This is a genomic window from Candidatus Poribacteria bacterium, assembly GCA_021162805.1.
Classification (GTDB): Bacteria; Poribacteria; WGA-4E; order B28-G17; family B28-G17; genus JAGGXZ01.
Genome location: JAGGXZ010000003.1, coordinates 1 through 57671 on the forward strand (window position 1 = coordinate 1; position 57671 = coordinate 57671).

52 protein-coding genes (1 of these 52 running past the window's edge) are annotated in these 57671 nt (G+C 54.3%); 16 read left to right on the forward strand and 36 right to left on the reverse strand.

The features are described from left to right. A partial coding sequence (locus J7M22_00215; GenBank protein MCD6505020.1) for a T9SS type A sorting domain-containing protein occupies nucleotides 1-1253 on the forward strand: 1253 nt, incomplete at its 5' end. 128 nt (nucleotides 1254-1381) lie between these two features. On the opposite strand, the gene mog is transcribed toward J7M22_00215, so the two are convergent. The 21 genes from mog to eda all read right to left on the reverse strand — a co-directional run bounded on the left by mog (nucleotide 1382) and on the right by eda (nucleotide 19876). Next, on the reverse strand, nucleotides 1382-1900 hold the full coding sequence (gene mog / locus J7M22_00220) for a molybdopterin adenylyltransferase (GenBank protein ID MCD6505021.1): 519 nt from the start codon (nucleotides 1898-1900) through the stop codon (nucleotides 1382-1384). Between the two features lie 5 nt (nucleotides 1901-1905). Then, on the reverse strand, nucleotides 1906-2769 hold the full coding sequence (locus J7M22_00225) for a VWA domain-containing protein (GenBank protein ID MCD6505022.1): 864 nt from the start codon (nucleotides 2767-2769) through the stop codon (nucleotides 1906-1908). 122 nt (nucleotides 2770-2891) lie between these two features. Next, the gene (locus tag J7M22_00230) at nucleotides 2892-3821 is read right to left on the reverse strand and encodes a sugar kinase (GenBank protein ID MCD6505023.1); all 930 of its coding nucleotides are present in this window, start codon (nucleotides 3819-3821) and stop codon (nucleotides 2892-2894) included. Further along, nucleotides 3818-4624, reverse strand: coding sequence for a prolipoprotein diacylglyceryl transferase (locus tag J7M22_00235; protein ID MCD6505024.1), 807 nt, complete (start codon nucleotides 4622-4624; stop codon nucleotides 3818-3820). Before J7M22_00235 ends, J7M22_00230 begins: the two co-directional genes overlap by 4 nt. Next, nucleotides 4624-5034, reverse strand: a complete 411-nt coding sequence (locus J7M22_00240) for a hypothetical protein (protein ID MCD6505025.1) — start codon at nucleotides 5032-5034, stop codon at nucleotides 4624-4626. Before J7M22_00240 ends, J7M22_00235 begins: the two co-directional genes overlap by 1 nt. Beyond that, nucleotides 5025-5831, reverse strand: coding sequence for a DnaJ domain-containing protein (locus J7M22_00245; protein MCD6505026.1), 807 nt, complete (start codon nucleotides 5829-5831; stop codon nucleotides 5025-5027). Before J7M22_00245 ends, J7M22_00240 begins: the two co-directional genes overlap by 10 nt. A gap of 186 nt (nucleotides 5832-6017) precedes the next feature. Continuing rightward, nucleotides 6018-6968 carry a GDP-mannose 4,6-dehydratase gene (locus J7M22_00250; GenBank protein ID MCD6505027.1) on the reverse strand — a complete coding sequence of 317 codons (951 nt, stop codon included), beginning with the start codon at nucleotides 6966-6968 and terminating at the stop codon, nucleotides 6018-6020. Between the two features lie 5 nt (nucleotides 6969-6973). Continuing rightward, complete coding sequence (locus J7M22_00255) at nucleotides 6974-9217, reverse strand: FAD-dependent oxidoreductase (protein ID MCD6505028.1); 2244 nt, start codon at nucleotides 9215-9217, stop codon at nucleotides 6974-6976. Between the two features lie 4 nt (nucleotides 9218-9221). Next, nucleotides 9222-9506, reverse strand: coding sequence for a type II toxin-antitoxin system mRNA interferase toxin, RelE/StbE family (locus J7M22_00260; protein ID MCD6505029.1), 285 nt, complete (start codon nucleotides 9504-9506; stop codon nucleotides 9222-9224). After that, nucleotides 9503-9730 carry a hypothetical protein gene (locus J7M22_00265; GenBank protein ID MCD6505030.1) on the reverse strand — a complete coding sequence of 76 codons (228 nt, stop codon included), beginning with the start codon at nucleotides 9728-9730 and terminating at the stop codon, nucleotides 9503-9505. Before J7M22_00265 ends, J7M22_00260 begins: the two co-directional genes overlap by 4 nt. Then, a complete protein-coding gene (locus J7M22_00270) occupies nucleotides 9723-10583 on the reverse strand; it encodes a N(4)-(beta-N-acetylglucosaminyl)-L-asparaginase (GenBank protein ID MCD6505031.1) in 861 nt (286 codons plus the stop codon). Before J7M22_00270 ends, J7M22_00265 begins: the two co-directional genes overlap by 8 nt. 159 nt (nucleotides 10584-10742) lie before the next feature. Continuing rightward, nucleotides 10743-11600: a methyltransferase domain-containing protein gene (locus J7M22_00275; protein MCD6505032.1), complete on the reverse strand. Its 858-nt coding sequence runs from the start codon at nucleotides 11598-11600 to the stop codon at nucleotides 10743-10745. Further along, nucleotides 11597-12400: a class I SAM-dependent methyltransferase gene (locus tag J7M22_00280; protein ID MCD6505033.1), complete on the reverse strand. Its 804-nt coding sequence runs from the start codon at nucleotides 12398-12400 to the stop codon at nucleotides 11597-11599. Before J7M22_00280 ends, J7M22_00275 begins: the two co-directional genes overlap by 4 nt. A gap of 46 nt (nucleotides 12401-12446) precedes the next feature. After that, nucleotides 12447-13085 (reverse strand): DUF502 domain-containing protein, encoded by a 639-nt coding sequence (locus J7M22_00285; protein MCD6505034.1) that lies wholly within the window; start codon nucleotides 13083-13085, stop codon nucleotides 12447-12449. Then, nucleotides 13066-14349, reverse strand: coding sequence for an HlyC/CorC family transporter (locus tag J7M22_00290; GenBank protein ID MCD6505035.1), 1284 nt, complete (start codon nucleotides 14347-14349; stop codon nucleotides 13066-13068). The genes J7M22_00285 and J7M22_00290 overlap by 20 nt, the downstream gene beginning before the upstream one ends. A 9-nt stretch (nucleotides 14350-14358) precedes the next feature. Continuing rightward, complete coding sequence (gene ybeY / locus J7M22_00295; GenBank protein ID MCD6505036.1) at nucleotides 14359-14820, reverse strand: rRNA maturation RNase YbeY; 462 nt, start codon at nucleotides 14818-14820, stop codon at nucleotides 14359-14361. After that, nucleotides 14813-17152 (reverse strand): HDIG domain-containing protein, encoded by a 2340-nt coding sequence (locus J7M22_00300; protein MCD6505037.1) that lies wholly within the window; start codon nucleotides 17150-17152, stop codon nucleotides 14813-14815. The genes ybeY and J7M22_00300 overlap by 8 nt, the downstream gene beginning before the upstream one ends. Continuing rightward, nucleotides 17149-18138, reverse strand: coding sequence for a PhoH family protein (locus J7M22_00305; protein ID MCD6505038.1), 990 nt, complete (start codon nucleotides 18136-18138; stop codon nucleotides 17149-17151). Before J7M22_00305 ends, J7M22_00300 begins: the two co-directional genes overlap by 4 nt. A 92-nt stretch (nucleotides 18139-18230) precedes the next feature. Further along, nucleotides 18231-18503 (reverse strand): hypothetical protein, encoded by a 273-nt coding sequence (locus J7M22_00310; GenBank protein MCD6505039.1) that lies wholly within the window; start codon nucleotides 18501-18503, stop codon nucleotides 18231-18233. A gap of 39 nt (nucleotides 18504-18542) precedes the next feature. Further along, nucleotides 18543-19211, reverse strand: coding sequence for a ThuA domain-containing protein (locus J7M22_00315; GenBank protein MCD6505040.1), 669 nt, complete (start codon nucleotides 19209-19211; stop codon nucleotides 18543-18545). Nucleotides 19212-19216: 5 nt separating this feature from the next. Beyond that, nucleotides 19217-19876: a bifunctional 4-hydroxy-2-oxoglutarate aldolase/2-dehydro-3-deoxy-phosphogluconate aldolase gene (gene eda, locus J7M22_00320; protein MCD6505041.1), complete on the reverse strand. Its 660-nt coding sequence runs from the start codon at nucleotides 19874-19876 to the stop codon at nucleotides 19217-19219. 181 nt (nucleotides 19877-20057) lie between these two features. On the opposite strand from eda, the gene J7M22_00325 reads away from it, so the two are divergent. Beyond that, a complete protein-coding gene (locus tag J7M22_00325) occupies nucleotides 20058-20621 on the forward strand; it encodes a hypothetical protein (GenBank protein ID MCD6505042.1) in 564 nt (187 codons plus the stop codon). A 15-nt stretch (nucleotides 20622-20636) separates the two neighbouring features. Here J7M22_00325 and J7M22_00330 read toward each other — a convergent pair whose 3' ends face one another. From J7M22_00330 to J7M22_00345, 4 genes are all read right to left on the reverse strand, one after another. After that, complete coding sequence (locus tag J7M22_00330) at nucleotides 20637-22457, reverse strand: BatA and WFA domain-containing protein (GenBank protein MCD6505043.1); 1821 nt, start codon at nucleotides 22455-22457, stop codon at nucleotides 20637-20639. Beyond that, a complete protein-coding gene (locus J7M22_00335; protein ID MCD6505044.1) occupies nucleotides 22458-22865 on the reverse strand; it encodes a hypothetical protein in 408 nt (135 codons plus the stop codon). 274 nt (nucleotides 22866-23139) lie between these two features. Continuing rightward, on the reverse strand, nucleotides 23140-23994 hold the full coding sequence (locus J7M22_00340) for a 4-hydroxy-3-methylbut-2-enyl diphosphate reductase (GenBank protein ID MCD6505045.1): 855 nt from the start codon (nucleotides 23992-23994) through the stop codon (nucleotides 23140-23142). A 3-nt stretch (nucleotides 23995-23997) separates the two neighbouring features. Then, complete coding sequence (locus J7M22_00345; protein MCD6505046.1) at nucleotides 23998-26319, reverse strand: DUF4962 domain-containing protein; 2322 nt, start codon at nucleotides 26317-26319, stop codon at nucleotides 23998-24000. A gap of 207 nt (nucleotides 26320-26526) precedes the next feature. Between J7M22_00345 and J7M22_00350 the strand changes: the two genes are divergently transcribed. The 9 genes from J7M22_00350 to pyrB all read left to right on the forward strand — a co-directional run bounded on the left by J7M22_00350 (nucleotide 26527) and on the right by pyrB (nucleotide 36336). Then, nucleotides 26527-27303 (forward strand): aldo/keto reductase, encoded by a 777-nt coding sequence (locus tag J7M22_00350; protein MCD6505047.1) that lies wholly within the window; start codon nucleotides 26527-26529, stop codon nucleotides 27301-27303. A 6-nt stretch (nucleotides 27304-27309) separates the two neighbouring features. Continuing rightward, nucleotides 27310-27858: a flavodoxin family protein gene (locus tag J7M22_00355; GenBank protein ID MCD6505048.1), complete on the forward strand. Its 549-nt coding sequence runs from the start codon at nucleotides 27310-27312 to the stop codon at nucleotides 27856-27858. Continuing rightward, entirely contained in the window at nucleotides 27855-28214 is a 360-nt protein-coding gene (locus J7M22_00360; protein ID MCD6505049.1) for a hydrogenase 3 maturation endopeptidase HyCI, read from the forward strand. The genes J7M22_00355 and J7M22_00360 overlap by 4 nt, the downstream gene beginning before the upstream one ends. A gap of 179 nt (nucleotides 28215-28393) precedes the next feature. Further along, nucleotides 28394-31444, forward strand: coding sequence for a hypothetical protein (locus J7M22_00365; protein ID MCD6505050.1), 3051 nt, complete (start codon nucleotides 28394-28396; stop codon nucleotides 31442-31444). Between the two features lie 8 nt (nucleotides 31445-31452). Continuing rightward, nucleotides 31453-32316 (forward strand): chordopoxvirus fusion protein, encoded by an 864-nt coding sequence (locus J7M22_00370; protein MCD6505051.1) that lies wholly within the window; start codon nucleotides 31453-31455, stop codon nucleotides 32314-32316. Between the two features lie 14 nt (nucleotides 32317-32330). After that, nucleotides 32331-33668: a hypothetical protein gene (locus tag J7M22_00375; GenBank protein ID MCD6505052.1), complete on the forward strand. Its 1338-nt coding sequence runs from the start codon at nucleotides 32331-32333 to the stop codon at nucleotides 33666-33668. Continuing rightward, nucleotides 33650-34477 (forward strand): bifunctional hydroxymethylpyrimidine kinase/phosphomethylpyrimidine kinase, encoded by an 828-nt coding sequence (thiD, locus tag J7M22_00380; GenBank protein ID MCD6505053.1) that lies wholly within the window; start codon nucleotides 33650-33652, stop codon nucleotides 34475-34477. Before J7M22_00375 ends, thiD begins: the two co-directional genes overlap by 19 nt. Further along, on the forward strand, nucleotides 34461-35270 hold the full coding sequence (locus J7M22_00385; GenBank protein MCD6505054.1) for an MBL fold metallo-hydrolase: 810 nt from the start codon (nucleotides 34461-34463) through the stop codon (nucleotides 35268-35270). The genes thiD and J7M22_00385 overlap by 17 nt, the downstream gene beginning before the upstream one ends. Beyond that, nucleotides 35263-36336, forward strand: a complete 1074-nt coding sequence (pyrB, locus tag J7M22_00390; protein MCD6505055.1) for an aspartate carbamoyltransferase — start codon at nucleotides 35263-35265, stop codon at nucleotides 36334-36336. Before J7M22_00385 ends, pyrB begins: the two co-directional genes overlap by 8 nt. On the opposite strand, the gene J7M22_00395 is transcribed toward pyrB, so the two are convergent. From J7M22_00395 to J7M22_00410, 4 genes are all read right to left on the reverse strand, one after another. Continuing rightward, nucleotides 36283-36555: a hypothetical protein gene (locus J7M22_00395; protein ID MCD6505056.1), complete on the reverse strand. Its 273-nt coding sequence runs from the start codon at nucleotides 36553-36555 to the stop codon at nucleotides 36283-36285. The genes pyrB and J7M22_00395 overlap by 54 nt on opposite strands. 10 nt (nucleotides 36556-36565) lie before the next feature. Next, a complete protein-coding gene (uvrB, locus tag J7M22_00400; GenBank protein ID MCD6505057.1) occupies nucleotides 36566-38587 on the reverse strand; it encodes an excinuclease ABC subunit UvrB in 2022 nt (673 codons plus the stop codon). A 7-nt stretch (nucleotides 38588-38594) separates the two neighbouring features. Continuing rightward, a complete protein-coding gene (locus tag J7M22_00405; protein ID MCD6505058.1) occupies nucleotides 38595-39458 on the reverse strand; it encodes a hypothetical protein in 864 nt (287 codons plus the stop codon). Nucleotides 39459-39595: 137 nt separating this feature from the next. Beyond that, nucleotides 39596-42754, reverse strand: coding sequence for a family 78 glycoside hydrolase catalytic domain (locus J7M22_00410; protein MCD6505059.1), 3159 nt, complete (start codon nucleotides 42752-42754; stop codon nucleotides 39596-39598). Between the two features lie 378 nt (nucleotides 42755-43132). Here J7M22_00410 and J7M22_00415 point away from each other — a divergent pair, with 378 nt between their 5' ends. The 5 genes from J7M22_00415 to ligA all read left to right on the forward strand — a co-directional run bounded on the left by J7M22_00415 (nucleotide 43133) and on the right by ligA (nucleotide 51735). Next, nucleotides 43133-43324 (forward strand): 4-oxalocrotonate tautomerase family protein, encoded by a 192-nt coding sequence (locus J7M22_00415; GenBank protein ID MCD6505060.1) that lies wholly within the window; start codon nucleotides 43133-43135, stop codon nucleotides 43322-43324. Nucleotides 43325-43333: 9 nt separating this feature from the next. Continuing rightward, the gene (locus J7M22_00420) at nucleotides 43334-44644 is read left to right on the forward strand and encodes a hypothetical protein (protein MCD6505061.1); all 1311 of its coding nucleotides are present in this window, start codon (nucleotides 43334-43336) and stop codon (nucleotides 44642-44644) included. Then, nucleotides 44637-46487, forward strand: a complete 1851-nt coding sequence (locus J7M22_00425) for an ATP-binding protein (protein ID MCD6505062.1) — start codon at nucleotides 44637-44639, stop codon at nucleotides 46485-46487. Before J7M22_00420 ends, J7M22_00425 begins: the two co-directional genes overlap by 8 nt. Nucleotides 46488-46593: 106 nt before the next feature. Further along, nucleotides 46594-49479: a UPF0182 family protein gene (locus J7M22_00430; protein ID MCD6505063.1), complete on the forward strand. Its 2886-nt coding sequence runs from the start codon at nucleotides 46594-46596 to the stop codon at nucleotides 49477-49479. Nucleotides 49480-49710: 231 nt separating this feature from the next. Further along, on the forward strand, nucleotides 49711-51735 hold the full coding sequence (gene ligA, locus J7M22_00435; protein MCD6505064.1) for an NAD-dependent DNA ligase LigA: 2025 nt from the start codon (nucleotides 49711-49713) through the stop codon (nucleotides 51733-51735). Here the strand turns inward: ligA and J7M22_00440 are convergent. From J7M22_00440 to J7M22_00470, 7 genes are all read right to left on the reverse strand, one after another. Then, nucleotides 51726-53384: a DUF1957 domain-containing protein gene (locus tag J7M22_00440; protein ID MCD6505065.1), complete on the reverse strand. Its 1659-nt coding sequence runs from the start codon at nucleotides 53382-53384 to the stop codon at nucleotides 51726-51728. The genes ligA and J7M22_00440 overlap by 10 nt on opposite strands. 71 nt (nucleotides 53385-53455) lie before the next feature. Beyond that, the gene (locus J7M22_00445; GenBank protein MCD6505066.1) at nucleotides 53456-54367 is read right to left on the reverse strand and encodes a site-specific DNA-methyltransferase; all 912 of its coding nucleotides are present in this window, start codon (nucleotides 54365-54367) and stop codon (nucleotides 53456-53458) included. A 135-nt stretch (nucleotides 54368-54502) separates the two neighbouring features. Next, complete coding sequence (locus J7M22_00450) at nucleotides 54503-55807, reverse strand: hypothetical protein (GenBank protein ID MCD6505067.1); 1305 nt, start codon at nucleotides 55805-55807, stop codon at nucleotides 54503-54505. Between the two features lie 39 nt (nucleotides 55808-55846). Then, nucleotides 55847-56452 (reverse strand): DUF1640 domain-containing protein, encoded by a 606-nt coding sequence (locus tag J7M22_00455; protein MCD6505068.1) that lies wholly within the window; start codon nucleotides 56450-56452, stop codon nucleotides 55847-55849. Nucleotides 56453-56510: 58 nt separating this feature from the next. Next, nucleotides 56511-57131, reverse strand: coding sequence for a glycerol-3-phosphate 1-O-acyltransferase PlsY (plsY, locus tag J7M22_00460; protein ID MCD6505069.1), 621 nt, complete (start codon nucleotides 57129-57131; stop codon nucleotides 56511-56513). Then, complete coding sequence (locus tag J7M22_00465; protein ID MCD6505070.1) at nucleotides 57128-57499, reverse strand: response regulator; 372 nt, start codon at nucleotides 57497-57499, stop codon at nucleotides 57128-57130. The genes plsY and J7M22_00465 overlap by 4 nt, the downstream gene beginning before the upstream one ends. Nucleotides 57500-57510: 11 nt before the next feature. Then, on the reverse strand, nucleotides 57511-57671 hold the final stretch of the coding sequence (locus tag J7M22_00470) for a tetratricopeptide repeat protein (GenBank protein MCD6505071.1). The gene runs 1042 nt beyond the window's last position; the window shows 161 of its 1203 coding nt (coding positions 1043-1203); its start codon lies off the right edge, out of view; the stop codon is at nucleotides 57511-57513.

Here is a 57671-nt window from a genome sequence, read left to right on the forward strand (position 1 = left end):
CAAACGTCAACATCAATGGGACGTTCACCATAGCGGGAGGGGCGACTGTAAGAGATGTGACGCCTGGGTCGGTGTATAACTTTGCAGGAGGATCTAGTGTGGTTGTCAACGGGACATGGAAGGTGACGGGCTCACCATCGGATCACATACAACTGCTCGGCCCCGGAGAAGGGGAAGGAGGATCGAGATGGACTCTGCAGGTCAACTCCAGCGGTCAGGTTGATCTGAACTACGTCGACCTCCGTGACTCAGAGTTGATCGTCCATGGTGGCAGCCTCAACGGTAAGAATGCAGGCTACACAGTCGTCAGCCTCGGCAACCTCTCACCCAGTTGGGGGCCGTATGACCCGCTTCCGGATTACGATACCTTCCCCTTCGGCGATGCGAACGGGGACGGATTCGTGGATCTGTTCGACTTCAACATCCTGGCCTCCGTCTTCGGGACGACCGATCCGAAGGCCGATTTCAACGGAGACGGGGTTGTGGATCTGTTCGATTTCGGCATACTGGCCGAGAACTTCGGCAAGAAGGTGGGAGGAAAGGCTCCGGCGGCACCATCTCAGGGGAAAGATTACTCCGGAGGGCAACTGGCCCTGAAGCTGCCCGAGAGGCTCCCGCACAGGGGCGATATCGTAGAGGTGGAGGTGGTTGCCCGAAACGCTTGGATGAAGGCATATGGTTTCGTGCTGAGCTACGATAGATCCCTGCTGAAGCTGATGGACGTCGAGGAGGGGGATTTCCTCGAAAATACCCTTTTCCTCTTCCATGAGGGCAGGGTGCTCTGTGCGAGTCGATCCGGCCCATCAAGGGGAGATGGAGTGCTGCTCAAGCTTAGATTCCGGGTGATAGGCGATGGCAGGAGCAGGGAAGGGATAGCGCTCAGGGACATACAGGTCGTAGATGGCAAGGGGCGTCTCGGAAGGTTGGGGGAGATACGCGTTCCCTTCTGCACTGCGCCGCACAGGACACGTCTGCTGGCCAGCTTCCCCAATCCGTTCAACTCTGAGGTATGGATACCGTTCCAATTGGCGGATGATGCTGAGGTGAGGGTGGAGATATACGATATATCGGGCAGGGTGGTTCGGGTTTTGGATCTGGGAAGGCTTCCGGCGGGATATTACGTCGACCGATCGAGGGCCGCGTATTGGGACGGGCGGAGCGGTATGGGGGAAAGGGTCGCAAGCGGGGTGTATCTGTATCGCTTCACGGCGGGGAGTTATTCGGTCATAAGAAGGATGGTGATACTGAAATAAGGAACGAGGAGCTAGGAGAGAGGAAAATCCGTTGCACGTTCAACGTTTAACGTTGTAACGTTTTCCGTTCCTGGTTCCTCGATCCTCGCTCCTGACCTGGGGCGGACGATTAAATGATGGCAGAAAGGCTACGGTTGCGGCGGTTCGTGATCCCCTAGATCGCCCTTGAGGACCTCTATCGCATGGGGCAGGGCGGCGATCACGGCTTCCAAACACTCCTTTGCACCTTTAGGGCTTCCCGGCAGGTTTATTATCAGCGTTCCACCTCTTATCCCGCAGACCGATCTGGAAAGCATCCCGGCGGGTGTTTTTCTGATGCTCTCCGCCCTCATCGCCTCCGGTATGCCCGGCACGATCCTCTCCACCACCTCCATCGTCGCCTCAGGTGTGACGTCCCTGGGCGAAAGGCCCGTTCCACCCGTCGTAAGCACCAGATCTAACCCTTCCTCATCGGCAAGTTTCCTGAGCAGCGAAGCTATCCGATCCCTTTCATCCGGCACAATTTCATATCGGAGAATTTCAAAGCGAGCTGTCTGACCTTTGAAACCCTCGAGTACATCCCTTATGGCATGATAGCTTCTATCCTCTCGCTCCCCGCGGGAGGCTTTATCGCTGACCGTGATCACACCCACGCTGATCCTTCTCATCCCTTTCACCTCGGTATATGAAGGAATATACCGCCGGTCTGTCCGGCGAGAATTTTATGATATGGGTCATCTATCCCTATGACTGTGACGGCTATTCTCATACGCCTGCACCTGTTCAGTATCTCTACAAACGGGAGACTTCCCTTCAACGGCTCGTCCGTGACGAGTATGAAATGCCGTTTTGCCCCTTTACGGAACTGAAGCTGATCCATAGCTTTATCTAAAGCGTCGAGGGCCCTTTCATCCCCATAACATCTGACATTTCGGAGCAGTCTTCTGTATCTGTCCACATCCTTTGTGAACGGGAAGACGAGCATATCCCTCCGCAGATATCTGAATTTGACCACAGCTATCCTGTAATCAAGTCCACTTGATTTGAGCGAGGCGGCCATTTCGTCCAGGTGATTCCCCACAGCCTTGATGTTATCCTCCATGCTGCCGCTTGTGTCGAGGATGAAGGCCACGTCGACGGCGTCGGCTTTTGATGAGTTCCCCATCCATGCGGCGATTCTCTGAAGCCGATCCGACATCTGAGAATCCAGATCGCCCGAGCCGGCGCTGTTTCCCCTGTTCTCCGCCTTCCCCTTTCCCTTCGATCCCTCCTCATTGCGGTAATCGGGCTCGCTCAGGCCGCCTATGCTCGGCTCCTCGAGCCCCATAAAGCTTGCAGGATCTATCAGGTTCAATTCCGTCTTCAGCGGCCTGGAGATATTCCGTGTATCCACGGAGGTGGGGATGGAGGCGGCGTTTTTCATGCCTCTGTTCAGCTTTGCCAACATCTCTCTGGGTTTTGCCCTCTTTGTGATCGAATCCCTGCCGAACAGCGGCCTTCGGACCTCCGGTCTCGCTTCGATTATATCCACCTGCATCGGTTTTGACCTCAGAGGAAGGGTCTCATCCATCCGATTTGGGACGGTGAAACGCCCCCATGGGAGGGTGAAGTTGAAGAGGCTCAGGAGGATTAAGGGCGAAGCGTGTATGAGGAGAGATATCAGGAGAGAGATAGATGTTCGTCTGTCCATCCCAAAAAGTCAAGCACCTCCTCCAGGGTGGGTATTCCGGCCCTGCCGCCCAATTTACGGCATTTCAGAGCGGCGACGGCGTTTGCGAACTCGGCGATCCTATCCAGCTCCCATCCCGAAAGCAGTCCATAGGCGAAGGCCCCGTGGAACACATCGCCTGCCCCCGTCGTGTCCACCACCTCCACCTTGAAGGCCGGCTTACGAACGATCGGGCCGCCATCGCAGCAGATACAGCCTTCCTCTCCCAGGGTCACGCCGGCGATTCGGGGGCCGAGATCTATTATGGCTCGGATCGCGCCTTCATAATCCTCGCTTCCCGTCAGATCTTTGGCAAAGCTCTTCGAGGCGATCACCACGTCACAAAGACCTATCAGCTCCTCGGATCTGCTCCAGAGTGTATCGGCATCGAGGAAAACGGTAACGCCTTTCTCTCGGGCGATCTTTGCGGCCTGGATGGACGCCTCCATCTGAAGGCCGTCCAGGTAGAGCATCCTGGCCGAGGCGATGAGCTTCATATCCACCTCCCGCGGTGAAAGCTCCGAGGCGGTGGATCTCGTCCAGAGGATCGTCCTCCTACCCGTTCCCCTTTCGACGATTATGAAGGCGAAGGGGGATTTAGCGCCCGGCTCGACGAGCGTCATCGATACATCCACGCCTTCTCGTTGAAGCTCTCTGAGCATAAAATCGCCGAAATCGTCGTCACCGATCTTGCCTATGAAGGCGACCCTCGCCCCCAGTTTTGAAAGCGTCACAAGGGCTGTGGCCGCCGGCCCGCCGCCCTGCATCGTAAACTCCAACATCTCCGTCTTCTCGTCGGCCTCGGGAGGGTAACTGGGAACGATCCCGAGGTAATCGACGGAGGAGTAGCCGATCCCCACGACGTCAAATCTCCCCCTCACCTTCCCCTCCTTCTGCCTTTCGTTCGTCTCGTCTCCTGTGGAGTAATCCTATGATTTTTAGCATACCAGACCAGAATCGCCCCTCCCCCTATCATCAGCAGGCTCCAGGTCTGAGGGTAGGTTAAACCGAAGGGTGTTTTAGGCGTCAGACGCCAGAACTCGGTTATGAACCTCTCGCATCCCCCCAGTATCATATACATCCCGAACAGATATCCCGGCATATCCTCCACCTTCTTACGCATATGCCAGAGGTAAAAGAAGATGGGCAGTGACAGGGCTATCTCATACAGCGGTGTAGGATGGACCCTGACGCCGGGCGGTGTCGGGACGGTGCCGTGAGGAAAGGCCATCGCCCAGGGCAGATTGGAGGGCGGACCGTAATCGCCGTCGCCTGAGAGGAAGCATCCCATTCTCCCTATGGCGTATCCCAGGGCTATAAGCGGTCCTATCGGATCGGCCACCTTCCAGAAGGGATTGCCTTTGCAGGAGAGCTTTATCGTCAGCGCGACCGCCAGGGCGGCCAACATCACGCCCCCATACCAGGTCAATCCGCTCCCCGTGAAGAGCGACGAGAGAGGGCTGTGGATGAACTCCCCGAAGTGCTCGAAGGCCCAATAGAACTTCGCGCCTATTATACCACCGGCGATAGCCGCTATGGTTATCCAGCTAGCCGTATTGCCGTTAACGCCCCTGCGGGCAAGCTCCTTCTGCAGAAGTATTGAGGTTGTGATGAAAGCCAGCGCCATCATCACCCCGAACGACCATACCGTTATCGGCCCTATCTGAAATAGTTTGGGATACATCACCTACCTCCTCTGGATTTGGCGAGCACCTCAAGCGGAGGTGTCTCCCTGTAAAAGACATACATCGGCTTGCCGCATTTCTTATGTGTTATCAGCAGCGTCTTCTCGTTGGGATAGACCTGGGGCTTAGTATCACCTCTGGCGAAGCCGGTGATGAAGGTGTTGACGGGTATCTTGATCGTGAACCTCCTGCCGCAGTTGACACATCTGATCCTCTCACGCCTGAGATTTTTGAAGGGTTTGGAGGTCAGGAAATAGAGGATCACGCCCACGGATCCGCCGATGATCACGTCAGTAAATATCTCGGCGTGTTTCCCTCCGTAATAGGCGAACAGGATGGTCGCCACCCCCACGCCCATCGCCAGGAAAAGTCTGGATGTCTCGGGTCTCAGCTTGTCCTTTAAAGCCATCTCATCATACCTCTCAAGCTCTTTCTGAGGTTCATCATGGACTTAAACCTCGCGCTCATAAGCTCCAATCGGAACCTAAGGGTTTTGATCTTCCCCCTCACCTCCTCGGCCATCCTCTCAAACAGATCTTCGCCCCGTCTTTTTGCGGCCTCGACCTGACATTTCAGCCTATACATCGGCGATCTCCTTATCCTTTCTATCTCCTCTTTCAGCTCGGCGATCACGCGATCCAGCCTCCTGTCCTGCTCCCTGAGCCTTTCGATCCTCCGCTTTTTGCTGGGCTCTTCGATCTCATCATCGACCTGCACCGAGAGCTTTCGGAGGAGCTGAAGATCGCCCTCCTCATAAGCCTTATTGATGATGGCCATCATCCGCTCGCTTTTCTCCTTGTCCTCAGCCTTATCGGGGTGATACTTTTTAGCCAACTTCAGGTAGAGCCTCCTCATCTCCTCCCGTTCCGTTCGATCCGATTCCCCGGGTTCGAATTCATCTTTGATCTTCTCCAACATCTCCTCCTGTTTCTCCACCTTAGCCCTCTCCCATTTCAGTTTCCCCTCTATCAGTTGATCGATCTCCTCCTCGGTCATATTCGGATTGGCGTTTGCGGTTTCGATCTTAAGCGAATATTCCTTCAGCTTCACCTTCAGCCTATCCAGTTCGAGGAGCAGTTTACCGATCATAGCCCCGTATTCCGCCTCAAAACGACGCAGATCGAGTTTCATCTCTTCAAGCTCCAGGCACAGATGGGCGATCTGTTCCCGTTTGGCCTCGATCTTCCTGCTCTCGATCTCTATCACCAGATCCTCTATGCTCTTTTGTGAGACGATCTCAAACCGGCACCTCATAACGTTACTATTATATCACAAAGGTGGTGAAATATGTAACTTGGAGGGTATTCTCGACTCACGATGACATTACTAAGCGAGAGTCAACTGGGCTTCTCAGCTTTGCCGGGATAGCCACATGAAGCAGGGAAGATGCTATTATTGATGATGTTTGAACCACCTCACAAACTCTCGAATGCCGACTGATATCTCCACTTTGGGAGAATACCCCAACATCCGCACCGCCCTGCTGATATCAGCACATGTCTCCGGAACGTCGCTGGGATGAGGTGGGAGGAACTTTAATCTCGCAGCTTTCCCTAAGCTCTTCTCCAAAAGTCTCACAATCTCCAACAACTCCACCGCCCGCGAGTTGCCAAGGTTGAACACCTCATATCCAAACGGCCTCTTCAGCGCCGAGATGATCCCATCCACGATGTCCGAAACATACGTGTAATCCCTCCTCGCCCTGCCGTCGCCCAGTATGGGCAGCTCCTCTCCCGCCTCAATTAGCCTCGCGAACTTATGTATCGCCAGATCAGGCCGCATCCTAGGGCCGTAGACGCTGAACAACCTCAAGCAGGTAACCGGGATGTCGTAGAGATGATGATAGGTATAGCACAATAACTCCCCCGCCTTCTTGGTGGCCGAATACGGTGAGATCGGCCTGCTCGTCTCATCATCCTCTCCCGTCGGCGCTTCGCGGATGATCCCGTAAACCGAGGAGGATGAGCCGAAGATAAAGCTCTTCAGGGATGCGTCCTTGAAGGTCTCAAGCAGGTTGAGCGTTCCCCTGACGTTCACCTCCTCATACAGAAGCGGCTCGCGGGCGGATCTCCTAACCCCGGCCCTTGCGGCGAGGTGAACCACAGCTCCGAACTCGTATCCCTCTCTGATCCGCCTGAGAGTTTTCAAATCCCTGATATCCCCTTCGATGAGGGTGAAGTTGGGTAGGTTCAGAAGGTTTGATATGTTTCCCCACTTGATTTTAGGGTCGTAGAAGGGATCGAAGTTGTCGAGGCAGACCACCTCTATCCCTTGGGAGACGAGCCTTTCGCACAGGTGTGATCCGATAAATCCGGCTCCGCCTGTGACCAGAACCGTCGAGATGTCGGTCAATTTCCCACCTCCTCGGCGTAATAGGCGCTCAGGATGATCTTGGCCGCTTTGAAGCCATCCCTTATCGCCTTCGTCACGTTTCCCTCCTCTATCAGATCTCCGCCAGCAAGGACCGATTCGCGTGATGTGGAGAGGTCATCCGGACTGACCCTGACGAACCCTCTTTCGTCCAAGATCAGGTTTTCGTCCTTGAAATCCGGAATCGCCCCTATAGCGTTAACGACGGCGTCCACCTGTAACTCGAGCTCATTTCCGTGCGAAAGCTCTCCATCTTTCATCCTCACGGCCCTCATGATGATTCGGCCTCGATCTCTTTCCATCCGAATCGGCTTTGTGAGGAACATGAACTGGACGCCCTCCGATTTAGCCGCTTCATACTCCTTTTCTAGGGAACGAGGTCCTTTTTCCCAGTACACCACGAGGGGCTGTGCGCCGTATCTCAGGAGGGTTCTCGCCGTGTCCATGGCGGTGTTTCCCCCTTCGGTGACGATCACCCTTTTACCCCTAAATCGCCTTATCATCTCCTCCACCCCCAGCTCCCTTTCCATCTTGAAGAGATCCTTGGACGAGATGGTGCCGCTCTCCTCCTCACCTGGTATTCCCAACCTTTTCGCCACGGTGAGCCCTGTGGCCAGGAAGGCCAAGGTATATCCCCTCTCAAATAGATCGTCGAGGCTGAGATCGCCCTCCTTACCGATGCTGATACCGAGCTCGAACTCCACGCCGAGCCGCTCCAGGTCGTTTATAAGGTCATTTATCACCTGATCGGCGGGAAATCTGAAGCGCGGCGTCTCCCAGTATGGTATACCTCCGGGATGATTTTCCCTCTCGAAAATGGTCACCGAACATCCCCGTTCAGCTAGCCTCCATGCTGCTGCCATACCTGCCGGTCCCGATCCGACCACAGCCACTCTGACCGTGCTGGGGAGCAGGTTCATCCTGAAGGGCGGAGGGATCTCATCGCGACTCTCTCTGCCCCATTGCCAGAGGAATTTGAAGATCTCCTTATTTCTTATCGAACATCTATGCCCCATCAGCCTACCGAGGAAACAGCTTTCCCTGCAATAAAGCTCGTCCTGGCAGAGGAAGGATGTGACGCCGAAGAGGGGGTTATCGGATCGAAGGGTCAGGTATGCCTCCGGAATCTCGCCCTCGGCTATCAGAGCCAGGATTTGGTTGATACGCACGTTCAGCGGGCAGCCGTTTCTGCAAGGTGCAGATGGACAGTGCAGGCATCTGCGCGCTTCCTCCACGGCTTCCTCCTCATGTATCGGCGGACAGGTCAGGTCGAAGTCTCCTATGAGCGATTCGCCCTTAAGGGTTCGTCTTCGAGGCTGAAGCGGCATGGCTCCGGAGCGAATGATCTCCTTTAACCGTCCGCCCACCCGTGAGTTAACGGCCATGAGCTTTACGGCCACGTCCACGTCGCCCTTGACATCCTCAGGTGGGGATTCGTAGATCGATTTCAGATATCCCACCAACTTCCTCCTCAGATCGTATGTTGACGATCTGGAGTAGAGCTCCGTTCTCTCTATGAATCCTCTGATCTCCTCGGGGATCATGCCGGATATATCCCCTCCGGCGGCCACCTTCTCCCTGACGAGTGTAGATGAGAGATGGGCGAGTCGCTCCGGAATCTCCATTGCCAGAACCTTATCGGAGAACTTCGATCTGGAGGGATGTCTCATAAATCGGAGCACGTCATCGATCGTTTTATCCCCCCTGGTGAAGACGATGAGCCGCGCTTTATCGAAAAGCTCCCCTATCTCTCCTTCGGGGTTTTCGTAATATTTGGGGTCGAATATCCTGACGAGGGTGTCGTATCCGACTATGAAGAAAGGAAAGACGTGCGGAAAGCTCGATCTTATCGCGCGGGCCTTATCCACGAATCTCCCGTGGCTGGATATGCCGACCCAGAACCTATCGTACATCCTGGCGACGAGGTGGAGCATCAGGAGTCTGTCGGTCAGAGTCGCTCCGAAGAGCCTTTTATCGACGTTGACCTTCGTCAACAACAGCAGTATCCCTCCCAGTTGGATCTCCTCTCTGGTTTTAAGGGCCATCTCCAGATGGGCGTTAGTTATGGGATTGAAGGAGGCGGAAAGCACGCCTAACCTTTCGGGGAGGGTCTCATGGGGGGCATACGTTATCTCGATCCTCGGCTGGCCGGAGGGATCGAGCTCGTCTACGAGCCTATCGAGCCTTAATATCTCATCTATACGATCGACCTGCTCGCTCATTACTCTAGTATACCTCATCGTGCGAACCAATATCGATCAGAATGATCATTTCCTTACCGGAATCAGGATCAGATTCAAAGGTGAAGACTATTCGACAGTCATATTCCACCCAGCAAGCCCATAAACCTTCCAACTGTCCGCGCAATTTATGGGTTCTTAAGGCTGGAATGAAGGGATCTTCCACTAACAGTTCCAAGACCTCAAAAATTCGATCTTTTAACCGGGGATTTCCCCTTATACATCGTTTAAAAGCCCGGCGGAAACTTGTATGCCATACAAGGGTTTTCATTCTTCTCTCAACAGATCATCCTTAAGATCCTCAATTGTTCCTCGGCATGCCTTACCCTCGCGCAGAGCTCTCAGGGTTTCTTCAGCATTATGAGCTATCTCCGCACGTCGTCGCTCTATCAATCTTCGCTTGATAAGCTCCACCAGAATCTCTTGATCTTCCGGTGGAAGCATCTCCACATATTCGATGACCTGTTGAAACGATAATCCCCCTCTGCTATTCATTTCCAACCTCCGGTTGTCCCGTGATCACCTCGCCGGGGGATCTCCATACGGCGTAGGAGAAGCCCTCCTTTGTGGCTGCCGCGCCGAAGGAGCCGTCTTTGGACAGGGCGATGAAAGCAGCCATGATCTCTTTATCTTCGGGCTTTTTACCTAAGATACGTCTGACGGCATATTCGCAGGCCTCCTGTGGCGAAAATCCGTCGCGCATCTTCTCGACGATCAGGAAGCTGCCGCAGAACTTCATGATCTCCTCGCCCACCCCCGTCGCCGCCGCTGCGCCGATATCGTTATCCACGTAGACGCCCGCACCGATTATGGGCGAATCTCCAACACGACCGGGGAGTTTATACGCAAGGCCGCTCGTGGAACACCCCACCGTTAGATCCCCGTTGGAGTCGAGGGCGATGAGGCTGACGGTGTCATGCGATTCGACCTCCTCGTTGGATTTCCTCCATTCCAGCCACCTCCTCCTGCTCTCTTCCGTCAGCAGTTCCATCTTTTGAAAACCACATTGTAGGGCGAACTTAAAGGCGCCCTCCCCCACAAGCATGACATGCCTGGTCAGCTCCATCACCTTTCGGGCGACCGAGATCGGGTTCTTTATGTATCTCAATCCGGCGACGCTCCCGGCGTTGTGGGTGGGGCCGTGCATGATGGCGGCGTCAAGCTCGACGTATCCACTGCTGTTCGGCAGTCCGCCGTAGCCGACGGAGGTGACCTGAGGGTCGTCCTCCACAACCTTAATCCCCTCCTCAACGGCATCCAGGGAGCTGACGCCTTCTCTCAGAAGCTCACCGGCTTTCAGGACGGCCTGTTTTCCGAACCACCAGGTGGATATCGCTATTGGTTTCATCTATCCTCGGTTTATACGCTGGGCTATTTGTATCGCGCCTATTCAGACCAGGGATGATCCCAGCAGGCGCTATTTCCCCGGCCATAAATTCATTATCCTCTCCCTCCCAGATCAGCCAGCACAGCTTGCAGAAGCGAATCTCCTCTAAGGTTTTCATCTTTAACTTGTCCCTCGGCTACGCCCCGGTTTCCTGTCCTCGGGGACCAAAAGATAGGGGATACCGTTTTTAATCGGATAGGCTATATCACATCTGTGACAGATTATCTCATTTCTCCTCCATTCCACCTTCCCCTTGCAGAGGGGACAGACGACTATATCCTTAAGCGTTTTGGCAGGCGGCTTACGTCGCCTTGCCAGGAAGGATTTGATCTTGACCTTCCATCTCTGAGGCATCGAGTTTTTGATGTAAGAGATGAAGAAGTCGAAGAGCGATTCCTCCGGCGCGTTCATCAGCAGCTCCTCCACCGCCTGAGCCGACTCCAGTTGGAGCGGCGACGGGTCGGGCGGCAGGATGGTGTAGTTTATCCTCCCCTCCCACTCATACCGCACGAGGAAGAGGTGGTGGTACCTCTGATGGAATCTGGCGAAGTCCTTATCGTGAGCTGCAAGGCAGTGGAAAAGCTGGCCGAACTGGTTTCCCCCCACCTTTTTCTGTATCACCAGCTTCCCGTTTATCAGGTTGACGATCCAATTATGGTACGGCCAGCCGTAAAGCCTCTCTGCGATCTCAGAGGGCGTCTCGATATATCCCCTGTAGCTAACCCTCATGAGCTCCTTAAGCAGCAGTTCGGGATCTTCAACGTGTTCCAGGACGTGTGAGCAGATGGTGTAGTCGAATGATTTATCCGCGAAGGGAAGATACTGTCCGTCTGCGGCGACGAGCATCCTATCGGCCACGATCGGTCCGCCGCGCTGCGTGTCATCCTCGATGAACTTATCGCATAACACATCCGATCTGATTTTTGGATCGTGGCCGCTGCCTATCTCCAGAACGAAATCGTCAGGTCTGATGTTCATACTCTATCGCCTGCCTTGTGCGGTTTTTTGAAAACCATGCTGATATAAAGCCCCATACGAGGCATGATTCGAGCCATGATCTTCCCCTTAATTCCCACTCCCACGCATAACCTTTCGATCCTGAATCCCCTGAGCTTGAAATATCTCTCGAGGTCTATCGGCGAGGCGAGATAGGAGCTATCGGAATCGCCTCCTATGACCTTATCGTCGAGATCCGGCTCGCGATATATAAAGCGAGGTCTTGCCGATAGCCTCTTTCCGATGGAGATGAGGAAGTTCTTCAGGCATAACTTTAGCCCCTCGCCTATCGATCCGGCCCAGACGATCTCATCATGTCGTCCTAAAGCCTTTTTGATCAGATCCATCAGCGGAAGTATAGGCGAACAGAGATTGGGACCGACGATCACGATTCTGCCCCCCGGTTTAACCACCCTCATCATCTCATCCAATCCCATCTTGACGTCCGGCAGGTGCTCGATCAGCTCGTTTGAACAGACGAGATCAAAGCTCTCATCCTTGAAAGGCAGCTCTAGGGCATCGCAGGCGATATATGAGAGATCGGGTCCGATCCATCTTGAGCTCTCCGCCAGGAAGAAGGGTGAGAGATCCGTCCCCACCACCCTATACCCTTTACGGGCCAACATCATAGATGAAAGCCCGTTGCCACAGCCCAGCTCCAGTATGAGCTCTCCTGGATCGGCGAAGGCCGAGACCAGATCGACATACGGCCTGAGATACCCCTCATCATGCCTGCGCAGGAATCCCAGATACACTTCGGAGGTCAGATAGAACCTCCGCATTTTGTCTCTTATCTCTTCTCCCTTCACGTTAGAAATTATACTACATCTATCTCGATGAATCCAAGGGTTTGAATTCGGTCGGTATGAGCACACCGGCCGAGATTATCAGCTTCAGTCCCTCCTCGACGCTCATCTCCAGAGGGACAACCTGATCTTCAGGAACGATCAGGAGAAAGCCTGAGGTGGGGTTTGGAGTGGTGGGGATGAAAACGTGTATGACGTTTCGATCGAGCGTCCTTGCTATCTCCCCCTTTCCAAATGAGGTGACGAAGCCTATCGAATATATCCCCGCTCTGGGATACTCCAGTAGAACCACCTGTTTAAATATGCTCTTCCTATCCCCCGACCTGATAAACGCATCGGCTATCTGTCTGACCGTGATATAGATCTTGCTCAAAAGCGGTATCCTGGATATGATCTTTTCCCAGTATCCGGCGACCTTTCTGCCGATGAAGTTGGTGGTGGCCAGGCCCACGAGGATGATGAAGCCCGTCGCGATGATCAGACCCAAACCGGGTATTTTGCTTATGGGCCTGAGCCACGGTATCTCCGAGAACCTCGCCAGCACGAACTCATCTATCGGTGCGACTAGCTTAAAGACGAGCAGAACCACGACTATGGTCGGAAGCAGGGCGAGCAGGCCGGCGAGGAAGTATCTTCTGAGTTTAATTATCGCCCTCTTCATCTGATTTCCTCGGAACCTCTATCCTGACCTTTATCGCCTTTCTCTCATCGGCCTCCAGCACTGTGAATTTGACCCCCCCGTATTCGACCTCATCCCCCGGGTCAGGTACCCTACCTAGGAGTTCGGCGAGCAGTCCGCCAATGCTTTCAACCTCATCGGCTGGCATCTCTATACCGAGCTTCTCGTTCACCTCATGTAGATCGATCCTGGCGTCGACGATGTAAGTGTTCTCATCCAGCTTCTGAAAGCTCTGATCCTCGAGATCATATTCGTCCTGTATATCGCCGACGATCTCCTCCAGGATATCCTCCATCGTCACCAGCCCCGCCGTCCCGCCGTATTCGTCGACCACGATCGCTATATGCCGTCTCGAGAGCCTCAACTCCCTGAAGAGATCCTTGACGTTCTTCACCTCGGGCACGAAGAAGGGTTCCCTGATGATCTCCGCCAGATTCACCTGAGAGATCCCGTCTCTCCAGCATCTGAGCAGGTCTTTCACGTATAGGACGCCTATGATGTTGTCAATGGTGTCCTCGTAGACGGGTATTCTGGAATGTCCCGACTCCACCGCGACGTCCAGGACCTTTTGGATATCGGACTCGACGTTCAGACAGACCATCTCCGTTCTGGGGACCATGATCTCACGCACGAGCGTATCGGGCAGCTCCCAGATCCTGTGTATCATCTCCCGTTCTTCCTCTTCCAACACCTCATCGCTATCGGCCACCATCTGCAGCGCTTCCAGATCCTCCTCCGAGACCATTCCGTTTTCACCGTCCGGAGTTCCTCCAAAGGCCCTGATGACTATGTTCCCTCCCCAGAGGAGGGGCTTGATGAGGGGATAGAGGAGCATATAGGTGTATTTCAGCGTTGATATCGCGTGCACGACCGAAGTGGGGCCTCTGTTCTTCGAGTAGTTATAGGGGATAATTTCGCCCAGTAGAACGATCAGGGTCGAAGCTATGGCGAAACTGATCAGATTGCCGTAGATCGGCGAGGCGACTATGGGCCGGAAGAGCATGAAGCAGAGGATTGTGCTCACGACAAGGCAACACCCTTTGATGATAAACGCCGCTCCGAGGTATTTCCTCGGGTTTCGGAGGTAATCCGTCACCCTGTCGGCGTCCGATCCTCCTTTATCGACGATCTCCTTCACCTCCTCGCGCCTCAGTCGGTTGAGCAGCATCTCCATGCTCGAGAAAACCGCCGAGGCGATGGAGGAGAGAAACAGACCGAAAAGCTTTAAAAAAGAGGATGCGTCCAAAGCTTCTCCTTACCTCCTTTCCAGTTTCATGAGGGCCTCGGCCTCCTTCTTTCTCATCATAGCCGAGCTTTCCTCGTCTTGATCGTCATATCCCAATAGATGTAACACACCGTGAACGATCAGGAGGGCGATTTCCTCGTGGAGGGTATTGTTATACTCCTGAGCCTGTCTCACGGCGGTGTCCACGGAGATCACCACATCCCCCCATATCTTCTCTCCTCCGCCCGATCGAACCTCTTCGCCCTCCATCATCGAGAAGGCCAGCACATCGGTAGGCCGATCGGCGTTGAGATAGGTTTTATTGAGCCTTTTAATCTCCTCATCATCCGTTACCAACACACTGACAATTCCGTCCTCACCTTCCATCTCCAGGGTGGTTAGGGCGGCCCTTCGTATCAGATCCTTGATCTTCTCGCTGTCATCGATCTTGCCCTTAGCTTCTTCGGAGAAGATGATCTCAATCTCAGCCATCCGATTTCCTTCGTCTTCTAGCCGAATCGATCGGTATCACCTCATCCTCCCTCACCTCAAGCTGAGGGTACTCTATCCTCTGGTGGAACATGCCGACGGTAGCTTTGATGAAAGTATCGGATATGTCCTTTATATCCTTGAGTGTGAGGTTGCTCTCGTCGAGCTGGTCGTCCTCGACCTTCTGGGCTATTACGTTCTGGACGAGCTCTCTGATCTCATTATAGCTGGGATTTCCCTTGGTGAAGGTGGATCTAACGGCCGATTCGACCGAATCGGCGAGCATGATAAGGGCGGCCTCTTTCGTCTGGGGTTTAGGCCCCGGATACCTGTAGTCCTCCTCGTTGACGCTCTTTTCGCCTTTGAGCGCCTTATGGTAGAAATAGGTTATCAGTGAGGTGCCGTGATGTTGTTGGATGATGTTCTGAACGATCTTGGGTAGTTTCTCCTGTTTGGCTATCTCGACGCCATCTTTAACGTGTGAGATGATGATCCTGGCGCTCATAGCGGGGCCGATTCTATCATGTATGTTCTCTCCGTTCTGGTTCTCTATGAAGTAGAGCGGATGTCTCATCTTTCCGATATCGTGGTAATAGGCACCGACCCTGACGAGCAATGGATTAGCCCCTATCTCCTCTGCAGCCGCCTCGGCCAGCTTTGCCACGTTGATGCTGTGATAATATGTGCCCTGAGCAACCCTCTCGAGCTCGGCGAGGATAGGGTTTTTCAGATCCGAGAGCTCCAGCAGCTTTATCTCCGTAGTGGTTTGGGCGATATATTCGAAGAAGGGAAGCAATCCCGGTGTGAGGAAGGCCACAGTGAGCCCGCTGGCCATCCCTGAGAGAAGGTTAACGATCATCACGTTCAACCCTTCGCTCTGCAATAGCGAAAGGCTCAGGGCGAGGGCGATATTGGCGATCGATACGTAAAAACCGGCCACTATGAGCTCACGCCGATGCCTCAGCTTTGACAGAGCATATATGGCGACCATCCCTCCGATGAAAACCATGGCGAAATATCCGATCGCTATCTCCAGCGTTTTGCCGCACATCACGCTTAAGAGCACGCCTATCATCACGGTAACCAGCATGGCCAGGTGCGGACTGACCAAGACGGCGGTAATGGCGGATGTTATGGCGGTCGGAACCAGCAGCTCAGGCATGGGCAGGGAATTGGAGCCGTACCTGATTATCAACCTGCCGATACCCATTATCAGGAGGACGGAAAGACATATCGTCATAAGTTTTCTATATTCATCCAGTATCTCCGGCTCGAATTTGAGGATATAATATACGATCGATAGGAGCAGGGCGACTACGAGGAGGGCAACGCCTACCATAAGCGTGAAAGAGAAACCCCTCTGCGACTTGGAAAGCATAGTCAGTTTATCGAGATCCGATCTCGTCAGCTTTTCGCCTTTCGAGACGATCTGTTCGCCCTTGCTCACCTGCTTGTAGACGTCCTTGACGGCGGCAGCGGCCGCCTTACGCCTTTGAGCGGTTAATTTGGGATCGAAAGAGACGTTCGGCCTTATCAGGTTCCTGACGATCTCCCCCACCACGTCCTTGAAGGGATAATTCCCCAGCCTCTCGATCTCCCTTTGAACGGCTTCCACCGCTTCGGCCCATAGATATAGCTCCCCAGCTTTGATGATGTTCCCATCCGGCTGGATCTCCACGGGCATCCTGGCGGCTATCTCCATATCGGACGGCTGTCGCTCCAGCTTAGAACGCAGCTCCGCCACCGTCTCCCTCCACCTTCTACTTCCTCCGAGCTCGGATTTCAGCCGTTGAGCAAATTGGCTTGGGACTATCCCACGATCGAGAATCTTCGACATTATGGAAGCAGCCCTGTCCCTTATCCCATCTATATCGTCATCGCTCGTATCGACCAGTATCTCTCTGGTTTTGAGGGAGAGATAATCCCCTATGATCAGGTCGTTGGCCATCCTTTCTATTTTATCCCTGCGCGGGATCTGAAGGGATCGAACCCGTTTTACGACCTCGAACATATGGTTGAGATCGTCTATCTGAGATTTCCTGTCTATGTCGAAGACGGGCGGAGTTTCGGCTTCGATCTCGGCCTTTCGACGTCGGGTGGCTTCCGAATCGAGGTAGGAGAAGCTTATCGGGGATGTGATCGTATATGGGCTGGGTTCATTTAGCTTGAGCTGCCCTACGTCTATAGGTTGATACTTAAGAGGCATTGAAAGCCAAACGAGAGCTACGGCGAATATCAGCCCCGTAAGCCACCAGTGTAGCTTCAATCGCTGCCATAGCGGCGCCGTTTCCACGTCGCCGTTCGAGCTCCTTCTGCCGATCCCTCTCCTTCTCATTCTGTTCCCTCCCTAGAGTAATCCCGGTTCTCATAAGCCTCTATGATTCTCTGCACCAGCTCGTGTCTCACCACATCCTCGCCGGTGAAGTAGACGAAAGCAACCCCATCGATTCCGGAAAGCACCTCTTGAACGTCCACCAGCCCGGAGACCTTCTTGGAGGGCAGGTCGATCTGCGTGATATCGCCTGTGACGACCGCCTTTGAGTCGAATCCGAGCCGCGTCAGGAACATCTTCATCTGTTCGACAGTGGCGTTTTGGGCTTCGTCGAGAATTATGAAGGAGCTGTTGAGCGTTCTACCTCTCATGAAGGCCAGCGGCGCGACCTCTATGATACCCTTCTCCATGTACTTGGCTATGGTGTCCGGCGGGAGCATGTCATAAAGGGCGTCATAAAGAGGCCTAAGATACGGGTTGATCTTTGCCTGTATGTCGCCCGGGAGAAATCCGAGCTTCTCGCCAGCCTCAACGGCGGGCCTCGTCAGGATGATACGGCTCACGCGTCCGGATTTGAGCGAGGCGACCGCCATGGCGACCGCCAGGTAGGTCTTGCCCGTTCCTGCCGGCCCTATTCCGAATACCAGATCGTGGGTCTTTATCGCCTCCACATATCTCCGTTGCCCCGGCGTCTTCGGCCTTATAAACCCGCGCTTGGAGAGAACCGGGATGGTTTCTCCGACTTCGACGATCTTATCCTGACGTTTAACCATACGAATGATATATCTGACATCGTTTATACCTATGCTCTGACCGCTTCTAAGGAGGGCGAGAAGCTCCTCAATTACCTTGGCAGCTCCCTGAGTTTCCTCCTCACCTCCGATTACCTCGAACCCCTCTCCTCTCAGAAGAACACTGGTGTTGAACTTATCCTCTATCAGCCTCAGATATTCATCATGCTGTCCCGAAACGGCCTGCGCTTCGGATATGCTCTGAACCGCCACCGTGAGGCTGTTTACCTTACCTGCTTTCCTTGAGATTCCTCCCATGATTTGAGATCTTCCCCTTTTCCTCCTCCTTACATAGCTCGTGTTTTCAAGCATCCTTAATTATAACAAGGCGCGATGGGAAAATCAACTTCCTATCCTTTCCCCCCATCCCCCTCTAGATCGCGTGCGGCCTCGAGAATGGCCCGCCGCATCGCCTCCAATCTGACGATGAGGCTGTCCTCAAGCTGCTTTAAATGGAGCAGCCACGCCTCGCGGGAGCTGTTCTCATCGTCGCCGAAGCCGTTGGTTATCGAGAGTCGGATGAACTTCAATCTCTCCTCTTGAAGTATCTTCTGTTGCTGATCATAATCCGCGAGCCCGACGTTTAGGAGGCTCGACAGCTCCCTGATCCTCTCTACGCTCATGATATCACCACCGTTATATAAATGTCATTCGCTCTTATTTCAAACCCTCTTCGCCAGCCACCGGACGCCGTTGGCGATTATCCTTCTCACCTCGTCCATATAGTAGATCGGAAAGGTCTCGTGTCCGGGGCGGAAGTAGAAAACCCTGCCGTTGCCGACCGTCCAGACCAAGCCGTCCCTGGCCAGCTCCTTTCCGTCGCAGTAAAGCCCTGCGATTATAACCGCCTCGGGTATCGGCACATCATACGGCTCGCCGTACCATTCCTCGCGCGGGATGACGAAATCGCTAACCCCCTCAGCTATCGGATGGTCCGGATTGACCACCTTGATGTAGCCCGGTTTGCCGTCCTCTACATATGCCCGCCACGCGCAACTTGTTCCGAGAAGCGCCTTGAGGGGTCTGGCGAAGTGGGAGGAATGAAGGGCGAGGTATCCCATTCCCCTCTCTTTGACGTGTCTAACCACCCTTTCAACCGTCTCATCGGTCACATCGCCGTGCCTGACATGGCCGAACCATATCAGGACATCGGTCTCGCTCAATTTCCCCTCGCTCAGCCCCTGATCGGGCTCATCGATGTTGGCCGTCTCGGCGACGATATCGCCGAGGGTGTTGAGATATTCGGCCAGAGCTCCGTTTATCCCGTTGGGATAGACCGATTTCGGCTCGGAGAGCTCCGACCAAGCCAGGACTTTGATCTTTTCGACCATCTCACCTACCCTCCTCTTATCTCTCGTCGGGCATTTCGCACCGCCTCGACGAGTTGCTTAGCGGTCTCCGTCAGCAGATCGAAGTTGCGCTCGGCGATCGCCTTTTTGCTTACAAGAGCTCCCCCCACGCCGAGGGCCGTCGCCCCCGCCTTGATGAAATCGGCGGCGTTTTCGACGTTCACCCCTCCCGTGGGGATCAGCTCCACCTGAGGGAGCGGCGCCTTGACCGCCTTGATATATCCGGGACCGACGATCGACGCGGGGAAGACCTTGACGTAATCCGCGCCTCTCTCCCACGCATCCAGTATCTCGGTGGGCGTCAAAGCGCCCGGCATGACTATCTTGCCGTATCGATTGCACATCTCTATGACGTCGGGCTTCACCACGGGCGACACGATGAACTCCGCGCCTGAAAGCATGGCAGCCCTGGCGGTCTCCCCGTCCAGAACCGATCCGACCCCCAGATAGACCTCATCCCCGTATTTGGCCCTCACGGCCTCGATGACCTTCAGGGCGTCGGGGGTTGTCATCGTCACCTCGATCACATCGACGCCTCCCTCCTTGATCGCGGCGGCGACATCTATCAGCTGTTGGGAGGATGAGGCCCTTATCACGGCGATCACGCCGCATCTCTCTATCCATCTCTTTCCTTCAACCTTCGTCATATCCTAACCCTCTAGTTTGATTCATCCCCCCTTGATCTGGAGACTTACAAATTTTAAAACCTCAAACGGTCTATGTCAATAAGGATGTCCGATCTCCCGTCTGAACCTCGGTCCATCGCCTTGACATGACACGGCGGCTATGTTAAATTTCCTTAGCTCATCCCCGCGGTGAGGTGATCAGATGGCTCAAACAACCCTGCAGGAGAGGGTTGATAGACTCGAAATAGCGCTTGAGAGGCTGTCCGGAGAAGTGGAGGAGACCTCCCGCTCCGTGAGACAGCTATCCCTGGAAATGCGGCTCTTTAAAGAGGAGATGAACAAAAGATGGGGAGACCTTGCCAACAGGCTTGGAACGCTGGTTGAGGACATCGTTGCCCCCGCCCTGCCCCAGGTGATCAAAAGACGATTAGGACTGGAACTGGACGACATCATGATCAGGCGGAAGAGAAGAAAAGGAGAGCTGAGAGAGGAGTTCGACGTGATAGGAATCGCCGGGGATGTGATCTTCGTCGCGGAGGTCAAAAGCCAGTTCAAGGCGGATCATGTCGATAGGTTCTCCGAGAAGCTCAGGAGATTCAGGGAGCTCTTCCCCGAATATGAGGATAAGCGACTGATAGGCGTGATAGCCTCGCTTTACTTAGATGAGGGTGTGATCCGTTATGCTACGGCCAAAGGATACTACGCGATGGGGATGAAGGGAGATTACATGGACTTCCTCAATGCCGAGGAGCTTTCCGCCGGGTGAGTCAGCCGAACATAATTAACGTCTCCTATGATAGGCCCACCACTCCAGGATCATCAAGAGGACCCCGGCGATGGCGAACCACTTCCACAACTCTCGCCTGGATAGCGTTACCCTGATTTTCTCCCCCTGGACCGTCCTGCCGGTCGGGACGGATAGATCGGATTCGGAGCTATCTATCATATTGGCGGCAAACCGTCCCACCTCCTTTCCGTTGACAAGCACATCGTAAATTCCCCTCGTCAAAGGTCTGAAAACGGGTCTATCGGGATCGAGCTTCACCTTGCGGCCTTGAGGTGTGACGACCTCGAGCTGATTCACTTCGGAGTAGCTTATCGTATTCAGCGTGATATCCCGGCCGACTCTTACCCAGGGCGGAGCGACATATCTCACATTCGAGAACCACTCGATCAGGTTTTCCATCATGATCGGGCACTCGGGTCTGAGAGGGAAATCGGTGACATCGGGGTTAAAGGCGTCGAAACAGAATACCAATCCGCGCCTATGCACGTCCTCGCCGGCCCAGATCAGCGGCTGACCGTCCGTCTCGACCAGGGGGATGGCCCAGGATGGCATCTCCATCTCCAACATGCCTCTCATCCTTATGCCCGATAGATCCAGGCCTCTCATGATCGGATGCGTTCGATCCCAGTTAAGTATGAGGGGATTGGGTCGATAGCGCACAACGGGAGCCGACGGCAGCCCTGAGCGCGGGTTGATGAAGACAAAAGAACCCTGGGGCAGCTCCGGGGGAACCCAGTTATCGAAGATCGTGAGGTCGAATCCCGACCCGGGCAGATATCCCTCCGGTCTCACAGATCTGACATCGGCCATCGGGCTCGAACGAAGCGATCTTTCGAGGAAAAACCCCGTCCTCTCGGAGCCTGTCACGAGTAGAATTCTGAGCTTGTCATGCGGGGGCAGGATCAGATCGGCCGAGTTATCGATGTCAAGAGCATCCTTAACCTCCAGTTTCAAGCTGATTCTCCTGGTAGCCAACCTCTTATTCAGCTCAATTGTCACCCGGCCCGGCGAACCCTCCTGAACTTGAACCATTTTTGCCAGGAACGGTTTATCATCGGCGTAGACCCACAGTGTAATTCGACGAGGCGGGGCGTTGAATGCTGCGACGGTGAGGCTGAGAAGCTCCCTATCCGTAAGGGGATCATACGCCACCCGGAGACCGGTTATCCCGTAGTTTGGCCTGTCTTTACCGACCCGATAGATCATCAACCTATTTGAGATTCTATCGGGCAGGGAGGAGATATCCACCATCTTATCGGTTATGAGAGCGATAGCGGACATCTCTTCGGAGAAGATCAACATAATGGCCGCCCTCAGATCACACGGGCCATCTGAAGGGGATATTCCGTCCACAGCCTTTTGGATTAAACTTAGATCGGAGCTCCTTCTGACCAGCGTTTTCACCTTCACACCCGCTTCGACGAGGGTAACGCTTTGGGGTTTCAAGGAACGGATGATCGAGCGGGCGACGTTCTTCGCCTGGGAAAGCCTCGTCCCGCCGTCCTCATGGGCGGCCATGCTCGCCGAGGAATCTATAACCAGAAGAAGCTCCCCTTTGATCGGCGTCACGGCCGTGGTCACCGGCCTTGCAAGCGCCAGCACCAGACAGGAGATGATGGCGATCTGCAGGGGAAGCTGAAGCGACCTTCTGATCCGGGCGGAGAAGAGGTTGGAGCCGGACTCCTGGACGAGCTCCCTCCACAACATGACGCTCGGCACGATCCGATCACCGCGCCGCAGTTTAAGGAGATGGAGTAGAAGTATCACCGGTATGAGAGCAAGCAGGAGAAGGGAACGGCCTTCGATGAAGATCATCTATGCTCCGGACGCCGTCTCCTCCGTTTTCTGCTCCTGCTCCAGCTTCTGCGAAACCTCCTCGGCGTCCTGTCTTCCCACCTCGCCGAACTCCTTGAGCTTTTCGATCTCAGCCCTCGCCTCATCGAACATTCCGAGCCCGATATAGATGTTGGCCAGGTTTTTGTGCATCTCGCGGAAAACGCCGGGCCAATTTTTCTTCCCCTCAAGACTTACGATTTTCTTCGCGACCTTTATCGCCTCGTCGATGGTCTCGTCCATCTCTGCTTTCTTCTCCGGGTCGTCGAATGCCTTCGGGTTTTCCTTATACTTTTTGAGCATATCCAGAGCTCTATCGCAAGCCCTGTAGCTTCTCTCTATATTGATCATTCCGTCAAACAGGTTGAAGATATCCCACTTTATCTTCACCGGCGCCGGATACCTCCTTCCTCAGGGTTTTTAACGCTCTTCAAATTATAACAAACCGCTGATCGGCAAACAAGCTCATGGAACGCCGGAGTCGTTCCATACTACGTCGGATCCCCTCAGGTGAAACCAGATCCGGATTAAGCTCAAGACAGAGGGCGCCCTTATATCTGGCCGATACCAAACCGGAGAACAGATCATCGAAATCGACAAGTCCTGTTCCGACCTCGATGTGATCGTGTATGTCGTCGTCAGCGGTGAGATCGACATAAGGCTGTTAATCGCGGACGCTCAGACCTCTCAACCTTTCGACGACGCCCTGGATGATGAAATCGGGCGTGGAAGCCCCTGCGGCGATCCCCACCAATTCCGCACCCTCAAGCCATTTGGGATCGATCTCATCCGCTGTCTCTATGTGATACGCCCTGGAGCCCGCATCCCGACAGATCTGTAACAGCCTTCTCGTGTTGCCGCTGTTTCGACCGCCCACTACCAACATCAGATCGGCTCTCCGAGCCAGATCACGGGCCGCCGTCTGCTGGTTTCTTATGGCGTGACAGATGGTGTTATGAACCTTCATCTCGTCCGATTTGAGCAGAAGCTTAGTCAATATCTCGCCGAAGCTTTCCAGCTCCTGAGTCGTTTGGAAGACAACCCCCACCCTTTTCATCTCCGGCAGCCCCTCAACATCCTCTAGATTCTCGATGACGTATGCTTTCCCACCGGCATGCGCTATGATCCCTATCACCTCGGGGTGCTCCTTCTCACCGAGTATCACCACCTGATATCCCTCATCGGCCAGTTCCTTCGCTTTGCTCTGAGCGCGTTTGACAAAAGGGCAGGTTGCATCTACCACCTTTAACCCTCTCTTCAGCGCCCTATCGATGAGCTCCGGCGGAACCCCGTGAGACCGGACGATTAACACGCCCCTGTCCACTTCATCCAGGTTTGATATCGGATAAACTCCTTTCTCCCTCTTCAGCATCTCGACGGCCTGAGGGTTGTGGATGATCGGACCTAAGGTGTAAAAAGGGCCTTCTCCGTCATGTTCCCGGACGGCTTTCTCCACGAGCGAGAAGGCCCTTCGCACGCCATAACAGTATCCTGCGTTTTTAGCTATTTCGATCTTCATCTTTCACCTTAACGATTTGACCCTAAAAAACCTCTCCCTGCCTTCATCGGGGGTCCATCTTATCCTCAGGATCACATCCGGATCCTCATCGGGCGATAACGCCTCAGGTTCAATTACGGATGAAGCTCTCACGATCGCCCCCGGAAATTTGATCTCTACGCCGGCCCAACCCGGTTCGAGCTCGATCGGTCCTCCATCGAATTTCTCCCCCGGACCTTCGACGAGCGCGAAGGCGGCTATCCTCTGAGATTCGGACCTCCGACGGGTGGAGGCTTTGAAGTGATAATGGTTCGGCATACTCCTATGATACTTCGATGGAATTCCCTCATTGTAAGGGGTCTCGAACTGATCCGTATATGAGAAGCTGAATCCCCCTGGGGTGTAAAGCCATATCCTCATCTTCGCTCCCTTACGTCTGGAGGTCACGCTCTGACCATCCTCATCCATCTCGAACGGCTCGAAGGCATGTAGCAGCCATTGGAAGGTGGAGGGTTTCGGGGCGACGAGCTCGTCGATAATGCAGACGAGTCCAGGGCGGACGAGGAAGATATATCTCAGGAACTTCGTCAGTTTTCCCCCATATGCCTCCGTCGCATCGCCGCAGACGAATCCGCAATGGCTGTACGTATCGAAGACGATGATCCTCCCGCGTGCCTCGGCCGAGCGAGAGATCTGACCCTCCCCATCCACCAGGATCCCGCAGTGGGCTTTGGTCTGACGCGTCCATTTGACGTGGTGTGGCATCCCATATGCGGGGCCGTAATATCCGGAGGATGTGGCGAGGGCTTTGCCGCCCTTAAGAATGCAGAAACAGTTCTGATCGGCGTGGCTGTGGCTGACGGAGCCGTAGGGAGACGATTTGAAAAGCACGAACGTATCGTTCTCCGGATCGGCTATGTCGCTATGCAGCGCTGCCCATCCCACGCCTCTGAAGACGGCGTCGGGAGGCATATCCGTAGGAGGCTTCGGCTTCACCTCGTCGGGCAGGATCAGATTGATCAGGCTCGCCGATCTCCGGGCGTTCGGATCGGCCACCTGAGCCCACCATCTGCAGGCCGGATCTTTGAAGAGCTGGGCGTGATGGATCATGAGCGGTGCTCCGCCTCTCGGAGAGCCAGTTGTGCCTCCGTCGCCGAAGGGGGTGATCTCCCCGATGGGCGAGGTGCAGTAGAAGAAAAAGCGCCTCACCTTTCGGAAGAAGGGGCGTTGCCAGAGGTTGATGCCCAGAGCGGACCGCACCGCCTCAAAGGGTGGGAGTAGGATGGAGTTGTAGGCCCGCCCGTATCCGATCCCCTCAGCCCATCCCCCATCATGTCCGCCCCAATGGGGAAAGACGGTGTAGATCGCCCGCAGAGCGTAATCCAGCCACGCCCGCGCCTCCGGCTCCTCCGCCAAAGCGATGGCATGTTCACACAGATACCCGGGCAATCTCCCAGCATGGCTCTCCTCGGGAAAGGCGAGGAAATCGCAACGATCCTTCAGACGCCGCAACATCTGGTTCCCCCTGGCTATTAACATCCGCCGCACAAGTTCCCTCTCCGACTCATTCATCAGGTCGTAGAGCCAATCGTAACAGTGGGCACCGGTTTTGACCAGGCTCAGCCCTATCTCATCACCATACGGCGCCAGGATGGACGAGATCCCCTCAGGATCCCACTTAGCCACCTGAATCAATATTTTGAGTGCAGCCTCGCCATATCTGCGATCTCCGGTGAATAGATATGCTAAGGCCAGCGGTTCCATACCGTTATTTATCACCCTGCGGAAATCGCGGAAGGCGTAGACATAGGCCATTCTGCGTTCAGCAGGATCATCTATCCGATCGTAGGTGGGTTCCTCGGGCGGATCAAGCGATAAGCATCTTTCGGCATGTGAGATCAGGGCCTCAATGGGTTCCTTACGCGTGTCCTTGGCGCTTTCGCGAAGGCGATCCAGATCGGATTTGAGAAATATCACCCTGGGATGTTCGGATGGAACCCGCTTGAGGAGCTCGTCAGCCGGTATCCACGGCTGTTGGGGAACATCTTCGGCGATGGAAAAGGACTTTGGCCCCCATATGTCCAGAGTATTGCCGGATTCATCTATCGCCGAAACCTGCCAGCTATACTCACCCGGCGGAAATATCCGATCCGGCACGTGAACCGGATCGATCAGGTTATCGGCCTGATAGATCGTTCTTCCATCAGAGTTCCGTATTTCGAACCGATAGCTTCGCGCCCCCTCCGCGCGCCACCAGCAGAATCCTGGAGGGTTGATCCCCACCCTTTCCCCATCCGCCGGCCTGGGGAAACTACCTCTCGGTGGTCGTTTCTCCGGAAAGGCCATGATTTCGTCCTCCTCGATAAGCAACTTCGAGCATCAGGCTTTAAAGCATATCACAGTCGAACGAGAAAGGGAAGGGGAAATTTCCTTCGCTTTTATTTCCCTTGTGTTAATGCGCTGAACACCGAGAGCTTAATTAGTGTTTGCGCGGAGCCGAATCCCGATGTTATAATTTCCCATGTCGGGGAAAAACAGCGGAGGGGGTACACGATGCGAAGGGTTCCGCTAGGAAAAACGGGATTGGCCGTTTCAAGGTTGGCGATCGGCACGGGGACTAACGGATGGGGATATAACTCCGATCAGACCAGAAGGGGTTTCGACTGGCTGGTCGATCTCCTTAAGCTCGGTTACGATCTGGGCATCAATTTCTGGGACATGGCCGATCAATACGGATCGCACAAACACGCCAGGGAAGCGCTGAAAGGTATAGATAGGGAGGATATAGTCATAACGAGCAAGACCACCTCTCGAGATCACGATGCATGCAGTCGGGATGTGGAGAGGTTTCTCAGGGAGATCGGGACGGATTACGTGGATATCGTCCTGCTTCATGCCAAGAGTTCCGGCGACTGGAACGTAAGCTGTAGGGGAGCGATGGACGCCTTGGCTGAGGCCAAGGAGAAGGGCTTGGTGAGGGCTGTTGGGATCTCATCGCACGGGCTCGACGCCCTGAAAACCGCCGCCTCTGAGCCGTGGGTGGACGTCATACTGGTCAGGATCAACTATGCCGGGATCAGGATGGATGCCCCGCCCGAGCAGGTGATCCCGGTACTGGAGAGAGCCCATAACGCCGGCAAGGGAATATACGCCATGAAAGTTCTCGGCTGCGGTCCGCTCGCATCCGATCCCGAAAAGGCGATCAAATACGTCCTGAACCTCAAATGTGTCGACGCCATGACGATCGGGCCTACCGAACATGAGCATTTGAGGCAGAACGCGGAGATAATCGAAAGGCTGGATGGGCAAGTAGATGCATCTGGGAGGTGATCGAAAATGAGGATACTCGGTGTTTCGGGAAGCCCCAGGGAGGGCGGCAACTCCGACACGGCGGTCCGGAAAGCCCTTCAGATGCTCGAAGATCTGGGGGAAACTAGGTTCATCAGGGTGGCGGATTACAACATAAAACATTGTATCGGATGCAGGGAGTGCATGAAGCTGATGAGATGTGTCATCGATGACGACGAGTTTCAGCTCGTCTTCGATGAATGGCTTAATTCCGACCTGATCATAATCGGCGATCCGGTCTACTGGCATAGCCCGCCCGGCGTGATGAAGGATTTCATAGACAGATCCCACGCCGTATATGCCCATACCGATCCCCCGTTCAGGGGTAAGAAGGTGGCACTGATAAGCGTCGCGACCGGAGGAGGTTTCGAAACGCATGATAAGATCTTCTCCACATGGCTCAGACATTACGGCGCCGAGCTGATCGGTAAGGTCAGACTCTACGCTCAGGAGAAGGATGATCTGCTGCGTCGCCCCTCACAGATGAATAGGCTTGAGAGCTTCATTTCTGATCTGAGGGGGAAGATCACGGGATGAAGGTGCTGATTGGCATAGGGAACGAACTCGGCGGCGACGACGCCGTTGGGCTCTATGTGGCCAAACTGATAGACGGGGAAAACGGCTGGATCGGATTCCGATGCGGGACAGCGCCCGAGAATTTCATCGGCAAGATCGAAAGGCTCGATCCTGAACTCGTGGTTCTGGTGGACGCCGCGGAGATGGGGATCGAACCCGGGGAGTTCAGGGAGATCGAACCGGAATATGCCGATACGATCTTCGCTAGCACCCATTCCATCCCAATCTCCTTCCTCCTTAAATGGCTGAGACAGTCTGTCGGTAAGGTGTTCCTCATCGGAATCCAGGCCAAATCGTTCAATATAGCGGCCCGCTAAGCGATGAGGTGAGAAAGGGGGCGAAGAGGCTGGTCGAGGCTTTAACCGAGGGCTTCCCGCCGATCGACCGCTATGTATGTCAATAGAAACCCTCTGAGCGGGCTGGCGGGTTGACTTTCACAATGAAATAGTGTATCCTTTGCTATGACCAGAGGAAATCTGATCGGACAGGTGTGAAGATGGTTAACCTTGGAATCGACGTGGGGTCGATAAGCGTCAAAGTTGCCGTTGTAGGAGATAAGGAGGATCGGGAGCTATTTAGAAAGATCGATGAAAACAGCTATAACCTTTCCTTGGTGAATAACTCCTTTATCGACAGACCAATTTTGATATCATCCTACCGGAGGATAAAGGGGGAACCGCTTAAGGTAACGTTTGAAATACTTGATGAGATATATAAGCTCATCCCCGAAATTCAGGGGGTAAGGGTGACAGGAGTAGCTGCAAAGCTGGTGGCTGATCTGCTGAACGCCCCCGTGGAGAACGATTTCAAAGCTGTAGCCGTGGGAGTCGGCATGCTCTACCCTGAGGTTAGAACGATTTTCGAGATGGGGGGTGACATATCGAAGTATATACTTATAGATCGTGACTCCTTCGGCAGGATAGGGATCTTGGATTACGAGAAGAACGGAGAGTGTGCGGCCGGAACCGGATCTTTCATAGATCAACAGGCATCCAGGCTCAAATATGACGTCGAAGAGGTCGGAGATATCGTCCTCAAGGCCGGAAAGCCTCCCACCATAGCCGGAAGATGCTCGGTGTTCGCCAAATCGGATATGATCCACGCTCAGCAGAGGGGATATCAGCCCCCTGAGATCCTTAAAGGGCTATGTGAGGCGGTGGTGCGTAATTTCAAAGGGACTATAGTCAAGGGCAAAAAGGTGATCCCGAAGGTGATCTTTATAGGAGGGGTCGCAGCGAATAAGGGCGTCGCCCTCGCTATGAAGGAGGCGTTCAAGCTTTCGGACGAGGAGTTCTTCGTGCCCGAATATTACGCCTGGATGGGAGCGATCGGAGCCGCTCTGATCGAAGCGGAGAACGAGGAGAAGACGGAGCTTAGGGGAATTGAGACCCTGGAATTTCACTCAAGAAAACAGCGTTCCGATTTCCCCACCATGCCCCCGCTATCGATGGAAAAGGTTATCCTGCTGAGGGATAGGGTCAAACCGTACTCCTTTGAGGGCAAGAGTTTGCCCGTGGACGCCTATCTGGGAGTGGACGTCGGATCGGTAAGCACCAACTTCGCCGTACTGGATGAAAACGGCGATCTGATCATGGAGATCTACACCCGGACCCAGTCCAGACCGATAGAGGTTGTCAGTGAGGGACTGAGGGAGATCGAGAGGAAGATAGGGGATAAAATCAGGATCAGAGGTGTGGGAACGACCGGATCGGGCAGGGAGTTGATCGGAAAGCTCATAGGGGCCGATATCATCAAGGACGAGATCACGGCGCACAAAACGGGGGCGACCTTCGTCGGGGAGAGGCTGATAAACCGCACGCCGGATACCATATTCGAGATCGGAGGACAGGATTCCAAGTTCATCAGCATCCAGGAGGGGATAGTCGTCGATTTCACCATGAACGAGGCATGCGCCGCCGGGACGGGCTCGTTCCTTGAGGAACAGGCTGAGAGGATGGGCATAAACATCGTTGGGGAGTTCGCCCAGCTGGCCCTCAGCTCTAAATCCCCTATCAGGCTCGGAGAAAGGTGCACCGTCTTCATGGAGAAGGAGATCGGGCCGTATCTACAGCGGGGGGCGACGAAGGAGGATCTCTGCGCCGGATTGGCCTATTCGATCGCCATAAACTACCTGAACCGAGTCGTTCGAGGTCGGAAGATAGGGGATAGGATCTTCTTCCAGGGCGGAACGGCCTATAACGATTCGGTCGCGGCCGCCTTCGCCACCCTACTGGATAAGGAGATCATCGTCCCACCGTATAACGGCGTCATAGGCGCCATCGGCGCGGCGCTCCTGGCGATGGAGAAGGTCAAGGCCTTCAAGACTGAGACGAAGTTCAGGGGGTTTGATCTGAGCAAGGTGAAATATGAGCTGAGGGTGTTCACCTGTAGGGGATGCTCGAATTTCTGCGAGATCCAGCAGTTTAAGGTCGAGAACGAGGTGACTTATTGGGGCGATAAGTGTTCCGATAGATACAGGAAACACATCAAGAGCGAACGCGAGCCGGTTATCCCCGATATAATGAAAGCGCGGCAGGAGCTGCTCCTCCGCGAATATGAGCCGGATAAACATGATGGAGCTAAAATCGGATTCCCAAGGGCCATGTATTTCTACGACAGGTTCCCCTTCTGGGCCAAGCTGTTAGATGAGCTCGGCCTTAACCCGGTTATCTCTGATCCCACCAACAGGAAGATCACCAAGGCCGGGGTGGATTCCGCCGTAGCTGAGCCCTGTTTCCCGATCAAGGTCGCCCATGGCCATGTGGCTGATCTTCTGGATAAGGGTGTGGATTTCGTCCTAATCCCCAACGTCATCAACGTCGAAACGGAGTTTCCAGAGGTCAACTCCCATCTCTGTCCCTGGGGTCAGACGATGACCTATGTCATCGGCCATTCGCCCCTTATGGAGGGCAGGGAGGAGATGATACTGAGGCCCAGGATACATTTCCGCGACGGAATGGAGAAGGTGAAGAGGGAGATATACGAGGGTTTATCGCGCCGGTTCAAGATATCGCGTAGGCGATCCGACAGAGCGGTCGAGGCCGCATATGAGGCTCAGCGCAGATTCGAAGAGGACCTCCTCAAGATCGGAATCGAAGCGATCGAGAAGCTGGAGGAGACAGGTGAGCTCGGCATCATCCTGATAGGCAGGCCTTATAACATCAACGACAGCGGCATCAACCTGGACGTGCCCAGGAAGCTCCGCGATTACTACGGCGTAAACGTCATCCCGTATGATGCCCTGCCGCTTAAGGGGATAGACATAAGCGACGTCAACGATAACATGTACTGGAACTACGGGCGTAGGATACTGCAGGCTGCCAAATTCGTTCGGGATCGCCAGAATCTGCATTTGATCTACATCACCAATTTCAAGTGTGGTCCGGATTCATATATCAAACACTTCGTCTTCGACGCCTCAGGTAAACCATATCTCACCCTTCAGTTGGATGAGCACGCCAACGATGCCGGGATAATCACAAGGATCGAGGCATATCTGGATAGTAAGGGATTCCTGAGATGGTGGGCCAGGGAGAAGGTGGCGTGAGATAGGTCATGAATACGCTGAAGATTTACGACGAGCTGAAAGATGCTCTGGGTGAACAAGCTGCTAGGGCTATAGCCAGGGTGATAGGCGATCTATATGAGTCGGAGCTTCTCAGATTGAGAGAGGGTTTCGAGAAGCTGATAGAATCTCATAGGCAGAGCCTCGGCAGATTGGATAGGATAGAGCAAAGCATTGGAGAACTGGCGGAGGCACAGAGGAAAACTGAGGAGAGGCTGGAGGAACTGGCTGCAAGAGTGGATACGCTGGCTGAAGCGCAGAGGAGGACTGAACAAAGGGTTGAGGAGCTGGCGGAGGCACAGAGGAAAACTGAGGAGAGATTAGAAAACCTTGCTGCAAGAGTGGATGCGCTGGCGGAGGCGCAGAAGAGAACCGATCGGAAGGTCGAGGAATTAGCCGAAGCTCAAAGAAGGACTGAGGAGGAGCTGAGAAAGCTGGCAGCAGCCCAAAGGGAGACGAGAAGGCAATTGGGAGGACTCGCTCACACGGTGGGATACAGGCTGGAGGACGAAGCGTTCAAAGCTTTGCCGAAGCTGTTGGGAAGGGATCTGGGAGCCAAGCTCGTAGGGAGACTGAAGAGGGATTATATCGAGATCGCACCCGATAGATACGTCGAGATCAACATACTCGGCAGGGCGGTCAAAGATAGTAAGGAGTTCGTCATCATAGGGGAGGCGAAGAGCCAACTGAGAAAAAGGGATGTGGATGGATTTATCAAAAGGTGTGAGGGATTGAAGCGATTTCTTGGGGAGGATCAGATCAGGGTTTTGGTCGTCTACCAGGCACCACCTCAGGTTCAGAGGTATGTTAGGGAAAAGGGAATCATGCTCTACTTCTCCTATGATTTCAGCTAGAGGAGGATTTCATAATGGCTAAGCTGTCCAGAGAGGAGAAGAGATTGGAGAAGCTTCTACGGAAGAGGATGCTGGCCGAGCAGAGGGCCGAGCTCAGAAGGCGTAAGGTCTATATCCCTCAGATGAACTACCCAGGATCGAGAGCATTGGCGGCCGTTTTGAGATCCGCCGGGATAGATGCCGATGTGTCGCCCGACGACACGAGGAAGGCCATAGACCTCGCCGGAAGGTATCTCTCCGGCGATGAGTGTCTTCCGGAGAAGATCACGCTGGGCGGACTTCTCAAGGTTCTGATGGAGGAGGGCGTGGACCCCGGCAAGGTCGCCTTTTTCATGCCGACGGCCGGCGGGCCGTGCAGGTTCGGACAGTACAGGGTCCTCGTCAAGAAGATACTGGACGATCTAGGTTACAGGGATGTGCTGATCGTATCGCCATCGAGCAAGGACGGATACAGGGGAATAGCGGAGGCGTCGACCGAGCTGATCCGAACGGCATGGTGGGCGGTCGTCGCTTCGGATACGCTCATGAAGATGCTTCACAGAACCAGGCCATACGAGGTAAACAAGGGCGATACAGATGAGGTCTTCGAAAGGGGAACCGAGCTTATATGTAAGGTGTTAGAGCAGAGGATACCGCTCAAGGAGAAATTCAACCTGCTCAGGCAGACAATGGAACAGATCAGAGATGAGTTCAGAGCCATTCCGGCCATATACGATCCCGAAAGGCCGCTCATCGGCGTCGTGGGCGAGATATTCTGTAGGATGAACGTGCTGAGCAACGAGGATCTGATACGAAAAGTTGAGGAGTTGGGCGGAGAATGCTGGCTGTCGGATGTGTCTGAGTGGATATGGTATACGAACAGGGAGACGATCAAGAGGATAATCGACGCGGGCAAGAGGTTCTCGGTGGATATGATCATAGAGAAGATAAAGGCACGGATACAACGCCGGGATGAGCATCTCCTGCTTGAGCCTTTTAAGGAGGATCTGCGCGGCTATGAGGAGCCGGATGACATCAACGTGATCCTGGAGGCAGGACTGCCATATCTGCCTGTGGACGGCGCCTTGGGCGAGATGGTTCTCAGCGTCGGCAAGGCCGTATATCTCTATCGCAAGGGCGCCGACGGCATAATCGATATCAGCCCCTTTACCTGCATGAACGGCATCGCCTCCGAAGCGGTATACCCGCATCTCAGCCGCGATCACGACAACATCCCCATAAAGAACTTCTACTTCGACGGCACGCTGACCGATCTGGAGAGGGATCTCAGCATTTTCCTGGAACTGGCCCGAAACTATCAGAAGCGAAAAAAGGTGAAAAGGGTCTATCCGAAATGCTTCGGGGTGAGCTGAGAAGACCGCCCGTCGCCATGACGATAGCCGGATCTGACTCAGGTGGCGGGGCGGGAATACAGGCCGATCTGAAGACCTTCGCCTCCATCGGCGTCTTCGGCTGCTCGGTGATCACCTCGCTCACCGCTCAGAACACCAAGGAGGTCTTGTCGATATATGACCTCCCTCCCCACTTCATCGCCTTACAGTTCGACGCTGTCCTAAGCGACATACCGGTCGACGCGGCCAAGACTGGAATGCTCTCACGGGCTGAGACGATCGAGACGGTCGTCGGGAAGATAGGCCAGTATGGGATCACAAAGCTGGTGGTTGATCCGGTGATGGTCGCCACAAGCGGGGATAGGCTCCTGAGCCGGGATGCCGAAAGGACGCTCGTCGATAAACTTCTGCCGATGGCGACGATCGTCACGCCGAATCTCCTTGAGGCCGAGGTTCTGAGCGGCGTGAGGATCAGATCCATCGACGATATGAGATCGGCGGCCGAGAGGATAAAGATCCTCGGCCCTAAATTCGTCCTCATAAAGGGCGGACATCTGGGGGAAGGGCAGAACGGAGATGCCGTGGATATCCTATACGATGGCGCGGAGTTCCACGAGATCAGATCGAATAGGGTGAAAACCGATAGATTACATGGGGCGGGCTGCACCCTCTCATCCGCCATCACGGCATATCTGGCCATGGGATACGAACCGATTGAAAGCGTGAATTTGGCCAAAAGATACATCCATCGCGCCATCCTCGGCGCCATGAGGATCGGCTCCGGTGGACTCGTACTTGAGTGGAGGGGAGGTTATGAAGAGGATAACTGAGCGCATATGGGTGGAGACCGAATATGAGGGCGCTAACGTCGGCTTCATCCTGACGCAAAAGGGAGTTATATGCGTCGAAAGCCCGATGTCCCCGCCGGATATCAGGGATTGGATCTCCAAGATCAGATCGATAACGGAGGCCGAGATCGCCTACGTGATAAGCACCGATCACCACTTCGACCACTCCATCGGCGATTGGCTCCTCGGCGGCAAGGTCATAATGCACGAATCCTGCCTCGAAGGACTAAGCGAGGTGAGGGAGAACTTCAGGGAATTGTTCAGACACTTCTTCGAGTGGAAATACGAGGAGGTCAAGGAGGAGCTGGAGGAGATCAGAGTTGAGGAGCCGGATATCACCTTCTCCGAAAAGCTCTCGCTGCTGTGCGGCGATGTGACGGTGGAGGTAGTTCATATAGGCGGTCATTGCGAGGGGACCAGCTACGTCTATGTGCCGCAGGAGAGGGTGCTCTTCACGGGCGACGCCGTCTCGATCGGACAGCATCCATACCTGGGGGATGCCCTCTTCGACGATTGGATCAGAGGGTTGGAGAGGATGATGGAGCTCGATGTGAGGTATCTGGTGCCAGGCCACGGGGAGGTCGGCGATAAATCGGACATCGAAAGGCTATTGCGTTTCTTCGAGATGATGGGGGAGAACGTCGAGAGAGGTAAGGAGGATATCGAAGCGTTATATAACTTCTACCCGGTCCGTCCCGAAAGGAGGGAGATGCTGAAGGATTGGCTGAGGGATGGACTAAGAAGGATGAGGGAACAGAGGGAAGGTAATGAGTGACTTCATATTCATCGATAGGTTTAAACGGGAGGAGATAGAGGGGCTCTTCGAGCTAACCGATGATATCAAAAGCAGACCAGATCTATTCGCGTCGAAATGCAGGGGGAAGATACTGGCGACCCTGTTTTATGAGCCGAGCACCAGGACGAGGCTTTCGTTCGAAAGCGCCATGTTGAGGCTCGGCGGATCGGTTCTGGGCTTCGCTGACGCCAAGGTCTCATCCGCCGCTAAGGGCGAGACGATAGCCGACACCGCCAGGATGGTCTCCAACTACGCCGATCTGATCGTCATCCGCCATCCCCTGGCAGGTGCCGCACAGGTGATGGCCGATTACTCGGAGGTGCCGGTCATAAACGGCGGGGATGATAGCAATCAACATCCCACCCAGACGCTCCTCGATCTTTACACCATCTCCAGATGTAAGGGGAGGATCGAGGGGCTTAACGTCGGAATATGTGGCGATCTGAGGTATGGACGGGCACCACATTCCCTCGCTCTCGGCCTAGCCATGTTCGGAGGGAAGATCATCAATATCGCCCCTCAAGGGCTGGAGATGCCCCGTCATGTCATCGAGAGACTCCGCATCCTCTACGGAGCTGAGGTCGAAACCGTCCGCGATCTTAAGGGGGTGATCTCCGATCTGGATGTGCTTTATGTGAACAGGCTTCAGAAGGAGCGACTGCCAGAAGACGTGGATTATGAGGCGATCAAGGACAGCTACGTCATCACGCCCGACTCGATCCGTAGCTCGAAGCCCGACATGATCATCATGCATCCCCTTCCCCGCGTGAATGAGCTATCGTATGAGCTGGACGATGACGGCAGGGCGATGTATTTCGAGCAATCCCGAAACGGGCTTTTCGTCCGCATGGCGCTGATCTTGGCCCTGACAGGAAATACCCACTTGGAGCTCAACCCCGTCGAGAGGGAGAGGATAGAGTTGGAGGTTAAGTGCGGCAATCCCAGATGTGTGATCGATCACGAACCCTACCTCCGTCCCGTCTATGAGGCCCTATCCTCGGAGGGCGAGGAGAAGTTCTGCGTATACTGCGGATATAGGCTTTAACCCCGTTCCTTCCGATCCCTTTTCGTCCGCCTTTGCCTCCTCGACCCAATCGGGTGTGAAGTTCGGATCCTCAACCAATCTCAGGAGCATCGGATCTTTGACAAAGGGAACCCTTCCGTCCCATCCCTCATGCCGCGTTACCTTCCAAACCTCAGGGCAGGCTGGTTGCTCTGAAACATCTGAAAAGGCCATGAAGGCGAAGATCATCAACTCGATCATCTCGAGCCCCTCAAAGGCCATATCTCCCCTTGAGCTCCTTTATCTGATCTCTGATAACAGCGGCCTTTTCGAACTCCAACCTCTCCGCTGCCTCTCTCATCTCCCTTTCCAACTCCTCTATCGTCCGCTTCACCTCTTCAGGATCCATCTCCTCCAGGGGAGCATATAGCTCCTCGTCGGGTTTCTCCCTGAGCACCTCCGAGATAACCTTTGGCTCGGCCCTGCTTACCTCCTTCTCCCTCTCGATATCTATCAGATCCCTTATCGCCTTTTCGATCGTGGCAGGAGTTATACCGTGTTTTTCGTTATACTCGAGCTGGATCCTGCGTCTCCTCTCGGTCTCATCTATGGCCTTTTTCATGGCGTCGGTGATCCGATCGGCGTAGAGGATGACCTCGCCGTCGACATTTCTGGCCGCCCGTCCAGCCGTTTGAATGAGCGACGTTTCCGATCGGAGGAAGCCCTGTTTATCGGCATCGAGGATCGCCACAAGAGAGACCTCAGGCAAATCTAGTCCTTCCCTCAGCAGGTTAACCCCGACGAGCACGTCGAACTTCCCCTCTCGCAGCTCTCTGAGTATGTCGGCCCGTTCCAGCGTGTGTATCTCGGAATGCAGATACTTGGCCCTTATTCCCATCTCGGCCAGATATTCCGTCAGATCCTCGGCCATCCGTTTGGTGAGGGTGGTCACGAGCACCCGCTGTCCCTTGGTTACCCGCTCGCTGATCTTGCCTATCAGGTGATCGATCTGGCCCTCCACGGGATGGACGGAGATCTTCGGGTCGACCAGACCTGTGGGTCTGATGATCTGCTCGACCACCTGCTCGCTGCGTTCGAGTTCGAACCTGCCAGGGGTCGCTGAGACGAAGATCGCCTGGTTGATCAGCTCCTCGAACTCCTCGAACTTCAGAGGGCGGTTGTCCAACGCTGAAGGCAACCTGAAGCCATATTCGATCAGGGTCTCCTTACGGGTTCTATCTCCGTAATACATCCCACGAAGCTGAGGTATGGTCACGTGTGATTCATCTATGAAGACCAGAAAATCGTCGGGGAAATAGTTTATGAGGCAGTAGGGAGGTTCGTCCGGCCTCCTTCCGGAGAAATGTCTGGAGTAGTTCTCTATCCCTCTGCAGTAGCCCGTATGTCTGAGCATCTCCAGATCGAACCTCGTTCGCTGTTCGATCCTCTGTGCCTCGAGCAGCTTCCCTCGTGAGAGAAAATACTCTATCCGCTCCTGAAGCTCGGCCTCGATGTCCAAAAGCGCCTGTTCGAACCGTTTGGGGCTGGTCATGAAATGCCTTGCGGGGAAGATATCCACTGAGTCGAGCTCCTCCAGAACCTCCCCCGTCAGCGGATCTATCATGGTTATCCTCTCCACCTCGTTGTCGAAGAGCTCCACCCTGTATGCGACATCCTCGTATGCCGGATATATATCTATCACATCGCCTCTCGCCCTGAAGGTTCCCCGTTGAAGGACCATATCGTTTCGCTCGTATCTTATGTTGACCAATCCTCGCATTATCTCCCTGCGCGAGACCAGATCGCCTTTCCTGATGGATACCCGCTGTTGGAAATACTCATCGGGCGATCCGATTCCGTAGATGCACGAGACGCTGGCGACGACGATCACGTCCTTTCTGGAAAGCACGGCGGAGGTGGCGGCCAGGCGGAGCTTATCTATCTCCTCGTTTATCCTAGCGTCCTTCTCTATGTAGGTGTCCGTCTGAGGGATATAAGCCTCGGGCTGGTAGTAATCATAATAGCTGACAAAATACCGGACGGCGTTTTTCGGGAAGAAGGTCCTGAACTCGCTGTAAAGCTGAGCGGCAAGGGTCTTGTTGTGTGAGATGACGAGCGTCGGACGTTGGACGTTCTGAATGATATGGGCCATCGTGAAGGTCTTGCCTGACCCCGTCACGCCCAGCAGAGTCTGATATCTATATCCCTTAAGCAGGCCCTCGGTCAGCCTTTCTATCGCCTGAGGTTGATCCCCCTTAGGTTCGAAATCGGACACGAGTTCGAATTTCGGCATTCGGATCTCACCTCCTGCACGAATCTATCCAGGCTTTCAGGGCCTCCTCCCAGAAGGAGATCACACCGTCACGCATAAGGGCGACCTTCTCCAAACGCGCTGCCTCTTCCGCTCCCAAAGTTGTTTTTTCTCCCGCGGCCACAGGTATTGCCTGATATCCCGCCTTTCTCAACAGCCTCGCTCTCCTTGCAGCTCTCTCCACATCCGTGCGATCCACCGTTGCTGAGATCTCCACCGCCAGCCATACCTCCCTATCTTCGGCGTGACGTAACCTGCCCTTTACCAGGAGGTCAAGGAGCAGCAGGTCGTTAAACTCCCCCGGGCTGAGTTCGGATTCCAATCTGTCCTCGAGGGAATGGGTTTCCACCACCTGAACACGCCTTAAGAACCTTCCGAAGTAGGCTCCCGCTCGTTTCGCATAAAGCAGCTCCAGCATTTGCCCTATCATCTTTCCAACCCTATCCTCAAGTCTCCCATGTGCCGTGGCAAGGGTATCCATATGCGTCGTAAGCGTCTCAATCTTCTCTGCGAGCGATTCAAGCCTTTCCTCAGTTCTTCTTTGAGCCTCGGCTAGTTCCTCAACCCTCCTTTCAAGCGTTTCGAGTCTCTCTGTGAGCGCCCCGATCCTCTCCTCAGTTTTTCTTTGAGCCTCAGCTAGTTCCTCAACCCTCCTTTCGAGGGTTTCAAGTCTCTCTGTGAGCGTCTCGATCCTCTCCTCGGTTCTCCTCTGCACTTCGACGAGCTCCCTGAAGGCTTCGGGAAGTTTCAAGAGCTCATCTGTAAGAACGAGCCTTCTGAGCTCCTCCCTCCACTCCGGTTTCTCCTCAAGGAGCTTGATGAGGTCATGAAACTCCTCCACCGTAAATCTCATCTTTATCCCCTTCCTTGTCTCGCAAGCGTTATTGCTTTTTAATGGTTATAGGGTTCGTTGGGTTTACCGGATGAGCCTTCAACGGAACCCAACGAACTCAATGAACCTTGTCCCTCCGGAACGGGAGAAACCTGAATTCAGCGCAACATGGCGGTGAAGCGATAGCTGCCCGACTCGACCTCATAGACCGCCAGGTTCTCCTCTGACCGCAGGAGTTTCACCCCATCCGCCTGATCGACCGGCTTGCCGCTTTCCGTTACCGTCGCCGGATCTTCTGTGGGCACATATACCTCGGCGGTAATGTTGGCCGGGATCACAACCGACAGGTGCAGTTTGTCCCCCTCAACGTTCCATTCCACGCCTATACGGCCTCGGATGGAGTTGTAGCTCGCTCGAACGAACCTCATATCCCCTTCAAGGCGAGGTCGGATGATCACCCTCCTGAAGCCGGGTTCCTGTGGCTCTATGCCGGCAACAGCCTCGAAGAGCCACTCCCCCACGCATCCGAAGGCGTAGTGGTTGAAGGAGTTCATGTCGGGCGTCTGGAAGCCTCTCTCCTCCGTGTATCCGTCCCATCTCTCCCACATCGTCGTAGCGCCCATTCGGATCATATAAAGCCAAGAAGGAAAACTCTCCTGAAACAGCAGCCGATAGGCGACGTCCGCTCGGCCGAACTTCGTCAGGGCGAGCATCAGATGCCGCGTGCCGACGAATCCGGTCGACAGATGCCACCCTCGCCTCTCGATATCGGCGATTAAATGCTCGAGAGCGAGCGGGCGGAGATCCTCGGGCAGCAGATCCAGATCCAACGCCAGCGCGTAGACCGTCTGCGTCTCGCCCTTAATTCTACCATCGGGCTGCACGTAGGCTTGGTTGAAGGCCTCTTTGATCTTCGCCAACAGCTCGGCGTATTGCTTCGAATCATCCTCCCGACCGATCGCCCCCGCCATCTCCGACATCAGCTTGACCACATATGCGAAATACGCCGTCGCGAGCACATCTCTGGGGGTGCTGGCGCCGGCCGGAACCCAGTCGCCGTAGCCGATCTCCGGCCTCAGATATCCCTGACTGTTTTGAACGAGATAATCCACGTAACGGGCCATCTCCCCGTAATACCGCTCGATGGCCCTCATGTCGCCGTAGAACTGATAGAGCGTATGGGGTACAACCACACCTGCATCGCCCCAGGCCGGCGTTCCGAAGCCGGCTCCGGTCACAGGGGCCACATCCGGATAGGCGCCATCCTCCCTCTGTCCGTCGTTCAGATCTATCAGCCATTTCGTCATGAAGGCCCCCATGTCGGCCAGCCAGCTCGCAGTACGAACGAATATCTGAGCGTCTCCCGTCCATCCCTGTCTCTCATCCCGCTGGGGACAATCCGTCGGCACCTCCAGATGGTTGCCGCGGAGGCTCCAACGGATGTTCTCCACCAAACGATTGACCAGGGGATGCGAACACTCAAACTCCCCCGTCATCGGGAAGCCCGAATGCAGCACGATACCCGTCACGGCGTCCAGCGGAGGTGCTCCGGGATATCCCGTCACCTCCACATATCTGAACCCCCTGAAGGTGAAGCGGGGTTCCCATACCTCCTCATCATCTCCCCTGCAGATATAGGTGTCGATGTCGCGGGCTTTCCGCAGGTTGGTCGTGTAGATCGTTCCGTCGGGGTTGAGCACCTCGGCGAAACGCATGACGATCTTTCTACCCGGCTCAGCGCCCTTCACCTTCAGCCTCGCCACGCCGACCATGTTCTGCCCCATATCGAATACGAAGGTCCCCGGTCTGATCTCATTGACGGATTGGGCGGGTATCTCCATCACCTTGCGGACCGGCTCCCCGGGATGCGCCGTAAGCTTTAAGTTTATATCCTCGCTCAGGACGACCGGCTTCCAATCGGTGTCATCGAATTCGGGCGTATCCCACCCATCCATCTCCCGCCGTGCGTCGTAGCTCTCGCCCATGTAGAAATCGGCCTCCAGGATCGGCCCGTAAGCGGCTTTCCAGCTTCCATCCGTGATGATAATCTCTCTCGTCCCATCATCAAACTCGATTTGCAGTTGTGCCAGCAGGCGCGGCTCACCGCCGAAACGGTTACGCTGTCCCCACCCGCCGCAGTATCCGGCATACCACTCGTCCGCCAGGATCGCGCCGATGCAGTTTCCGCCCTTTCGTAACATATCGGTGACCTCATAGGCTCGGTAGTAGACCCGTTTTCGGAAATCGGACCAGCCGGGGATGAAGTAATCGTCGCTGACACGCTGTCCGTTGAGGCGGAGCTCGCAGCTCCCCAGGGCGCTGACGTAGAGCATCGCCCGTTTGACCGACTTGTCGAGGGTGAAGGTTTTACGCAGAAACGGCGGGGGAGGGACGTGGACGCCGATGCCGCCGGGGATGCACCACGGCGGGGAGCCGAGGCCGCCGATCTCACGCGCCTCGTCCCAGCCTTCGTCGTCGAAATCGCTCCGATACCATCCCTCTTCCATTTCGGCGGCGGTCTTCCATCCCTTGTCCGTGGCGACTATCACCGGTTCACCCGTTTCGAACTCGATCACGAGCTTCCCCAGCACGCCTGCCGGGCCGCCCTCGTTGGTGGCTTCAACGGCTAGGAGGTTTCGACCGCCCTTCAGAGAGCCTGTTATCTCAAGGATTTTCGGGCGCGTCCATGCATCGGGCTGACCATCGCTGCGAGCGATCTCCTCTCCGTTCACATAGAGCGTGAACTGGTCGTCGGCGGTCAGGATGATCCGCGCTCTCGATATTTTACGATCGGAGGGCAGTTCGAAGGTGCGACGGAAATATCGCGTCCCGACGGGTGCATCGTGGCGTGGATCGCCCTCGGGGAACCAGATCCAGCGGCATCCCTCGAAGGTTAAAAGCCTCTCCTCCCATTCGGCCGGCTCGTCATAGCCGATCCATTTAGCCTTCCAATCCTCTTCATCCAGCAGTCCCATCGTCCATCGAGCCGGCTCGCTCCATTCGGACGGGTTGCCGTTTTTATCCCAGACCCGAACCTTCCACCAGCACTCCACTTCCGATCCCAGCGGTTTGCCGGCGTAGACGATATGTGTTGTCTCATCCGATTCGACCTTCCCCGTGTCCCACAGATCCCCTTTATCCCCGTCCAGCTTTTCCCGGTTGGTGGCGACGAGGATCCTGTAGGCGGTTTGACGTTCTCCCCTGTTGGCCGGGTCGACCGTCTCCAGCGTCCAGCTGAGTCGGGGAGTGAGAACATCTATGCCTAGCGGATCTATTCGATACTCACATCGCAGTCCCTTCGGCTTCAATCCTCCCATCACAGACCTCCTCAATATATGGTCATTTGTAGTCAATTAGGTCGTTTGGCTTCGCCGTCATCCGGATTTCCGGGTTCATCGTGTGGCGAACCCTATAACTCCCCTCCAAGCTGCCTTTGATAGCCGATTGTTGATCGTTTTATCTGCGCTTTTTATAATACCAGCGACACGATCCGTAGTCAACAGCGGAGAATCACGGGAATTCGGTTTGCCGAAACCCTGACTTCGATAGGAAGATCAATGGCGTCCTCACAGGGGATTGCCCATATGCCGGCAGTAAATCATACTGCTATCAGTTGTAAAACCACCTCCGCTCTTGAAAAAAGGATATCGTTATGATAAAGTAAATTAAGATGAGGACTGGGAAGGAGGGGGGTTATGCCCTTTGTGATGATCGAAGGTCCTAAAATATCCATCGATAAGAAGAGGGAGCTTGTGGCGAAGATCGCCGAGGTTGCCAGTTCCGTCTACGGGCTGCCGAAACAGGTTATAACTGTAGTCATACACGAAAACCCGCCCGAAAACGTCGGCCCCGGCGGCGAACTGCTTATAGATAGAAAAAGGGGATGATGGAACCCCATGACGGAGATCTGGAGATTAGCTTACAACCTGCTCGCCGTTCCGATGCTTCTTCTCTATTTCCGTCTCCGTTCTCTCCGAGATGAAAAGGTGCGGGAGGGAATTGAGGGAAGACGTGATCTATTCGACCGGCTGAGACGACAGCTTGAAGTGGGACGGCGGATGGATAGGACGATCTGGTTCCACTTCACATCGGTCGGCGAGTTCGAACAGGCCAAGCCGGTGATAGAGGATATTAAGGACGAGGCTCGCATCGTGCTGACGTACTTCTCCCCCTCCGTTCAGGGGAACGTCGAGAGATATCCCCATAAGGACGCGGCCTCATACCTGCCGATCGACACCAAATGGAACGCCCAAAGGATGTTCGATCTGATAGAACCGGATCTTCTTATCTTCTCCAAGTTCGATATATGGCCGAATCTGGTCTGGGAGGCAGCGAGAAGAAAGGTTCCGATACTCCTCATAGCCGGCACGCTTCATGCCGAATCGAAGAGGATATCCCCGATCGCAAAGCCGTTTTTCAGCGCCGTACACAGATATATCGACATGCACTGTGCCATATCGGAGGCCGATGCCAGGAGGTTTGAGAGCCTCTGTGGAGATCCATCCCGTGTTCTCGTCACGGGCGATACCAGGTTCGATCAGGTATATCGCAGGGCGATGAGGGTTGATGAGAGAGGGCTGATACCGAACCAAGATAGGATCAAGAGACCTGTGGTGGTGGCCGGAAGCACCTATACCCAGAGTGAGAGGGTGCTTCTGGAGGCCTACAGGAAGATCCGAGCTGAAAAAAGTGAGGAACATCCCTTCACCTTGATCCTGGTGCCACACGAGCCGACGGAGGAGAGGATGAGAGAGATAGAGGAGCTTCTGGATGAGGGCGGTTTAAGCTATGTGAGATTCAGCCAGATCACCGAAGAAACAGATCTCTCGAGCTTCAACGTGCTGGTTATAGATACGGTCGGCCTGTTGGCGGGGCTTTACAAGCTGGGCGATGTGGCGTTTGTGGGCGGAAGCTTTCGGGGCAACGTGCATAACGTGATGGAGCCCGCTGTGATGGGCAAACCCGTTATCTTCGGCCCCTATATAGCCAATTCGTTCGAGGCGAAGGTAATGCTGAGGAGGGGCGGGGCGATAATGGTCGAGGATGCCGATGAGATGGCCTCGACCATCTCATCGTTGATAGATGAGCCTCGAAAGAGGGATAGAATCGGCAGGATCGCCAGAGAGGTGATTATCTCAAACCTCGGTGCCGCCGATAGGACGGTCAGAGAGGTCAGAAGGTTCCTGGGGGTGACGGCTAATGCCTGATTTCATGCGTCAGATCCGCGAGGAGCATAAGGCCGGGGTTGCTCACACCTTCCTGCTGCATTTCAACGTGACGGACCTCGCAAGAGATCCGATATTCGGATATCTCACCATGTTGGATTACCTGATGGAACAGTTAAACGATATCGGCTGTGATGTGGTGGTCGCATACGATAGGTCCCAGGGTGTGATATTCCCCAACGTGGGACTCCGTTCGGAGTATCAAAAGCTGCTCGGACTCGATATCAAACTGCCGGAGGGAACGGAGGTCAAGCGTCCTCCCATCAATTCAAAGCTTCACATCAAGAAGGCCGGTATACCACGTGAGCCTGAGGATGCGTTGCCTAGGCTGGAGCAGCTTCTCAGACAGAGGCTGGCGGGGTTGAGAATAGGTGTGATAATCTATTTCGTGGAGAGGATCGCTCCCAACGGCGATCCGGTCGACCTGCCCGAAGAGACGTTGGTAAACATCGAGACGATCGAGCGATGGGCGATGGACCTGGAGATGAAGTTCCTCGGTAGCATCGTGCTGCTTGTTGCCGAGAACCTTGCTGACGTTTCACCCCAGATAACGACCAACACGCACATCCGCATCGTGGAGGTGCCCCTACCGGATTATCAGGATAGGCTCGAATTCATAAAGCACCTCCTGAACCTCCCTGAGCCCGAAAAGAAGGATTCGAGGATGCAATTGGTCAATAAGCTCCGGCTTGAACGGAACATGTCGCCGGAGAAATTCGCCGCTATGACAGCTGGACTAAGGCTTATAGATATCCACGATCTCGCCTTGAAAGCCGAAGAGGTGAATAAGCCCATAACGGAGGAGATAGTCATTCAGCGCAAATACGAGTCCGTCCTCTACAGGAGCAGAGGGTTATTGGAGCTGATAAGGCCCTCTAACGTCCTTCAGTTCGTGGGCGGATTAGATCACGCATCGAGATATTTCAGGCCCGTCATAGAGATGCTTATGAGGGGAGATCCCGAGACACCGATGGGAGTTCTGCTGGTAGGTCCTCCCGGAACGGGAAAAACGCTGACCGTCGAGGCGATGGCGGGGATAAACGGGTTGACCTGCGTCAGGCTCAAGACGGCCAGAGAGGTATGGCTCGCCCAACAGGCAGGAACCTTTGAAACCTGGGAGAGGATGTATGAAAGGGATCTATCACTGGCTTTGACGACGATAAGAAACCTCGCCCCGGTGGTGGTTTTCATCGACGAAATGGAGAGATTCACGTTGGAGAGAGGCACGGGGTTTCAGAGAATACTCCCCATAGAGCTGCTCAACTTCATGGATAACCCGCAAAACAGGGGAAAGGTTCTGTGGGTCGGAGCGACGTCCAGGCCGGATCTGATAGATCCCAGCTTCAGAAAGGCGGGCAGGTTTGACGATAAGCTTGTATATCTGATCCCCCACAGGAAGGACAGGGCGGATATCCTCAGAAAGATGTTCGCCAAACACAGAATCCCACATGCCGATAATCTGGATCTCAATAAGCTAGCTGGCGGGGATTTCCCCGAGGAGATAACGGGCGCCGATCTGGAGCTTATCGCTCGTAGAAGCCTTACGATCGCTCAGGCAAGTGGGCACAAGCAGGTGATGCAAAACGATCTTATGGCTGCAGCGAGGGATTTCGTGCCCAGATACTCGCCCCAGGTCTATGAGTTTCTCTCCCTGCTGGCTTTGAGGGAGGCGAACTCGCGATTCATGGTGCCGGAAAGGGTCCCTGACTCGATAAGGAAGATCGCCTTCGATGGTGAAAGAATCGATAAGGCGAAGATAGAGTCCCGCCTCATAGAGCTTGAGAGGGAGCTCAGGATAAGACAGGGCAGCCGCTATAACTTTTAACGGTCATTTGTAGTCATTGAGTCATTTCGCTGCGCTGTCATTATGAGGATAACCACAAATGACGATAAATGACAGCAGGTGATATCCCAGGGCGGGTGATGAAATCATGAGACCTTTCTTGATATCGGCCATTTTCTTTCTGGCTATTCTGATAGAGCTCGGTGTTATCATCGGGTCCATTCTTCTACTACGCCGTGGTGTGAGGAGGCGCAACCGAGTTGATAAGGTAAAAGGGTATGTCCTGCTCGGTGTGGGCAGCTTCCTCAGCCTGATCATGGCCCTCCCTTCAGCCGCCTACCTCTACACGGAAAAGCTCTGGTATGAGCATCTCGGGTACTCCCAGGTCTTTTGGAAGCTTCTTATGACTAGGTGGGAGCTCTTTTTCCTGTATGGAGGTATATCGGCATGCTTTATGCTGCTCAATCTCTTCATCGCAAGGGCGATCTGTCCAGTTCCTCAGGCCTTCAGAAGATGGGCCGATCAGGGGACGAAGGCCTTCCACAGGATGATGGTGAGCGTGATACTGCTTATCTCCATCATATTCGGGATAGCTGCTGTGCCGTTCTGGCAGGATTATCTCATGAACCGAAACAGGGTCGAGGTGGGTGAAAAGGACCCGATATTCAACAAGGACATAGGGTTCTACATGTTCTCGTTGAGATTTAAGGATTTCACCACCGCCTGGATGAAGGCGCTGGTATGGCTCAGCGCGGGGTTGCTGCTTTGGATCTATAACTTCTACTCCAACAGAGATCCACAATCCCTGATACGAGCCAGATCCGGGATCCTATATCACGGCACCGCCCTTTGGATCGCCGCCCTTATCGTTTCGATTCTCCGATCGCGCATATCCATATGGAAAACGCTTTTCTCGAGCAGAGGGACGGTTTACGGTGTCGGATATGCCGAGGCACATGCCCATATTCCCGCTCTGAAGGCGCATATCGTCATCCTGATCCTGATCGGACTCGTGCTCCTGTTTAATCTCAAGTTCCGTAAGAAGATTGTCTGGGTGACGGCCTGTGCTGTTTGGTTTTTAAGCTATCTCTTAGGGGTTCAGCTTTACCCTTTCCTCGTCCAGGAGTTTAGGGTCAAGCCCACCGAGAGGGTGTTGGAGCTGGAATACCTTTCGAATAACATCAAGATGACGCGTAAGGCATACGGGCTGGATAAGATCGAGGAAGAGACGGGATTGGTCAATAAGCTCGCCACGCTTGATGTGATAAGGGGAAATCAGTGGATACTCGACAACATGCAGCTATGGGATCGGAAGGCGCTTTACAAGACATTGACCGACCTGCAGGAGTTGAGGCCGTATTATAGCTTCTACGACGTGGATGTGGACAGATACATGGTCAACGGGCAATATCGTCAGGTGATGATAGCAGCTAGGGAGATGAATCCTGAGAGAATTCCGAAGTTCGCCAGAACGTGGGTTAACATGAGGTTGAAATACACCCATGGATATGGGGTGGTGATCGTGCCGGTCAACGAATTCACACCTGAAGGCAGGCCGAACTACTGGGTTAAGGATATACCGCCTTCGAGCTCCTATCCCGAGTTCACCATAACACAGCCGGAGATCTATTTCGGTGAGATGACGAAGGAGCATATCTTCGTCAACACGGGTGAGCCGGAACTGGACTATTCGATTCGATCCCCACAAGGAGAGGGGGAGGAAAACGTCTACACCTTCTACAAAGGACGGGGAGGCGTGCAGCTAGGTCGAGGTTTCAGGAGATTGGCCTTCATGTGGCGTTTCGCCAAACTCAACGTCATCCTCTCGAAATACCTTCAACCTCAAAGCAGAGTTATGTATCGAAGGGCCGTTCTGGATAGGATCAAGGCTCTGGCACCTTTTTTGATGTTCGATAGGGACCCCTATATCGTCGTCGGGAAATCGGGAAAGCTGTGGTGGATAGTCGATGCCTTCACACATAGTAAGCATTATCCGTACTCCGAGCCCTATCCCGGCCCGCAGCCTAAACCGGAGACCAAATACGCTCCCGATTGGGGGCTTAGGAATAAGTTCAACTATATCCGTAACTCCATTCAAGCCATGATAGATGCCTATAACGGCGACGTATACTTCTTCATCCGCGATGAGACCGACCCGATGGTACAGGTCTATAAGAGGATCTTCCCGGGGATGCTGAGGCCACAGGAGGAGATACCCGACGGCCTGATAGATCATGGCCGATTCCCCGACATCCTCACCCTCATACTCTCCAGGATGTACACCGTCTATCACATGCAGGATCCGCAGGTCTTCTACGGACAGGAGGACAAGTGGGAGCTACCGCTGGAGCTGTACTACACCAAGGAGAAACGGGAGATGGTCCCCTATTATGCCACGATCAAGCTTCCCGGAGAGAAACACGTGGAGTTCGTCAACATGATGCCCTTTACGCCCACGGCGGGGAAAAGGAATCTCATAGCTTGGCTGGTGGCCAGATGCGATGCCGAGTATTACGGCAGGCTCCGGGCGTATATACTCCCCAAGGGCAGGGAGATAGATGGGCCAGAGATCATCGAGGACAGGATAGACCAGGATCCCGATATGTCCAAACAGCTATCGCTGTGGGATCAGGGAGGGTCTTCGGTCATCCGAGGAAATGTCCTGACCATCCCCGTTGAGGATACCCTCTTCTATGTCGAGCCGATCTATCTACAGGCCAAGGACGCCAAAAGGCCGGAGCTGAAACAGGTCGTCGTGGCGGCGGGCGATAGATTAGCATGGGGCGCGAACTTCATCCAGGCTTTAAACAGGATCTTCGTGGGGCAGGTCGTCCAGGAGGAAAAGACGAGCGAGGAGAAACAGCCCAAACTCACCTGGAGGGATCTGGCCGCGACTGCTAAAACCTCCTTTGAAAACTACAAGAAGCTCATGGGTGAGGGTAAGATCAAAGAGGCCGCCGAGGCTCTCGAACAGCTGAACAACGCACTCAACGCTCTGCTGCAACAGGCCCAAACTTCATCAGGAGGTTCCTGATCCGCTATGAAATACGATCCTAACATATATCACCGCCGATCGATTCGGTTGAAAGGTTATGATTACAGCCGTCCGGGAGCATATTTCATCACCATTTGCACCCACAACCGGAGATGTCTGTTTGGCGAGGTGGTGGCATCTAGACCCTGAAAACCCCTATCGGATGGGACGCGAGGCAAACCACTCCGGACAAGCGGTGGACGTTATGTTCGAGGCAGGAGGTAAAAAGGGATGAATGAAATGGAAAGGGTTAAGGAAAGAATAGAGGAACTGCGGGAGCTCATAAGATATCACGAGTATAAGTACTACGTGGAGGATAACCCCGAGATAACGGATTACGAGTTCGACCAACTGATGAAGGAGCTGGAGAGACTTGAGGCCGAACATCCGGAGCTCATAACCCCCGACTCGCCGACCCAACGGGTGGGTGGACAGCCCGCCGAAGGGTTCCCCACCGTCGAGCACAGGGTTTTCATGTTAAGCCTGGACAACACATACTCGGCCGATGAGCTTCGGGAGTTCGACGAGCGGATCAAGAGGTTATTGCCGGGCGAGAGGATCGAATATGTGGCAGAGCTCAAGATAGACGGGCTGGGCGTGGCGTTGCTCTACGAGAACGGATTTCTGGTCAGAGGGGCGACGCGCGGCGATGGCCTACACGGGGAGGATGTGACCGGCAACCTTAGGACCATAAAATCCATACCCCTCAAACTTCGCGAGGATGGCCTATCGGTCCCCGTCCTGGAAGTCCGGGGTGAGGTCTATATGCCCAAGAGCAAACTGGACGAGGTGAACGAGGAGAGGATCAAAAACGGGGAGCCGCCCTTCAAGAACACCAGGAACGCCGCGGCCGGATCGGTGAGACTACTTGACCCCAGGATCACCGCTCGGCGTCCCTTGGACATCTTCATCTACACGCTCAGCTATGTGGAGGGCAGGGAGTTTCAGACACATCTCGAGGCGATCAAAACCCTGAACAGGTGGGGATTCAGGATCAATCCGCACACCAAGCTCTTCGATTCGATAGATGACGTCATCGAATACTGTAGGGAGTGGGAGAGGAGACGCGGGGAGCTAGATTACGACATAGACGGCGTTGTGGTGAAGGTCAACTCGCTCAGACAACAGCGCGAGCTGGGATCGACCGCGAAGAGCCCCAGATGGGCCGTCGCATATAAATTCCCAGCCAGCCAGGCGATGACCAGAATAGTCGAGATCAAAGTTCAGGTGGGAAGAACCGGGGTGCTCACCCCCGTGGCCGTTCTGGAGCCGGTGAATCTCGCCGGCGCCACCATAACTCACGCGACTCTACATAACGAGGATGAGATCAGGCGAAAGGACATCAGAATAGGTGATACGGTCATACTGGAGAGAGCCGGCGACGTGATACCTAAGGTGGTGGCGGTTGTCACCGAAAAACGCACCGGTGAGGAGAGGATCTTCAGGATGCCCGAAAGATGTCCCGTCTGTAACGGACCGGTCGTCAGGGTGGAAGGAGAGGTAGCTGTCCGATGCACCAATATCGCCTGTCCCGCCCAGCTCAAACGGCGCATCCAGCATTTCGCCTCACGAAATGCCATGGATATAGAGGGGCTTGGAAAATCCCTCATCGATCAACTGGTCGAAAAGGGGCTCGTCAAAGACATAGCCGATATCTACTACCTGAAGAGGGAGGATCTGGTCGAGCTCGAACGGATGGGCGAAAAGTCATCCGAAAATCTCCTTAAGGCGATAGAGGAAAGCAAGGGGAGAGAGCTTTCGCGCCTGATATTCGGTCTCGGCATACCCTTCGTTGGCGAGAAAGCGGCCGAGATTCTGGCCCAGAATTACAGATCCCTGGATGATCTGGCCAAAGCGAAGGTCGAGGAGCTCGTGGAGATACCGGAGATAGGGATCAAGACCGCCGAGAGCATAGTCCAGTTCTTCGCCCAGGATAGCAACCAGAGGGTGATCGAAAAGCTCAAGGCGGCCGGGGTGAAAACATCAGAGGAGAGAAAGGCCGAGGAGGAAGAGGCGATCTTGGCTGGGAAGAGCTTCGTGCTGACCGGAGCGCTTTCAAGTATGACCCGCTCTGAGGCCGAGGAGAAGATCAAGCGGCTCGGCGGAAGGGTCACCTCATCCGTCAGTCGAAAGACTGACTACGTGATCGTGGGCGACTCCCCCGGATCGAAATACCGGCGGGCGTTGGAGCTCGGAATTTCCATCCTCTCAGAGGAGGACTTCCTCAGGCTCATCGGCGAAAAGGGTCAAAGCTGAGGCGGATATTCCAGCTCCCTGAACCACTTTATCTCGGGGTCCATAAACACCTCGTTCCTCAGCTCACACTCCTGGAGGAACCTCCAATCCGACTCGCTCAGGCCTTTCCCGTTTCCGTAATCCCAGGCCATCCTGGCGAGTCTTTTGAAATCTTCATGTCTTTCGACCACCCGCTTTTCGGCAAGATTCCTCGTGCTCCAGTTGGTTATCATGAACTCCCAATCTGAGGCCTGAAGTATAAAGAGTTCCCTGATCGCCTGCCGGAGGATCCTTCCAAGGGTCGGGTCATCCCTATCTGAAAAGGCCTTGGCAAGGTATTGTATCTCCCGTTCGGCGTGATAGATCCTCTCCCAGACCCATTCGACCTCCTTGTTCATCCATGTGCTGTTGTCGAAATCCTTTCCCCACGAGGATTCGGGAAGCCAGACCCAGTTGAAAGCGGGGTTTTCGTCCATGTATTCGCTACAGGTGACCGCCCTTATCTCGGGATCGGCGTGGACCCATTTCAGGACGTAATAGAGCCACTGAACTCCCTCGAACCACCAGTGACCGAACAGCTCCGTATCGAAGGCCGTCATCACCAGTTTGGCCTGGCCCGTGTTATAGTAGTTGGCCTTGAGGCTCTCGGTTATCAACCATTTGTAATGTCCGGCATGTTCCATCAGCTTCCGCTCGGCATCCTCCGGATAGTAGAGATCCTTGAAGGCCATGTCGAGCTTATTGTATGTGATCTTCCAATATCTGAGCCTACCGTCGGCATGCCGTTTGTGGAAGTCGAGGTATACCCCGTCTCCGGGATATCCCATGTCATGGCTCCACACCTGGAAGGAGAGCTGAAAATCGCGGACGAAGACGGTCACAGGCTTTTTGGGTATCTGCGGCCCGCTGACGTAATAGGTGTCGAGCGGTGTCTTCCACACATCATCCGGCCATGCCCTCATAAGCTGATAGTAATCCACGACGAAGAATTCCAGATCGTTCTCGCTTAAAAAGGACTCTATCCCCTTTCGGGGATAGGGTGGTAGGGAGCTATAGGAGGTCAGAGGCGGACTCCAATGACAGGCTGGCCTGTAACCACATTCCGGCAGCCATATGCCGCGGGGAGGCTCGCCGAAATGGTGGGTATGACATCTGACCGCCATCTTGACCTGAGCCTGTATGCTCGTGTCCTGAGATAGGGCGGGGAAATAGGCGTGAGTGGCGCCACACGTCATCAGCTCCACATGTCCATCACCCTGGAGCCCTCTGAGCGCCCGAATCAGATCCCTGCCATATCGCTCGTTGAAATCCCGTAACCTCTCCGTGTAATACTCCTCCCACCTTCGAGCCAGATATCGCATGTGTTCGTTTTTCCCCTCGAATTCCCTCTGATCCCTGCGGGCGAAATCGGCCTTCATAAGGCAGTACTCCTCGAACCTCGTCTTAAAGTAGGGATTTGCGAACTGCTCAGCCAGGACGGGCGATATGGTGAGGGTGACCTTCGGCGATATCCCCTCCTCAACCAGCCTGTAAAGAACGTTGAGGAGGGGGATATACGTCTCGGCCGTCGCCTCGAGGATCATCTCCTCCTCCATAGGATCGTGATGAAGGACATAGGGGATATGTGAGTGGAGCACCAGGACGAAAGAACCGTAGAAGTTATGGTTCATTCAGGCAACCTCCCCTTTTTGAAAAGAGCTTAAACGTGGCTATGAGCTGCGTCTGATCGTTATCGCTATGATCATGAACCATCCTCAAATAGCTTAGGCGATTTATACTCTATTAGAAATTCCCTTATCCTCCTTTCCGCTAATTTCACATATTCCTCCTCTATATCGTAACCCACATAATATCTCCCCGTTTTTATCGCGGCGATAGCCGTTTGGCCGCTTCCCATAAATGGGTCTAACACGACATCGCCTTCGTATGTGTAAAGTTGTATACATCTGTAGGGGAGCTCCACGGGAAAGGGCGCGGGATGACCTATTTCCTTTGCGGATACAGCCGGAAACGTCCATACACTCTTCGTGTACTCCAGGAACTCCTCCTTTGAAATCGTGTCTTTTTTCTTGCTCGGGTTTTTCCTCTGAAAAGTGCCTTTAGAAAAGATCAGGATATACTCGTGAACATCCCTGAGCGTAGGATTTGCCGCGGAGCACCAACTTCCCCATGCGGTAGATGAACTCGCGGAAGATGCTTTGTTCCAGATAACCTCTCCTCTCATAAGGAAGCCGATGTCGAGCATGTCTTCTATAACGAAGGCATGCAAAGGAATATATGGCTTTCTGCCGAGGTTAGCGATGTTTATACATGCTCTTCCACCAGGAACGAGAACCCTGTAAACTTCCCTCCAAACCCTTTTTAAGAATTCCAGATATTCTTTAAGCGTAAAATCCCTATCGTATTCCTTCCCCACATTATAGGGTGGTGAGGTTACCATCAAATGCACACTATTATCCGGTAGCTCCTCCATTTCTTCGGAGGATTTACGGAAGATTTTGTTTAAGACCTCCTGGGGGAGCGGATTTTCCTCATATTTAACCTTTTGTTCTCTGGGGAGTCCCTCATATAACTTACTTGTGTAAAACGGTGTGGAATCGTGATTTATCCTACCCGGTGAGCCGAATGAGCTGGTCCTTGTCCCTCTTTTCATTGATTTTAATGTTCCCTCCGGTTAGATACGAAACGACCTGACGGATCTGGCGATCATGCTGCTTCATATAGGTTATCGTATCCCATCCATAGCCGATCCTTATTTTTCAGAGATTCGTCAACCCTTTCAGATAAATCATAGCACATCCCTCCTGAATCTATCGGCCAGGTCCAGCGGGATCTTGGGGTAATCCAGTTTCATCGTGAGCAGATCGTCCAGCAATTCATACACTTTGCTCGGTTTGCCCGATTTTTTGGCCTCCTCCAACCTCTTAGCCCACGGCTCCTCCATCAAGATCCGGGCGTAGGTTCGATATTTGCTTATCTGATTGATCGAGGCTATAAAGGCTCTGAGCCTGTCGTCGTCCTTCGGGAAGATATCGGGCTCATATGCCCCGTCATATCCTTTTGATACCTCGTAGTAGCACGCCTCGAGGGCGTCGAGCGGATGATACTTGCCGAAGATATCGTCCGTATCGATTTTCCCCAGCGAATCGTTCGGATGGCGCAGGAAAAGCCTTCCCGCTTCCAGACAGAGATCCACCGCATCGGCCACCGTCTGATGCCCGCCGAGGAGGTAGACGTGGGCGTCCTCTATGTTCACGCCCATCTTTCCCCTGTAATTTGACTCGAAGAGCATCTCGCCTTCCTCTTCACCGTAGGCGTGGATCAGCGTCTGACGCACCTCCTCCTCGACCTCCATACACATCCTCAGAGCGGCGTTAACATCCGGTATGACCGCCCTCTCACCCGGGTCGTAGGGCTTGAACTCGATCGCATATCCCACCTCGCCGTTGACCGATATGAGGTTGGTGGCGTAGATCTGCCGGGTCCATCTCCACTTTTCGGAGGCGGCGTGGATAAAGTGTCCAGCCAAGGCATCCCTGCCAGCCCAATCGGTCTGGAACCTGCATCCGTACCTTTTGCCCAGCTCCTGTGCCCTCATGTTCATCAGAAGCGCTATCTCGCGGATGCGGGGATCGTTATTGGACGGCCCGCCGGCGCTGAAGATGGGGTATGAGAAGGTGTTGGCCGCTATGGAGGCTATATACATGCCCCTCTCTGAAAGCATCTCGTTGATTTTGGCGTGATTATCCTCGCCCAGCTCGCCCGGGTAATGGAAGGAGATGCCGCGCACCCCCAGGCGGTATAGGAACTCGAAGGCCACCTCAGGAGACATTCCCCCTTCCACATATGAGAGGCCGAACCTGTCGCGAAGGGCATCGTTTTGAGGGTCCGGAACGGCGAGGTACCATATCCCGGCCGTTATCTTCAGGTTTTCCGTTACCCTGATCGCCTCCTCATACTGTTCGCCCTTTTTAATCTCTCCCACGGACATGCCGGAGAAATCTATCTGACCCTTGAGCTCCTCGCGGAGCACCGCTATCCTATCGTCTTTGGGCTTTTGTAGCTTCGCTATCTCCTCTTTGGTTAAATTCATCATTGCCTCTCCTTTCCTCTATATTCTTTCCGGGATGGGTCACCTTTTGAAGAGTATGGTCAATATGATGGTGACCCACATCGGGAACAACACGCCGATAATTATCCCCACAAGCCATCTGAAGTTCTTATGTATCTCAGATTTTAGCTCACCTATTTCAGATCTCAACCCGGTTATCTCCCCCTGCATATCGAGCCTCAGTTTTTCTATCTCGCTCATTATCTCTGACCTCAGCTTGTCCATCCTAGATTCCATTTCCGATCTCAGCCCATCAATCCTAGTATGCATCTCTGCCCGCATGTCGCTCATCTCGGATCTCAGACCGGTTATCTCACCCAGCATCTCTGATCTCAGCCCGTCGATTCTAGTATGCATCTCCGCTCGCATGTCGCTCATCTCAGATCTCAGACCGGTTATCTCACCTAACATTTCCGATCTCAGCCCGTCGATTCTAGTATGCATCTCTGCCCGCATGTCGCTCATCTCGGATCTCAGACCGACAGTCTCTCCTCTCAGCGTATCCGTCTCGGACTTCACAGCGTTGCGTAGATCGCTTATCTCCACCTCTATATGGTTCAACCTCTGGTTGATCTGTTCCATTATCCCCTCAAGCCTTGCTGTTCTTTCCTCCGTGGTTTCCTCCATTCTTCCACTACCTCCTATCTATCAGGGGGGCAAAAACTTGTAACAGGCGGGATCTACTCTAAGAGGTTTGAACCCTTTCGCCCAGCTTTCTCTCCGTGCCGTTTATAAGCCTTTTTATGTTGCCTATGTGTCTGATAAGGCCCATGACGGCTATCGCCCCGGCGGCCATGATCATATAGGTATATCGATTCGACCATCCCTCCACCGCCCCGAAGATGGCGACCCACACGGGGAGACTGCAGACGAAGAGGATGGAGCCGAGCGAGACGTATCTGGTCAATCCCACCGTCACAGCCCAAACGCCCAATCCCAGGAGGGTCAACATCGGGTCAAGGGCAAGGAATGCGCCGATGGTCGCCGCTATGCCTTTTCCCCCCTTAAACTTCAGATAGACGGTCCAGTTGTGGCCGATGATGGCTGCCACACCACAGGCTGCTGTGAGATATGGGACTTCACCTCCCAGCCTCGATACGAATCTCGCTGAGATATAAGCCTTTAGGACGTCCAAAACCAACGTAGCGAACCCCGGTCCGGGACCGGCCACCCGGAGCACGTTGGTGAAGCCTATGTTTCCGCTGCCGTATCTCCGAACATCCACTCTCTTCCAGCCTTTTGCGATTATCAGCCCGAAGGGGATCGCTCCGATGAGGTAGCTTAAGAGTAAGGATATCCAGATCATCCTCCTCCCCCCTCAAGGCGGGCTTTGATCCTCTCCTTCAGCTCCGTCAGATCGCCCGACTTTATCACATAGTCATCCGCGCCCCACACCACAAGATCCCGCTTATGGGTTCCGTATGCGGTACAGATGATGATCGGCACTTTCTTGTCCTTCTCCCTGACCCTGGTCAGGAATTCTATCCCATCCATATTAGGCATACGGATATCAAGGGTTATGAGGTCGAACCTCTCCTTGGAGAGCTTATCCAGCGCGTCAATCCCGTCCTCCGCCACGACCACCTCATATCCCTCCTCCTCGAGCTCCATCTTCAACAGTTTCCTTATGCTGAGCTCATCGTCTATCACCAGAATCCTTTTCCTCTCGTCCATCCTTATCCCCCTCATCCTGGCTGTGATATCTTATCCTTCAACCTATTTATATAACCCTCGTCTATCTCGTTTGACGGGTGAGCCGGTTCGGAATGCGGCTCGGGGAAGTCTTTGAGCAGTCTCTCATACTCCTGAATAGCCTTGACGTAATCGCCTTTCTTCTCGTAGATCC

Bases quoted from the DNA above. Each gene is read 5' to 3' on its own strand.
- mog (MCD6505021.1), bottom strand. From the start codon at position 1,900: ATGAGAAGGATCAGCGTGGGTGTGATCACGGTCAGCGATAAAGCCTCC.
- J7M22_00225 (MCD6505022.1), bottom strand. From the start codon at position 2,769: ATGCAGGTGGATATAATCGAAGCGAGACCGGAGGTCCGAAGGCCGCTG.
- J7M22_00235 (MCD6505024.1), bottom strand. From the start codon at position 4,624: ATGTATCCCAAACTATTTCAGATAGGGCCGATAACGGTATGGTCGTTC.
- J7M22_00240 (MCD6505025.1), bottom strand. From the start codon at position 5,034: ATGGCTTTAAAGGACAAGCTGAGACCCGAGACATCCAGACTTTTCCTG.
- J7M22_00255 (MCD6505028.1), bottom strand. From the start codon at position 9,217: ATGAGCGAGCAGGTCGATCGTATAGATGAGATATTAAGGCTCGATAGG.
- J7M22_00260 (MCD6505029.1), bottom strand. From the start codon at position 9,506: ATGAAAACCCTTGTATGGCATACAAGTTTCCGCCGGGCTTTTAAACGA.
- J7M22_00265 (MCD6505030.1), bottom strand. From the start codon at position 9,730: ATGAATAGCAGAGGGGGATTATCGTTTCAACAGGTCATCGAATATGTG.
- J7M22_00270 (MCD6505031.1), bottom strand. From the start codon at position 10,583: ATGAAACCAATAGCGATATCCACCTGGTGGTTCGGAAAACAGGCCGTC.
- J7M22_00275 (MCD6505032.1), bottom strand. From the start codon at position 11,600: ATGAACATCAGACCTGACGATTTCGTTCTGGAGATAGGCAGCGGCCAC.
- J7M22_00280 (MCD6505033.1), bottom strand. From the start codon at position 12,400: ATGCGGAGGTTCTATCTGACCTCCGAAGTGTATCTGGGATTCCTGCGC.
- J7M22_00285 (MCD6505034.1), bottom strand. From the start codon at position 13,085: ATGAAGAGGGCGATAATTAAACTCAGAAGATACTTCCTCGCCGGCCTG.
- ybeY (MCD6505036.1), bottom strand. From the start codon at position 14,820: ATGGCTGAGATTGAGATCATCTTCTCCGAAGAAGCTAAGGGCAAGATC.
- J7M22_00300 (MCD6505037.1), bottom strand. From the start codon at position 17,152: ATGAGAAGGAGAGGGATCGGCAGAAGGAGCTCGAACGGCGACGTGGAA.
- J7M22_00305 (MCD6505038.1), bottom strand. From the start codon at position 18,138: ATGGGAGGAATCTCAAGGAAAGCAGGTAAGGTAAACAGCCTCACGGTG.
- J7M22_00310 (MCD6505039.1), bottom strand. From the start codon at position 18,503: ATGAGCGTAGAGAGGATCAGGGAGCTGTCGAGCCTCCTAAACGTCGGG.
- J7M22_00315 (MCD6505040.1), bottom strand. From the start codon at position 19,211: ATGGTCGAAAAGATCAAAGTCCTGGCTTGGTCGGAGCTCTCCGAGCCG.
- eda (MCD6505041.1), bottom strand. From the start codon at position 19,876: ATGACGAAGGTTGAAGGAAAGAGATGGATAGAGAGATGCGGCGTGATC.
- J7M22_00325 (MCD6505042.1), top strand. From the start codon at position 20,058: ATGGCTCAAACAACCCTGCAGGAGAGGGTTGATAGACTCGAAATAGCG.
- J7M22_00330 (MCD6505043.1), bottom strand. From the start codon at position 22,457: ATGATCTTCATCGAAGGCCGTTCCCTTCTCCTGCTTGCTCTCATACCG.
- J7M22_00340 (MCD6505045.1), bottom strand. From the start codon at position 23,994: ATGAAGATCGAAATAGCTAAAAACGCAGGATACTGTTATGGCGTGCGA.
- J7M22_00345 (MCD6505046.1), bottom strand. From the start codon at position 26,319: ATGGCCTTTCCGGAGAAACGACCACCGAGAGGTAGTTTCCCCAGGCCG.
- J7M22_00350 (MCD6505047.1), top strand. From the start codon at position 26,527: ATGCGAAGGGTTCCGCTAGGAAAAACGGGATTGGCCGTTTCAAGGTTG.
- J7M22_00355 (MCD6505048.1), top strand. From the start codon at position 27,310: ATGAGGATACTCGGTGTTTCGGGAAGCCCCAGGGAGGGCGGCAACTCC.
- J7M22_00360 (MCD6505049.1), top strand. From the start codon at position 27,855: ATGAAGGTGCTGATTGGCATAGGGAACGAACTCGGCGGCGACGACGCC.
- J7M22_00365 (MCD6505050.1), top strand. From the start codon at position 28,394: ATGGTTAACCTTGGAATCGACGTGGGGTCGATAAGCGTCAAAGTTGCC.
- J7M22_00370 (MCD6505051.1), top strand. From the start codon at position 31,453: ATGAATACGCTGAAGATTTACGACGAGCTGAAAGATGCTCTGGGTGAA.
- J7M22_00375 (MCD6505052.1), top strand. From the start codon at position 32,331: ATGGCTAAGCTGTCCAGAGAGGAGAAGAGATTGGAGAAGCTTCTACGG.
- thiD (MCD6505053.1), top strand. From the start codon at position 33,650: ATGCTTCGGGGTGAGCTGAGAAGACCGCCCGTCGCCATGACGATAGCC.
- J7M22_00385 (MCD6505054.1), top strand. From the start codon at position 34,461: ATGAAGAGGATAACTGAGCGCATATGGGTGGAGACCGAATATGAGGGC.
- pyrB (MCD6505055.1), top strand. From the start codon at position 35,263: ATGAGTGACTTCATATTCATCGATAGGTTTAAACGGGAGGAGATAGAG.
- J7M22_00395 (MCD6505056.1), bottom strand. From the start codon at position 36,555: ATGATCGAGTTGATGATCTTCGCCTTCATGGCCTTTTCAGATGTTTCA.
- uvrB (MCD6505057.1), bottom strand. From the start codon at position 38,587: ATGCCGAAATTCGAACTCGTGTCCGATTTCGAACCTAAGGGGGATCAA.
- J7M22_00405 (MCD6505058.1), bottom strand. From the start codon at position 39,458: ATGAGATTTACGGTGGAGGAGTTTCATGACCTCATCAAGCTCCTTGAG.
- J7M22_00410 (MCD6505059.1), bottom strand. From the start codon at position 42,754: ATGGGAGGATTGAAGCCGAAGGGACTGCGATGTGAGTATCGAATAGAT.
- J7M22_00415 (MCD6505060.1), top strand. From the start codon at position 43,133: ATGCCCTTTGTGATGATCGAAGGTCCTAAAATATCCATCGATAAGAAG.
- J7M22_00420 (MCD6505061.1), top strand. From the start codon at position 43,334: ATGACGGAGATCTGGAGATTAGCTTACAACCTGCTCGCCGTTCCGATG.
- J7M22_00425 (MCD6505062.1), top strand. From the start codon at position 44,637: ATGCCTGATTTCATGCGTCAGATCCGCGAGGAGCATAAGGCCGGGGTT.
- J7M22_00430 (MCD6505063.1), top strand. From the start codon at position 46,594: ATGAGACCTTTCTTGATATCGGCCATTTTCTTTCTGGCTATTCTGATA.
- ligA (MCD6505064.1), top strand. From the start codon at position 49,711: ATGAATGAAATGGAAAGGGTTAAGGAAAGAATAGAGGAACTGCGGGAG.
- J7M22_00440 (MCD6505065.1), bottom strand. From the start codon at position 53,384: ATGAACCATAACTTCTACGGTTCTTTCGTCCTGGTGCTCCACTCACAT.
- J7M22_00445 (MCD6505066.1), bottom strand. From the start codon at position 54,367: ATGAAAAGAGGGACAAGGACCAGCTCATTCGGCTCACCGGGTAGGATA.
- J7M22_00450 (MCD6505067.1), bottom strand. From the start codon at position 55,807: ATGAATTTAACCAAAGAGGAGATAGCGAAGCTACAAAAGCCCAAAGAC.
- J7M22_00455 (MCD6505068.1), bottom strand. From the start codon at position 56,452: ATGGAGGAAACCACGGAGGAAAGAACAGCAAGGCTTGAGGGGATAATG.
- plsY (MCD6505069.1), bottom strand. From the start codon at position 57,131: ATGATCTGGATATCCTTACTCTTAAGCTACCTCATCGGAGCGATCCCC.
- J7M22_00465 (MCD6505070.1), bottom strand. From the start codon at position 57,499: ATGGACGAGAGGAAAAGGATTCTGGTGATAGACGATGAGCTCAGCATA.